This is a genomic window from Boseongicola sp. (assembly GCA_014075275.1).
GTDB lineage: Bacteria > Pseudomonadota > Alphaproteobacteria > Rhodobacterales > Rhodobacteraceae.
Genome location: CP046179.1, coordinates 934,033 through 991,325, shown reverse-complemented (window position 1 = coordinate 991,325; position 57,293 = coordinate 934,033). Strand labels below are relative to the sequence as shown.

General features: G+C 52.7%; 58 protein-coding genes and 1 tRNA gene (2 of these 59 only partly in view). 21 read left to right on the top strand and 38 right to left on the bottom strand.

Annotation, left to right across the window (positions count from 1 at the left end; translation table 11 throughout):
* From aroQ to GKR98_04965, 8 genes are all read right to left on the bottom strand, one after another.
* Positions 1-91, bottom strand: the 5' portion of a protein-coding gene (gene aroQ / locus GKR98_05000) for a type II 3-dehydroquinate dehydratase (GenBank protein ID QMU57615.1). The gene continues 353 nt to the left of window position 1, outside the view; only the first 91 of its 444 coding nucleotides appear in the window; its start codon is at positions 89-91; the stop codon falls past the left edge of the window.
* Positions 92-372: 281 nt separating this feature from the next.
* Positions 373-1,062, bottom strand: coding sequence for a phosphate regulon transcriptional regulatory protein PhoB (gene phoB / locus GKR98_04995; GenBank protein ID QMU57614.1), 690 nt, complete (start codon positions 1,060-1,062; stop codon positions 373-375).
* 4 nt (positions 1,063-1,066) lie between these two features.
* Positions 1,067-1,777, bottom strand: coding sequence for a phosphate signaling complex protein PhoU (gene phoU, locus GKR98_04990; GenBank protein QMU57613.1), 711 nt, complete (start codon positions 1,775-1,777; stop codon positions 1,067-1,069).
* Between the two features lie 12 nt (positions 1,778-1,789).
* Positions 1,790-2,587 (bottom strand): phosphate ABC transporter ATP-binding protein, encoded by a 798-nt coding sequence (locus GKR98_04985; protein QMU57612.1) that lies wholly within the window; start codon positions 2,585-2,587, stop codon positions 1,790-1,792.
* Positions 2,588-2,599: 12 nt separating this feature from the next.
* Positions 2,600-3,946, bottom strand: coding sequence for a phosphate ABC transporter permease PstA (pstA, locus tag GKR98_04980; protein ID QMU57611.1), 1,347 nt, complete (start codon positions 3,944-3,946; stop codon positions 2,600-2,602).
* The gene (gene pstC / locus GKR98_04975) at positions 3,943-5,403 is read right to left on the bottom strand and encodes a phosphate ABC transporter permease subunit PstC (protein QMU57610.1); all 1,461 of its coding nucleotides are present in this window, start codon (positions 5,401-5,403) and stop codon (positions 3,943-3,945) included. The genes pstA and pstC overlap by 4 nt, the downstream gene beginning before the upstream one ends.
* 66 nt (positions 5,404-5,469) lie before the next feature.
* Positions 5,470-6,510, bottom strand: coding sequence for a phosphonate ABC transporter substrate-binding protein (locus GKR98_04970; GenBank protein ID QMU57609.1), 1,041 nt, complete (start codon positions 6,508-6,510; stop codon positions 5,470-5,472).
* A gap of 163 nt (positions 6,511-6,673) precedes the next feature.
* The gene (locus GKR98_04965) at positions 6,674-7,705 is read right to left on the bottom strand and encodes a two-component sensor histidine kinase (protein QMU57608.1); all 1,032 of its coding nucleotides are present in this window, start codon (positions 7,703-7,705) and stop codon (positions 6,674-6,676) included.
* 215 nt (positions 7,706-7,920) lie between these two features.
* On the opposite strand from GKR98_04965, the gene GKR98_04960 reads away from it, so the two are divergent.
* Positions 7,921-8,304, top strand: coding sequence for a hypothetical protein (locus tag GKR98_04960; protein QMU57607.1), 384 nt, complete (start codon positions 7,921-7,923; stop codon positions 8,302-8,304).
* A 9-nt stretch (positions 8,305-8,313) separates the two neighbouring features.
* On the opposite strand, the gene GKR98_04955 is transcribed toward GKR98_04960, so the two are convergent.
* The 4 genes from GKR98_04955 to GKR98_04940 are packed head-to-tail and all read right to left on the bottom strand — an operon-like array spanning position 8,314 to position 11,574.
* Positions 8,314-9,495 carry an aminotransferase class I/II-fold pyridoxal phosphate-dependent enzyme gene (locus GKR98_04955; protein QMU57606.1) on the bottom strand — a complete coding sequence of 394 codons (1,182 nt, stop codon included), beginning with the start codon at positions 9,493-9,495 and terminating at the stop codon, positions 8,314-8,316.
* Positions 9,492-10,028, bottom strand: a complete 537-nt coding sequence (locus GKR98_04950) for a gamma carbonic anhydrase family protein (protein QMU57605.1) — start codon at positions 10,026-10,028, stop codon at positions 9,492-9,494. The genes GKR98_04955 and GKR98_04950 overlap by 4 nt, the downstream gene beginning before the upstream one ends.
* Positions 10,025-10,663, bottom strand: coding sequence for a guanylate kinase (locus GKR98_04945; GenBank protein ID QMU59971.1), 639 nt, complete (start codon positions 10,661-10,663; stop codon positions 10,025-10,027). The genes GKR98_04950 and GKR98_04945 overlap by 4 nt, the downstream gene beginning before the upstream one ends.
* Positions 10,664-10,677: 14 nt before the next feature.
* Entirely contained in the window at positions 10,678-11,574 is an 897-nt protein-coding gene (locus tag GKR98_04940; protein QMU57604.1) for a YicC family protein, read from the bottom strand.
* Here GKR98_04940 and GKR98_04935 point away from each other — a divergent pair.
* Positions 11,474-12,457: a PAS domain-containing protein gene (locus tag GKR98_04935; GenBank protein ID QMU57603.1), complete on the top strand. Its 984-nt coding sequence runs from the start codon at positions 11,474-11,476 to the stop codon at positions 12,455-12,457. The two genes, GKR98_04940 and GKR98_04935, sit on opposite strands and share 101 nt — an antisense overlap.
* A 65-nt stretch (positions 12,458-12,522) precedes the next feature.
* Here the strand turns inward: GKR98_04935 and GKR98_04930 are convergent, their stop codons facing one another.
* Positions 12,523-13,893 carry a 3-deoxy-7-phosphoheptulonate synthase class II gene (locus GKR98_04930; GenBank protein QMU57602.1) on the bottom strand — a complete coding sequence of 457 codons (1,371 nt, stop codon included), beginning with the start codon at positions 13,891-13,893 and terminating at the stop codon, positions 12,523-12,525.
* Entirely contained in the window at positions 13,838-14,065 is a 228-nt protein-coding gene (locus GKR98_04925; GenBank protein ID QMU57601.1) for a hypothetical protein, read from the bottom strand. Before GKR98_04925 ends, GKR98_04930 begins: the two co-directional genes overlap by 56 nt.
* A gap of 21 nt (positions 14,066-14,086) precedes the next feature.
* On the opposite strand from GKR98_04925, the gene GKR98_04920 reads away from it, so the two are divergent.
* A complete protein-coding gene (locus GKR98_04920) occupies positions 14,087-15,094 on the top strand; it encodes a helix-turn-helix domain-containing protein (protein QMU57600.1) in 1,008 nt (335 codons plus the stop codon).
* Positions 15,095-15,100: 6 nt separating this feature from the next.
* Here GKR98_04920 and GKR98_04915 read toward each other — a convergent pair whose 3' ends face one another.
* Positions 15,101-16,192: a PQQ-dependent sugar dehydrogenase gene (locus tag GKR98_04915; GenBank protein ID QMU59970.1), complete on the bottom strand. Its 1,092-nt coding sequence runs from the start codon at positions 16,190-16,192 to the stop codon at positions 15,101-15,103.
* A gap of 168 nt (positions 16,193-16,360) precedes the next feature.
* Here GKR98_04915 and GKR98_04910 point away from each other — a divergent pair, with 168 nt between their 5' ends.
* The 6 genes from GKR98_04910 (at position 16,361) to GKR98_04885 (ending at position 21,885) form a co-directional block, all read left to right on the top strand.
* Positions 16,361-17,557, top strand: a complete 1,197-nt coding sequence (locus GKR98_04910; GenBank protein ID QMU57599.1) for an ABC transporter substrate-binding protein — start codon at positions 16,361-16,363, stop codon at positions 17,555-17,557.
* A 78-nt stretch (positions 17,558-17,635) separates the two neighbouring features.
* On the top strand, positions 17,636-18,424 hold the full coding sequence (locus tag GKR98_04905) for an ATP-binding cassette domain-containing protein (protein ID QMU57598.1): 789 nt from the start codon (positions 17,636-17,638) through the stop codon (positions 18,422-18,424).
* Entirely contained in the window at positions 18,421-19,194 is a 774-nt protein-coding gene (locus GKR98_04900; protein ID QMU57597.1) for an ATP-binding cassette domain-containing protein, read from the top strand. The genes GKR98_04905 and GKR98_04900 overlap by 4 nt, the downstream gene beginning before the upstream one ends.
* Before the next feature lie 2 nt (positions 19,195-19,196).
* Positions 19,197-19,574: a hypothetical protein gene (locus tag GKR98_04895; GenBank protein QMU57596.1), complete on the top strand. Its 378-nt coding sequence runs from the start codon at positions 19,197-19,199 to the stop codon at positions 19,572-19,574.
* Positions 19,574-20,584 carry a branched-chain amino acid ABC transporter permease gene (locus tag GKR98_04890; protein ID QMU59969.1) on the top strand — a complete coding sequence of 337 codons (1,011 nt, stop codon included), beginning with the start codon at positions 19,574-19,576 and terminating at the stop codon, positions 20,582-20,584. Before GKR98_04895 ends, GKR98_04890 begins: the two co-directional genes overlap by 1 nt.
* Positions 20,581-21,885 carry a branched-chain amino acid ABC transporter permease gene (locus GKR98_04885; protein ID QMU57595.1) on the top strand — a complete coding sequence of 435 codons (1,305 nt, stop codon included), beginning with the start codon at positions 20,581-20,583 and terminating at the stop codon, positions 21,883-21,885. Before GKR98_04890 ends, GKR98_04885 begins: the two co-directional genes overlap by 4 nt.
* Positions 21,886-22,543: 658 nt before the next feature.
* Here the strand turns inward: GKR98_04885 and GKR98_04880 are convergent.
* The 5 genes from GKR98_04880 to GKR98_04860 all read right to left on the bottom strand — a co-directional run bounded on the left by GKR98_04880 (position 22,544) and on the right by GKR98_04860 (position 26,035).
* The gene (locus tag GKR98_04880; GenBank protein QMU57594.1) at positions 22,544-23,605 is read right to left on the bottom strand and encodes an ATP-binding cassette domain-containing protein; all 1,062 of its coding nucleotides are present in this window, start codon (positions 23,603-23,605) and stop codon (positions 22,544-22,546) included.
* Positions 23,562-24,233, bottom strand: coding sequence for a molybdate ABC transporter permease subunit (modB, locus tag GKR98_04875; GenBank protein ID QMU57593.1), 672 nt, complete (start codon positions 24,231-24,233; stop codon positions 23,562-23,564). The genes GKR98_04880 and modB overlap by 44 nt, the downstream gene beginning before the upstream one ends.
* Positions 24,230-24,952 (bottom strand): molybdate ABC transporter substrate-binding protein, encoded by a 723-nt coding sequence (gene modA, locus GKR98_04870; protein ID QMU57592.1) that lies wholly within the window; start codon positions 24,950-24,952, stop codon positions 24,230-24,232. The genes modB and modA overlap by 4 nt, the downstream gene beginning before the upstream one ends.
* 99 nt (positions 24,953-25,051) lie before the next feature.
* A tRNA-Leu gene (locus GKR98_04865) sits at positions 25,052-25,137 on the bottom strand.
* 43 nt (positions 25,138-25,180) lie between these two features.
* Complete coding sequence (locus GKR98_04860; GenBank protein ID QMU57591.1) at positions 25,181-26,035, bottom strand: hypothetical protein; 855 nt, start codon at positions 26,033-26,035, stop codon at positions 25,181-25,183.
* A gap of 110 nt (positions 26,036-26,145) precedes the next feature.
* On the opposite strand from GKR98_04860, the gene GKR98_04855 reads away from it, so the two are divergent.
* A complete protein-coding gene (locus GKR98_04855) occupies positions 26,146-26,724 on the top strand; it encodes a DedA family protein (GenBank protein QMU57590.1) in 579 nt (192 codons plus the stop codon).
* Positions 26,721-27,185: a disulfide bond formation protein B gene (locus tag GKR98_04850; GenBank protein ID QMU57589.1), complete on the top strand. Its 465-nt coding sequence runs from the start codon at positions 26,721-26,723 to the stop codon at positions 27,183-27,185. Before GKR98_04855 ends, GKR98_04850 begins: the two co-directional genes overlap by 4 nt.
* A 186-nt stretch (positions 27,186-27,371) precedes the next feature.
* Here GKR98_04850 and GKR98_04845 read toward each other — a convergent pair whose 3' ends face one another.
* A complete protein-coding gene (locus GKR98_04845; GenBank protein ID QMU57588.1) occupies positions 27,372-27,641 on the bottom strand; it encodes an aspartate-semialdehyde dehydrogenase in 270 nt (89 codons plus the stop codon).
* A gap of 191 nt (positions 27,642-27,832) precedes the next feature.
* On the opposite strand from GKR98_04845, the gene gyrA reads away from it, so the two are divergent.
* From gyrA to GKR98_04815, 6 genes are all read left to right on the top strand, one after another.
* The gene (gene gyrA / locus GKR98_04840) at positions 27,833-30,586 is read left to right on the top strand and encodes a DNA gyrase subunit A (GenBank protein ID QMU57587.1); all 2,754 of its coding nucleotides are present in this window, start codon (positions 27,833-27,835) and stop codon (positions 30,584-30,586) included.
* 172 nt (positions 30,587-30,758) lie between these two features.
* The gene (locus GKR98_04835) at positions 30,759-31,511 is read left to right on the top strand and encodes a hypothetical protein (protein ID QMU57586.1); all 753 of its coding nucleotides are present in this window, start codon (positions 30,759-30,761) and stop codon (positions 31,509-31,511) included.
* A 146-nt stretch (positions 31,512-31,657) separates the two neighbouring features.
* Positions 31,658-32,227 carry a hypothetical protein gene (locus GKR98_04830; protein QMU57585.1) on the top strand — a complete coding sequence of 190 codons (570 nt, stop codon included), beginning with the start codon at positions 31,658-31,660 and terminating at the stop codon, positions 32,225-32,227.
* Positions 32,228-32,267: 40 nt separating this feature from the next.
* Complete coding sequence (locus GKR98_04825) at positions 32,268-33,632, top strand: methylenetetrahydrofolate--tRNA-(uracil(54)-C(5))-methyltransferase (FADH(2)-oxidizing) TrmFO (GenBank protein ID QMU57584.1); 1,365 nt, start codon at positions 32,268-32,270, stop codon at positions 33,630-33,632.
* 79 nt (positions 33,633-33,711) lie between these two features.
* Entirely contained in the window at positions 33,712-34,329 is a 618-nt protein-coding gene (locus GKR98_04820; protein ID QMU57583.1) for a methyltransferase domain-containing protein, read from the top strand.
* Entirely contained in the window at positions 34,326-35,189 is an 864-nt protein-coding gene (locus GKR98_04815) for a tRNA glutamyl-Q(34) synthetase GluQRS (GenBank protein QMU57582.1), read from the top strand. Before GKR98_04820 ends, GKR98_04815 begins: the two co-directional genes overlap by 4 nt.
* A 28-nt stretch (positions 35,190-35,217) precedes the next feature.
* Here the strand turns inward: GKR98_04815 and hisI are convergent, their stop codons facing one another.
* Entirely contained in the window at positions 35,218-35,598 is a 381-nt protein-coding gene (gene hisI, locus GKR98_04810) for a phosphoribosyl-AMP cyclohydrolase (protein QMU59968.1), read from the bottom strand.
* Positions 35,599-35,642: 44 nt separating this feature from the next.
* On the opposite strand from hisI, the gene GKR98_04805 reads away from it, so the two are divergent.
* Positions 35,643-36,098, top strand: coding sequence for an iron-sulfur cluster assembly scaffold protein (locus GKR98_04805; protein ID QMU57581.1), 456 nt, complete (start codon positions 35,643-35,645; stop codon positions 36,096-36,098).
* A gap of 439 nt (positions 36,099-36,537) precedes the next feature.
* Here the strand turns inward: GKR98_04805 and recG are convergent, their stop codons facing one another.
* The 4 genes from recG to GKR98_04785 all read right to left on the bottom strand — a co-directional run bounded on the left by recG (position 36,538) and on the right by GKR98_04785 (position 41,909).
* Positions 36,538-38,628 (bottom strand): ATP-dependent DNA helicase RecG, encoded by a 2,091-nt coding sequence (gene recG, locus GKR98_04800; GenBank protein QMU57580.1) that lies wholly within the window; start codon positions 38,626-38,628, stop codon positions 36,538-36,540.
* Complete coding sequence (gene ligA, locus GKR98_04795; GenBank protein QMU57579.1) at positions 38,625-40,745, bottom strand: NAD-dependent DNA ligase LigA; 2,121 nt, start codon at positions 40,743-40,745, stop codon at positions 38,625-38,627. The genes recG and ligA overlap by 4 nt, the downstream gene beginning before the upstream one ends.
* 77 nt (positions 40,746-40,822) lie before the next feature.
* Positions 40,823-41,539, bottom strand: a complete 717-nt coding sequence (locus tag GKR98_04790; protein QMU57578.1) for a response regulator — start codon at positions 41,537-41,539, stop codon at positions 40,823-40,825.
* Positions 41,540-41,630: 91 nt separating this feature from the next.
* Entirely contained in the window at positions 41,631-41,909 is a 279-nt protein-coding gene (locus GKR98_04785) for a DUF1153 domain-containing protein (GenBank protein ID QMU57577.1), read from the bottom strand.
* 138 nt (positions 41,910-42,047) lie between these two features.
* Between GKR98_04785 and mnmA the strand changes: the two genes are divergently transcribed.
* Complete coding sequence (gene mnmA / locus GKR98_04780) at positions 42,048-43,193, top strand: tRNA 2-thiouridine(34) synthase MnmA (GenBank protein ID QMU57576.1); 1,146 nt, start codon at positions 42,048-42,050, stop codon at positions 43,191-43,193.
* A gap of 35 nt (positions 43,194-43,228) precedes the next feature.
* Here the strand turns inward: mnmA and lpxB are convergent, their stop codons facing one another.
* The 12 genes from lpxB to GKR98_04720 all read right to left on the bottom strand — a co-directional run bounded on the left by lpxB (position 43,229) and on the right by GKR98_04720 (position 55,269).
* Positions 43,229-44,419 (bottom strand): lipid-A-disaccharide synthase, encoded by a 1,191-nt coding sequence (gene lpxB, locus GKR98_04775; protein ID QMU57575.1) that lies wholly within the window; start codon positions 44,417-44,419, stop codon positions 43,229-43,231.
* Positions 44,420-44,476: 57 nt separating this feature from the next.
* Positions 44,477-45,265 (bottom strand): DUF1009 domain-containing protein, encoded by a 789-nt coding sequence (locus tag GKR98_04770; protein QMU57574.1) that lies wholly within the window; start codon positions 45,263-45,265, stop codon positions 44,477-44,479.
* 1 nt (position 45,266) lies between these two features.
* On the bottom strand, positions 45,267-46,100 hold the full coding sequence (lpxA, locus tag GKR98_04765; GenBank protein ID QMU57573.1) for an acyl-ACP--UDP-N-acetylglucosamine O-acyltransferase: 834 nt from the start codon (positions 46,098-46,100) through the stop codon (positions 45,267-45,269).
* Positions 46,064-46,519, bottom strand: a complete 456-nt coding sequence (fabZ, locus tag GKR98_04760) for a 3-hydroxyacyl-ACP dehydratase FabZ (GenBank protein ID QMU57572.1) — start codon at positions 46,517-46,519, stop codon at positions 46,064-46,066. Before fabZ ends, lpxA begins: the two co-directional genes overlap by 37 nt.
* A 65-nt stretch (positions 46,520-46,584) precedes the next feature.
* Complete coding sequence (locus tag GKR98_04755; protein ID QMU57571.1) at positions 46,585-47,133, bottom strand: OmpH family outer membrane protein; 549 nt, start codon at positions 47,131-47,133, stop codon at positions 46,585-46,587.
* Position 47,134: 1 nt separating this feature from the next.
* Positions 47,135-49,435 carry an outer membrane protein assembly factor BamA gene (gene bamA, locus GKR98_04750; GenBank protein ID QMU57570.1) on the bottom strand — a complete coding sequence of 767 codons (2,301 nt, stop codon included), beginning with the start codon at positions 49,433-49,435 and terminating at the stop codon, positions 47,135-47,137.
* Positions 49,436-49,776: 341 nt separating this feature from the next.
* Complete coding sequence (gene rseP / locus GKR98_04745; protein ID QMU57569.1) at positions 49,777-51,114, bottom strand: RIP metalloprotease RseP; 1,338 nt, start codon at positions 51,112-51,114, stop codon at positions 49,777-49,779.
* A 7-nt stretch (positions 51,115-51,121) separates the two neighbouring features.
* Positions 51,122-52,291 (bottom strand): 1-deoxy-D-xylulose-5-phosphate reductoisomerase, encoded by a 1,170-nt coding sequence (locus GKR98_04740; protein QMU57568.1) that lies wholly within the window; start codon positions 52,289-52,291, stop codon positions 51,122-51,124.
* Positions 52,291-53,088: a phosphatidate cytidylyltransferase gene (locus tag GKR98_04735; protein ID QMU57567.1), complete on the bottom strand. Its 798-nt coding sequence runs from the start codon at positions 53,086-53,088 to the stop codon at positions 52,291-52,293. Before GKR98_04735 ends, GKR98_04740 begins: the two co-directional genes overlap by 1 nt.
* Positions 53,085-53,759: a di-trans,poly-cis-decaprenylcistransferase gene (uppS, locus tag GKR98_04730; GenBank protein ID QMU57566.1), complete on the bottom strand. Its 675-nt coding sequence runs from the start codon at positions 53,757-53,759 to the stop codon at positions 53,085-53,087. The genes GKR98_04735 and uppS overlap by 4 nt, the downstream gene beginning before the upstream one ends.
* Positions 53,760-53,844: 85 nt before the next feature.
* Positions 53,845-54,408: a ribosome recycling factor gene (locus GKR98_04725; protein QMU57565.1), complete on the bottom strand. Its 564-nt coding sequence runs from the start codon at positions 54,406-54,408 to the stop codon at positions 53,845-53,847.
* A 123-nt stretch (positions 54,409-54,531) separates the two neighbouring features.
* Positions 54,532-55,269 carry a UMP kinase gene (locus GKR98_04720; protein ID QMU57564.1) on the bottom strand — a complete coding sequence of 246 codons (738 nt, stop codon included), beginning with the start codon at positions 55,267-55,269 and terminating at the stop codon, positions 54,532-54,534.
* A 101-nt stretch (positions 55,270-55,370) separates the two neighbouring features.
* Between GKR98_04720 and miaA the strand changes: the two genes are divergently transcribed.
* Both miaA and gap read left to right on the top strand, forming a co-directional pair.
* A complete protein-coding gene (miaA, locus tag GKR98_04715; protein ID QMU59967.1) occupies positions 55,371-56,261 on the top strand; it encodes a tRNA (adenosine(37)-N6)-dimethylallyltransferase MiaA in 891 nt (296 codons plus the stop codon).
* Between the two features lie 257 nt (positions 56,262-56,518).
* Positions 56,519-57,293, top strand: the 5' portion of a protein-coding gene (gene gap, locus GKR98_04710) for a type I glyceraldehyde-3-phosphate dehydrogenase (protein QMU57563.1). It continues 227 nt past the right edge of the window; only the first 775 of its 1,002 coding nucleotides appear in the window; the start codon lies at positions 56,519-56,521; its stop codon lies beyond the right edge, outside the window.

Below are 57,293 nucleotides of genomic sequence, written 5' to 3'. Positions count from 1 at the left end.
CATTCTTCAATGTCTCGCTGCCATAAATCTCTGGCTGCCGAGTGCCCAGCAAATTCAGATTTGGACCGTTTAAGACTAACAGCGCCGACATGTGCAGTTCCTCAAGACTTCGCGAACGTTTCCCGTGCTCATTCATTTTCCTTAACAGGCAACAGGTTACAGGTGCAATCATATCCTAGATCGCATATGTCCGGGATCGATGACATGGTTGCGGAAATGCCCATTGTTTATGGGAGTGGGATGTATGTTTGATTGTACCAGTATGTTTTAACTGAGTTTTCTTGATATCTACACGATACCAATATTTAACATAATACTGATTATGCGATGACGCTTGTGGTAACTGTAAGCTACTCAGAACGCTGCAAATGCCTACCCCAGCGCATATCCAGCGCCCCTGACCGTCCTCAGCAAGTCATCTCCACCATACTGGCCCAGGGCTTTGCGCAATCTGCCGATATGAACGTCGACAGTTCGAGTATCCACGTAAATGTCGCGGCCCCAGACACGATCCAACAATTGTTCGCGCGTCCACACACGTCCGGGCTTTTCCATAAATGTGCTCAACAGTCGAAATTCCGTTGGCCCAAGGTTGATTTCATCACCAGCCCGCATAACGCGATACGTTTCAGAATTCAGCTCTATGTCGTCAAACGTCAGCACCTCACCTACCGAGGCCGGTCTTGTCCGCCGAAGTTGCGTGCGCACACGCGCCATCAGTTCAACCACAGAATACGGCTTGATCATGTAATCATCTGCGCCGGTTTCCAGCCCACGAACCTTGTCCGCTTCTTCGCTGCGCGCACTTAACATAATAATCGGAACTTTCCGCGTGGCCGCATTGGCCTTCAATCGGCGACAGATCTCGATCCCGGAAACACCGGGTAACATCCAATCCAGAAGTATGATGTCTGGTTCAACCTCATCCACCATCAAAATGGCTTCATCACCTGTCTCGGCTTTGGCTACCCGAAAGCCCTCGGCTTCAAGGTTGTAGGTCAGCACTTCAAGTTGCGCGGACTCGTCCTCAACCACCAGAACGCTTGGCGATTTCACACTCATGATTCTAGCTCTCTTCAGTCATAAACGACGTTTTGTCATGCTTCGTGCGGGTCTCGTCCGGCATGGTACCTGTCACCAGGTAGACAACCTGTTCAGCAATAGATGTGACGTGATCGCCCATGCGTTCAATGTTCTTTGCAATAAAATGTAAGTGCATGCAGGGCGTTATGTTGCGTGGATCTTCCATCATGTGGGTCAGCAGTTCACGGAACATCGTGTTGTAAAGCTGGTCGACATCTTCATCGCGTTGGATGACTTGTTCTGCCAATTCAGCATCACGCTGAATATAGGCATCCAGGGCATCTTTAAGCATCCCCTGCACTTCTTTGGCCATCCGCCGGATTGAGGCATTGGCACCGTCGACCTGATGGATCTCGGCCAGAACCGAGGTTCGCTTGCCCAGGTTCTTGGCATAGTCGCCGCACCGCTCAAGGTTTCCGCTAATTTTGAGCACAGTCAAAACGGTTCGCAGATCGCTGGCTGTTGGAGCACGCAATGCAATCACGCGGGCGCATTCTTCGTTAATCTGCTCTTCCAAAACATCGATAGCTTTGTCATTTTTGCGCACTTGCTCAGCCAGTTCGATATCGCGCTGTTCCAGCGACTTGGCGCTGTCCAGTATGGCAGTTTCAACAAGGCCGCCCATCTTCATCAAGATTGTCTGGATGGTCTCTAAATCCCGGTCAAAAGCCGAGGCGATGTGTAATTCATTCATAGTCTCGTGCTCCTACCCGATCCGACCTGTGATGTAGCTTTCGGTGCGGGAATCTTCGGGGTTAGTGAATATCATTCCGGTGTCGCCGTATTCCACAAGGTCGCCCAGGTGGAAGAATGCGGTTTTCTGGCTAACACGCGCGGCCTGTTGCATTGAATGAGTGACAATCACGACCGAATAGTTGCGTTTCAATTCGTCGATCAGTTCTTCAACCTGTGCCGTTGCAATGGGATCCAGCGCCGAACAAGGCTCGTCCATCAGCAGGACTTCGGGTTCGGTTGCCACAGCGCGCGCAATACAAAGGCGCTGCTGTTGCCCACCAGATAGCCCCGTGCCTGGTTCGTCCAGACGGTCTTTGACTTCGTTCCAGATCGCTCCACGTCGCAAGGATTTTTCGACGATGTCGTCCAGCTCGGCCTTGTTGTTCGCCAACCCATGAATGCGAGGACCATAGGCGACGTTGTCATAGATCGATTTTGGAAATGGATTTGGTTTTTGAAACACCATTCCCACCTTGGCACGCAGCTGAACCGGGTCGACCTTCGGATCATAAATGTTCTCGCCGTCCAATAGGATATCCCCTTTGACGCGCGCCACATCGATCGTGTCATTCATTCGATTTAGGCACCGCAAGAAAGTCGATTTCCCGCAACCCGATGGTCCGATGAACGCCGTCACGGTGTTCTCCAGAATTTCGACGTTTACGTCTTTGATGGCATGCGTTTCGCCATAGTGGACGTTCACGTTCTTTGCCGAAATTTTGGTTTTTGTCATTTCTGCTGCTCGTTGCGCAATGTTCATGTCGTTCATTGTATCCACTCCCTACCAGCGCCGCTCAAAGCGTCGGCGAAGGAAAATGGCCACTGCATTCATAACCAGAAGGAAGAGCAATAGCACGATGATTGCGCCCGATGCGCGTTCTACAAAGGCCGGATCGGCGCGTTGGGTCCAATTGAAAACCTGAACTGGCAACGCTGACGCGGGATCGAAAAAGCCTTCAGGTGGACCTGCCGGATACTCCCGCACAAACGCGACCATTCCAATCAGCAGCAGTGGTGCAGTTTCACCCAATGCCTGAGCAAGGCCGATAATCGTTCCGGTCAGAATGCCGGGCGCGGCCAGGGGCAAAACATGGTGAAACACCGTCTGCATTTTCGAGGCCCCTACCCCCAATGCTGCTTCGCGTATCGATGGCGGAACAGCCTTCAACGAAGCTCGCGTAGCAATGATGATCGTTGGCAATGTCATCAAAGTAAGAACCAACCCGCCGACAATCGGAGCCGACTGTGGCAATCCCGCGAAGTTGATGAAAATCGCAAGACCCAGGATGCCGAACACAATCGATGGCACTGCCGCCAGGTTCGAGATGTTCACCTCAATAATGTCTGTCCAGCGGTTCTTTGGCGCGAATTCTTCCAGATAGATCGATGCCGCAACACCAATGGGCAGTGCCAGAACTAGGACCACCATCATCATGTAGAACGACCCAAGAATGGCCACCCCCAGCCCGGAAGCCTCCGGGCGGTTTTCCGAGGCATCAGGCCAGATCAGGAACCCGAAGTTGAATCGCGTATCCAGAAGACCGGCATCTTTCAAAGCATCCGCAAGCATAAGCTGTTGGGGTGATACGTTGGAATCTCGTTCCGCTGTCTCCATCGTCACACGACCTTTGAAATACCCGTCGATACGGCCAGCCGCCAAAAACTCGAATGTTCTGGTCTGACCAACGGTCTCGCGGTTCGCCAGAACGAAATTCCTTAGCGTCGCCGCCCCTTCTTTCGAGATCATGTCGCTTAGTTTTCCAAGCCCATCTATCTCTATCCCGTTGTCTTCAATAGCCGTTTCCATAGCAGCATTGATCAGCGGTGTGTAACCAACGGTCGACACTTTCGCCATCTCATCCCGGTTGCGGTTGCCCTTTTTGTCCAGCTTGGCTTCCAACAACTCGACTTCAAGAGTTATGAATGTCTGCCTGAAAGACGAAGCCCCATTGCCGACGATGGATACCACGAGAAAGACCAGTGCAACGACAGCGACAATAACCGCAGCCAATCCATAGTTTCTAAACCGCTTTTCTGCTGCATTCCGGCGACGTGTGCGCTCGTCAGCTTGCAGAAGCGATGTTCGCGGCTTGCCAGCCGGTGCCGGGGTTTGGGAAATATCGGTCATTCATACTGCTCCCGGTAGCGGCGCACGATCCAAAGGGCCAACACATTCAATCCCAGCGTCACAACAAACAGCGATAGGCCAAGTGCAAACGCTACAAGTGTTTCTGGCGATGCTAATTCTGTGTCGCCCGTCAATTGGCTGACAATTTTAACGGTGATGGTTGTCATGGCCTCAAAGGGGTTCAGACTTAGCTTGGCTGCCGCCCCTGCCCCCATGACCACGATCATAGTCTCGCCTATTGCGCGACTGGCAGCCAACAAAATGGCGCCGACAATTCCGGGCAATGCGGCTGGAATGATCACCTGCCGAACGGTTTCCGACTTTGTCGCGCCCATTCCATAGCTTCCGTCGCGCATGGACTGGGGAACGGCGTTGATGATGTCATCTGACAACGAGGAAACAAACGGCACCAGCATGATGCCCATCACCAATCCAGCCGTCATGACCGACGATGAGCTTTCGCCCAATCCCAAGGGCGACGCAAAATAGTCACGCAACAAAGGACCAACCGTGATCAATGCAAATAGGCCGTAAACGATCGTCGGAATACCGGCCAGGATTTCGATCATTGGCTTTGCAACCGAGCGAACTCTCTTCGAGGCATACTCCGCCATATAAATCGCGGCCAACAACCCGATGGGGACCGCGACAAGAAGCGCCACAAAGGACACGTAAAGCGTGCCCCACAACAATGGTAGAATGCCCAGATCAGAACCACCCCGGAACTGCGGGTTCCAGGTAAAACTGAACAGAAAATCCTGCCAGTTATAAAGTTTGAAGAAGTTCGCTGTTTCGAACAGCAATGAAAATACAATGCCCGCCGTCGCGAAAATCGCGACACTCGACGCCAGAATAAGCAAGGCCAGGATTGCCGTTTCGGATACGTTGCGTGCCCGGTATTCTCTGGTGATCTTGGAATACGCCAGAACCGCGCCAGCCATGCTTACCGTAAAGACCACAATCGCCATGACTACAGACAACAAGCCACTCTGACTGCGGTACTCCTTGGCGGCAGCAAAAACATCCTGCCGAACGTCTGATCCAACCGCGACGCCAACCTCACGCAGCAAGGCCCGCACGTCGGTCACATCTGCGCGCATTTCTTCAAGCGCATCTTCGCCCAGCTCATCCAGCTCGATTACCCGATCCAGACCACGGGCAATCCGACGAACATCAGCCATGGCAAGTTTCAGCGCGGCCTCGTCCTCAAGCTCGGTCTGGTCGATCATCTGTTCGACAGCATTTTCAATGTAGACGGGCTGAAACAGCACCCAGAAAATCATCAATAGAAATGCCGGAACCACAGCAAAAATCAGAACTGCCTGACCATAATAGTTGGGAAGTGAGTGAAGTGTCCTGATATTTCCTCCGGCAACGGACATGGCACGGCCACGCCCCAGGAAGAACCCAACTGCGCCAATAATCACAATGATCAAGGAAAGTATGCCGACGCCCATTTGACAGCCCGTTTCAGGAGAAAGCCGACGGCACTAGATTGGTGCCGCCGGCAAATAAGTGGTTTGTTAGTTTAGAGGAGCCATGGCTGCACCGTCGCTCACCATGTCCTGCGTGGCAGCAAGTTCCGGATCGGAAACCAGACCATATTCAGCAAGTGGTCCGTCAGGCCCTGCAATTTCGTCGGATACGAAGAAATCGATGTATTCCTGAAGGCCAGGAATGACGCCCAGGTGCGCTTTCTTCACATAGAAAAACAGCGGACGCGATACTGGGTATTCGCCGGTAGCAATGCTTTCCGTCGAAGGAACCACGTCGCCCATCGTGGCTACGCGCAGCTTGTCGGTGTTGTTTTCATAAAACGACAATCCAAAAACACCTACAGACTGAGGGTTTGCATCTAGACGGGCCAGCGTTTCGGTATAGTCGCCATCGATGTCGATTGAACGACCATCTGTGCGCAGACCTATGCAGGCTTTCTCGGCGGCTTTTTTGTCGCCACCAGCTGCCTCGAGATGCAGTTCGAATGCTCCAGTTTCTTCGCAACCGGCTTCAAGAACCTTAACGTCGAAAACTTCACGGGTGCCGTGCTTCGTGCCTGGAATAAATGCCAGAATGTCTTGTGCAGGAAGCTTTGCATCGACGTCAGCCCATGAAATGTTCGGGTTATCCACCAACTTTCCGTCGACCATCACTTTGGAAGCCAGCGCGTTGTACCAATCGGCCGGTGTGAACGCGAAACCAGGACCGTCGATGTCCGAAGCGAATACGATACCATCGTAGCCAATACGAACTTCCATGATCTCGCTAACGCCGTTCGAACCACACAGGTCAACGTCCGACTGCTTGATGCGGCTGGAAGAGTTCGCGATGTCGATTGTGTTTTCGCCAACGCCTTCGCACATTTTCTTGCGGCCAGCGCCAGAACCCCCACCTTCAACAACAGGTGTCGGGAAATCAAAGTTTTCGCCAAAAGCTTCTGCTACGATTGTTGCGTATGGCAGCACTGTCGACGATCCGGCAATCTGGACGTTGTCGCGCGCAAAAGCATGAGTGGCGGATACAGCAACGATCGCCAGAACCGAGGCGGTCATTTTCGTATACAGCATTAGATATCTCCTGAGTTTTTCAGGCCGCTTCACGCGACCGATGGCTGGCATCTAAAGGCCCGTCTTTTCGGTTTTGCGACAGTTGTGTAACAGTATGATGACACCACCATTCGGCGACTGTTTTGTCCGGACGATGGTTTAAATGTCTGGAATGATTCAGGCGTTATTTATCTGAGTATTTGGGCAAAATAGCCGAAAATTCGGATCCGGAACCCGGAGTGCTCTCAATCCGCAAACGTCCGCGATGTCGGCTCACAATATGCTTCACAATGGCCAATCCCAGGCCAGTTCCGCCCAATTGGCGCGAGCGATGACTGTCGATTCGGTAGAATCGTTCGGTGAGTCGCGGAATATTCAGTGGATCAATCCCGTCACCTGTGTCCTGAACACGCACCACAACTGCTGGCCCACGCAACATGCGGTTCTCTTCTTGGGTTTCTATTGCAACTGTCGCCGTTCGCCCGCGCCCAGAGTATTTGATCCCATTCTCAAGCAGATTGGTCAGAACCTGCGCCAATTGGTCTTGATCGCCGCGCACAAATGCAGAGTCCTCAAGATTGTTTTGCAGGACATCCACTTCGCATTCATCGGCAACAGGCGATAACGCGTTTATCACCGATCTGGAAACAGCAGCCAAATCCACCTTGTCGCTTGGACGAAGCCGCTCGACCGATTCAACACGGTTCAATGAAAGCAGATCACGAACCAGCCGGTTCATCCGGGACGCCTCGTTCTCCATGATACTGAGAAACCGCTCTTGCGCAGCCGGATCGTTCTTCGCCGCCCCTCGCAGGGTTTCAATAAATCCCAGCAATGCCGTCAGCGGAGTGCGAAGTTCATGACTTACGTTGGCAACAAAATCGCGTCGCATCTGCCCGGCTTCTGCCATATGGGTCTGATCTTCCAAAGTGACCAGAATTGATCCGCTTCCACCGATCTTGTCCACATGAGCCTGCCATGTAATCTCGCGCCCGGCTTCAGAGCTAAGATAGCGCGCATTGCCCACAACGTTCTGCGCATGAGTTTTTTCAATGGCGTCCAGCAAGGCCGGTTGGCGGATGATCGCGATATAGTGCCGTCCAACAATCCCTTCGCCCACCAACGCCCTCATACCAGAATTGGCTGCGGAAATGCGTTCATCGTCGCCGATAATAAGCGCGGGCAGCGGAATAGCATCCAATATTTCCTGCGACATTCTTGGCCTCTTTTGCGTGAGCGCGAACCTCGAATTATAAGTAAGATTTGTAAAGGGAAAGCCTCGGGAACATTTTAAGAGCGAGTGTCTAACATTAATTTCGCGTTAAAAGGGTTTCCAAGAGGCGGTCAATTACTCTAGGATGTGCTATTATAGGGCGAGCGCGCGAGCAAATTTCAACTTCGTGAATTGATTTAGAAAAGGTAACGACTGGAATGAGCCGGGAAGAAACACAGTTCTTGATAGGCGCTGCAATTCCAAGCGCAAACTCCGACGGACAGGGGATTACGATCCTTGCCGTTGGGAACTCGGATGAATGGACCAAACTAGGTCACAAGTTGCCGTCTGATGACTCAATTCATTTCGCCTCGATCGAACAGATTGATATGGATTTTTTGAAGCAGTACGAGCCAAGTGTCGTTGTCTCGCCGGCCCTGGCACTGGGTTTTGATTGCATTGATCTTGCACTGGCTTTGCACAAAGCGAAATATAAAGGTCAGTATCGCGCAGTGTCGCGAGACCTTCCAAACCCGAAGATGGTCGAAGCCGAGATTTCACACCTTTGTCCGGGCCTGGATTTTACCATATTATCAATGTAATAGAAAGAATTATGCGCCTACTGCGCTCTTTACCGCTCTTTCAAATGCAGAGGTCAGAATTTCCGGCGCCTCACAACCCACCGAGACTCGAAAAAATCCCTCAGTAATGCCAACGGCCTTTCGGTCTGCATCCGAAATTGACCGGTGCGAAGACGTGACAGGATGGCTGATGGTCGTAGCAATGTCGCCCAATGTCGGAGCAAAATTCAGACCCTCTGCCGCACTTATGAACGCATTTGCTGCCGCCCGTCCTCCGGCAATTTCAAAGCTCACCATATGGCCACCTTCGCCGCCCAAAAGTGACCCGGCAAGGTTGTGGTCGGGGTGGTCGGCGCGCGTCGGATAATAGACCCGTTGAACTCCTGGCAACTCAGCCAAAACGTCGGCCAAAACGGCTGCATTCGCAGTCGCCCGGTCATAGCGCAAATCGAATGAATACAACCCGCGTTCGGCCAGCCAACAATCAAAGGGCGATGCCGTAACGCCCAGCGTTGCGGCCAAAACGCTCATGCGTTCGGCTACAGCCTCGTCCTGAGCAGCAACATAACCCAATGTTGCATCCGAATGCCCGGCCAGCAATTTGGTCACAGAATGTATGACAATATCCGCGCCCAAACCCAAGGGCTGCAGCCCGCGTGGTGTCGCAAACGTATTGTCAACTGCAACCAGAATACCATGTGTCTTGGCAAGGCCGATAATACCCTCGATATCGGCAACGCGCAGCGTAGGATTTGAAACAGTTTCAACCAGGATCAATCGGGTTTCTGGCCGGATCGCCTTTTCCACAGACGCCAGATCCGAAGGATCTACCAAAGACGTCGACATTCCAAGGCGCGGTAATTCTTCCGACATCATGCGCAGCGAACGGCCGTAAAGTTGATCCGCGCCGATAACATGATCACCGGTCTTAAGAACCGCCAACAATGCAACTGTAATCGCCGCCATGCCAGACCCAGTGACGACGCCACTTTCGGCCCCTTCCATGACATCAATCATCTGACCCAGAACTTGCGCATTCGGATGACCTTCTCGCGCATAGGTAAATCCGATTTCCTCACCATCATATTGACGGTCCAATTCGTCAGGATCGGCCGAAGCATAGACGACTGAAGGTTGAAGCGGATTGACGACGGGGCGGCTAATGCTTGTGGGCCAGCCTGCGCGAAACGAGGCACCTGAACGTTTTGTCATGGTTGTTCTCGCGCGACCAAACCCGATTTAAATTGCCGCATCCGTTTTCTGTAGTGCGCGGCGGATGCCAGATTTGCGGCAAAGGCATCCTCGTCAAGGGTGCGGACAACTTTTCCGGGCATGCCCATGACCAGACTTCCATCTGGGATGACTTTACCTTCTGTCACCAATGCTCCCGCACCAATCAGGCAGCCCTTGCCGATGACGGCTCCATTCAAAATCGTTGCCCCCATGCCAATCAGCGTTCCATCGCCAATCTGACAGCCATGGATCATGGCCTTATGCCCAATGGTGCAATCAGCTCCTATCACCACCGGAAAGCCCGGATCCGCATGAATGACGGTATTTTCCTGAATGTTAGAACCTTCGCCAATGGTTAGCCGCTCGGTATCGCCACGTAATGTCGATCCAAACCAGATCGACACACCGGTTTCCAGCACGACATCACCAACAACGTTTGCATCCGGCGCAATCCAGAAATCGTCGCCTTCAGGAAACGTTGGCATTACCCCATCCAGTGCATAAACGGTCATGAGCCATCCTCGAACTGTTCTTGCAATTCGCGGACGTGTGGCAGCAGTCCCGGCTGCTGCGTGCGACGCAGTCGCTCAGCAGTGACAATCGTACGAAGCCGCGATTCAGTCACATCCAGATCGTCATTGACCAACACGTAATCGTAACTGTCCCAATGGCTGATCTCGTCCCAGCTTCGGGTCATACGCTTTGAAATGATCTCTGCGCTATCCTGCCCGCGAGACTCTAGCCGACGCCGCAGCTCGGTGATCGAAGGCGGCAAAAGAAAAATTGACAATACGTGTGGGGCAAGTGGTGAATTCGCGATTTGCTGGGCACCCTGCCAATCGATGTCAAACAACACATCAGCACCATTATTAACTGCTTCCTCGACTGGACCACGCGGCGAGCCATAAAAGTGACCGAAAACATGAGCATGCTCGAGCATACCATCTTCTTTCACCATGGACTTAAAGTCGGTTTCGCTGACGAAATGGTATTCCCGCCCGTCCTGCTCACCGGTTCGCGACGCACGGGTGGTGGCCGATACCGAAAAGCTAATATCAGGATCCCAGTCCCGTAACCGCCGGGCCAGAGTCGTCTTGCCTGCCCCTGATGGCGACGACAAAATTATAAGTAGCCCTCGTCGCTCCATGCCCCCTGCCCCCGTCATTCGATGTTTTGAACCTGTTCGCGCATCTGGTCGATAACCGCCTTCAGATCAAGTCCTATGGCGGTCAGGTCGTTTGATTGCGCCTTTGAGCACAGCGTGTTTGCCTCGCGATTGAACTCCTGCATCAGGAAATCCAGCTTGCGTCCGATTGCGCCTTTTTCGGCCAGCAATCCTCGCGCTGCCACTACATGAGCGTCCAGCCGATCCATCTCCTCGGTGACGTCCGTTTTGACTGCGATCAATGCCAATTCCTGTGTCAATCGGGCCTCATCTGGAACTTCCGTCGCCTCAAGAAGTCGCGCTAACCCTCGATCCAACGTGGCGCGCGCCGCCGCCGCACGCGATCCCACGGCCTTTTTTGCTGCGGCAATCAATGTTTCAATCTCGTCCAACTGGCCGCGAAACACGTCTGCCAATGCAGCACCCTCACGTGCGCGATCCGCATCAAATGCTTCGATCAATCCGGCAAAGTCATTTAAAATAGCTTTCCGCAGCCCGCTGGTATCATCCTGATCATCCGCGTCGCGTTGTTCGACAACACCCCGCATCTGCGCCACGTCCGTCGCCCGCGTTGGTGCCAATCCAACACCTCTCACCATGGCTGCTTCTTCTATGGCCGAAATCAGGGTCAGCGCCGCATCCAGCTGCGCTTCGTTCAAATGAACATCTGGTGCAGAATCATCCCGCGCCACCCGCATCGAAATCGTGACAGATCCGCGTGCCAGTCGCGCTTGCAATGCCTTGCGCAACCCTGGCTCTAAGCCCTCAATCCAATCAGGCACCCGCATCCGCATGTCCAGACCGCGCCCGTTTACGCTTCGGATGTCGCCTGAATACCGCCACGCCTCGAAACCCCCGCGAAAGCTGGCAAATCCCGTCATCGAGCGCGGCACATGGCTGCCTTCGTTAACCACTGAACCCTCGTCTGACGTCATCTGCGTTAACCCTCTGTTTCGAAAAGAGCAGAAAATTTTCTACGTTTCTGGCAGTATCTGGATGTGGGTAACAGAGAGGGTCGGGCACGACAACTGTCGGTCCGAGAGTGCGAGGAACATGGCGTATCAAGACGATGACGAGTTGAACGAACAGGTAATCCAACTGACCCGCTTTCGCGGCACCGGAGTTCGTCCGGTGATTTCCAAGATCGAGGCATATTGGGACAGCGTCCGGGGGCGGCGCTTGGTGCCCGCTAGGGCAGATGTGGATCCAAAGGGACTGCAGGGCAATCTGTCAAATGTCTTCATACTGGAACGCATTGCGTCGGGGCTGGCACGTTTCCGCATCTCTGGGTCGCATCTCACGGACCTTATGGGGCTCGAGGTTCGTGGGATGCCCCTTTCGGCAGTCTTCACACCGGATGCGCGTGAAAACCTGTCCCGCGCACTGGAAGCGGTCTTTGACGAACCTGCCGTCGTCCGCCTTGAATTGTCGTCACCTTCCGGTTTTGGACAGAAAGAAATGATTGGCGAAATGATTCTGTTGCCCTTGCGCAGTGATCTGGGCGAAGTCAGTCGTGTTCTTGGCGCAGTGTCCATGGCCGGTGACATTGGCCGCTCTCCAAGACGCTTGACCATTACCGATCAGTCTCATCGCAGTCTTACAGGATACGCTGGCGACGTCGGCGCGCCCCTGCGCGGGTTCAGCGAGCTGGACAATCGTCCGCCGTCCCAGCCTTCTAAATCGACAACCAACGTTCCGGCAAAACCTGCGGCTCTCACAAAAGACCTGCCGCCCTATCTAAAACTGGTCACCGACAATACACCCGAGCAGTTCTGATCGCTAAAACTCAATAAAAAAGCCCGCCAAAATCGGCGGGCTTTCTTTGTTTTCTATGAAGGCGTTCAGACGGCGGCTGCAGCCTGTTGCCCATTGCGACGTGCCGAAAGCTCTTCGGCAACCAGGAACGCCAGTTCTAACGATTGCGAGGCATTCAATCGCGGATCACAGGCTGTATGATAACGATCTGACAAATCCTCGTCCGTCACCGCGCGGACGCCACCGGTGCATTCTGTGACGTCCTGACCGGTCATCTCGAAATGCACACCGCCCGGAACCGTGCCCTCACCGGCATGGATCTGGAAGAACTCGCGCACTTCCCGCAGAACCGAGTCAAACGGACGCGTCTTATAACCAGTGGACGACTTGATCGTATTGCCATGCATAGGATCACAGGACCAAACCACGTTTGCGCCCTCTTCCTTCACTGCCTTGATAAGGCGTGGAAGATGATCGCCAACCGATCCAGCGCCAAAACGTGCGATCAGTGTCAAACGCCCGGCTTCATTTTCCGGGTTCAACTTGCTCATCAGAACTTTCAGATCTTCAGCCGTTGTAGACGGGCCGCATTTCAGACCTATTGGGTTCTGAACGCCGCTGGCAAATTCCACATGTGCACCGTCAGGCTGCCGTGTTCGGTCGCCGATCCAGATCATATGACCGGACCCTGCCAGCCATTTGCCCGTGGTCGTGTCAACGCGGGTCAATGCCTCTTCATACTCCAGCAACAAGGCTTCATGGCTGGTGTAGAAATCAACTGTGTTCAACTCGTGGTTCTGATCGCCGGACAAACCAGCGGCAGCCATAAAGTCCAACGTATCCTGAATACGGTTGGCCATATCGCGGTAGCGCTCGGCATCGTCACGATCCGTAAAGCCAAGCGTCCATGAATGCACCCGATGCACATCGGCAAAACCACCAGTCGAAAACGCGCGAAGCAAGTTCAGTGTTGCCGCTGCCTGTGTGTAGCCGCGCAGCATTTTCTCCGGGTTGGGAATGCGAGATCCTTCGGTGAAATCAAGCTCGTTGATGATATCGCCGCGGTAGGATGGCAATTCAACGCCATCAATCACCTCGGTTGGTGCCGAACGTGGCTTGGCAAATTGCCCTGCCATCCGGCCAACCTTAACCACTGGCACTTTCGCGCCATAGGTCAGCACCATCGCCATCTGCAACATCACCTTGAATGTGTCGCGGATGTTGTCTGCTGAAAATTCGCTGAAGCTCTCTGCGCAGTCTCCTCCCTGCAGCAAGAATGCTTCTCCACGGCTGGCTGCGCCAAGTGTAGCCTTCAGGCGCCTCGCTTCACCTGCAAATACCAACGGTGGATAGGTGGCAAGACGGGCCTCGACCGCGTTCAATGCTTCTGCATCGACGTAGTCAGGCATCTGCACCCTGGGTTTGGATCTCCACCCGGTTTTCTGCCAATCGCTCATCTTTGGTCTCCAACGTCATCAAAAGTTGCAAGGCGCGGTTATATGGCAGAGCTTTGACCTTGAAAACAGCTATTTGCGTCAATCCGACCAGAAGATTTGCGATAATTTCTGGCGCAATTGTAGATCGGATGACTTGCCCCGCCTTCGGAAATGGTGTTTCGGTATTGCTCAACGCGCGCTCGGGAAAGGGCCGATGACAGACAACTTCGTGCAGACAGTTCAAGTCGCTAACGCAGGCAGAAAGCCGCGGAAGTTCGTTTTCGTATTACTCGATCAGTTTACACTCCTGTGCTACTCCTGCGCGGTCGAAAGCCTGCGCATCACAAACAGAATGGCGGGTCAGCCACTCTATGAGTGGCGCGTGATCGGCGAAGGCGGCGACTCCATGACTTGTTCCGCCGGTACTGTCTTTAATCTCGACGGCGACCTGGGCGAGATTCATCGTGACGAAACAATCGTCGTCTGCGGCGGCATAGATGTTGCGTCGGCGACTACAAAAAAGCTGCTAAACTGGATACGGCGAGAGGCCCGTCGGGGTGTCTCAATTGGCGGTCTTTGCACCGCGGGGTATGCCTTGGCCAAAGCTGGTTTGCTTGATGGCAAGCGCGCGACAATCCACTGGGAAAACCAAGACAGTTTTATCGAAGAATTTCAGGACGTAACTCTTACCAAATCAGTATTTGTGATCGACGGTAAAAATTTTACGACGGCAGGTGGAACGGCGTCGATAGATCTGATGCTTAAATTTATCGCCGATGATTACGGCGAAGTTCTTGCCAGCGCTGTTGCGGACCAGTTGATTTACACAACAATCCGCACTGATCAGGACACACAACGGCTTTCGGTGCCAACCCGAATTGGGGTGCGCCATCCGAAACTGTCCGCCGTCATACGAATGATGGAAGCCAACATTGAAGAACCGATAAGCCCATCCGGACTTGCCAAAGATGTGGGTATGTCGACCCGACAGTTAGAACGTTTGTTTCGGCGCTATCTCGATAGGTCGCCCAAGCGCTATTACATGGAATTGCGACTACAAAAAGCGCGCAATCTTTTGATGCAAACCGATATGAGCGTTATCAACGTGGCTTTGGCCTGCGGTTTTGCCTCACCGTCGCATTTCTCGAAATGTTACCGGGCTCAATACAATACAACGCCCTACCGTGAACGTGGTGCGCAGGCTTCTCGGCTTTCGATCTGATATCACTCAAGTTTTGGGGGCGATCCGATAAAGCGCTCCGTTGTTCACGCTTAAGAACCAAATGCTGCCGTCTGGTGCCTCGCGTATGTCGCGAACACGGTTGGTTTCTTTGCTTTCTAACCGCTCAACTTCCCTCAGCGGCGATCCCTCTAGCCGCGAAATATAGTCGAATTTCAAAGAGCCAACGAAAATGTCGCCCCGCCACTTTGGCCAAAGTCTGCCGGAATAGACCATCAATCCCGATGGCGCGATAGAAGGATCCCAGTAAAAGTCGGGTTGCTCCATACCATCTTTGGCGATGCCCTCGCCAATCTTCGCGCCCGAGTAATGCCGACCATATGCGATCACGGGCCAGCCGTAATTTGCGCCGCGCCGAATACGATTGATCTCGTCACCACCACGCGCGCCGTGTTCCACCACGATCAGATTGCCGTCCAAATCCAAAGCAGCCCCCTGTGGGTTGCGATGGCCATAACTCCAAATTCCGGCCCGCGCGCCCGGTGTTGCGACAAATGGGTTGTCCTGCGGAATGCTCCCATCCCGGTTCACCCGCACGACCGAACCATTCTCGCGGCTCAAATCCTGCGCCGAGGGCTGATCACCCCTTTCTCCAACCGTCAAAAACAGCGCGCCGCTTGGTGCCTCAACGATGCGGGACCCGAAATGAAGGCCGCCACTGGATCCTGCTGCCATCTCAAAGATGGTTTCAGCATCAGCCACATTGCGATAATCCGAGCTCAGGCGAATGCGCATCAACGCTGTCCCTGCCTCGCGGCCCTGTTTCTTTGCGAAACTCAGGAAAACTTCGCGGGTGTCAGCAAAATCGCGCTGCACCAGCACATCCAACAATCCACCCTGACCGTCGGACTCAACGGGCGGGACACCGTTAATGACGTGCAACTCGCCATTTTCCAGCAACAACAAGCGCCCCGAGATTTCTGTGATCAACACGCGATCGCCCGGTAAAAACCCGATTGCCCATGGGTTATCCAAGCCAGAGGCAACTCTTTGAACCTCGACCGGCCCCGCCGAGGCATCCAGCGCTACTGTTTCAGTCGCCCAAAGCAACGCCAACGCACTCGCCAGATATCGCAACATCATTCGCTCTCCACATCCCTATTGAGGTCATCTAAGCCGCAAACCGCATGCTCCCCAACGATTTCTCCAAAATGTGACCCTGCGTCAGGCTAAACTGAACCCTTTTCTTTCTGAAACACCCGATTTAGGTTCCAAACCGGACCAAAAAATCCACTCAGGGAGAAAAAAATGAAAAAACTACTTATGGCGACGGCAGCATTGGCACTGACTTCCGGGTCTGCCTTCGCTGGCAGTCACGCCTCAGAAATTAAAATTGGCGTCATGCTGGGCTTTACAGGACCAGCTGAATCGTTGGCACCTGACATGGCTGCCGGTGCCGAAGCCGCCATCGCCGAAGTCAGCGAAAGCGGCGGATTGCTGGACGGTCTTAAAGTATCCTCGGTTCGCGGCGATTCAACGTGTATCGACGCTGCGGCCTCAGCGGCTGTCGCTGAACGGATGATCACTGGCGACAAAGTCAGCGGCATCGTCGGTGCCCTTTGTTCTGGCGCGACAGGTGCTGCATTCACCAATGTCGCGTTGCCAAATGGCATGGTCATGATTTCACCGTCGGCAACTTCGCCGTCGCTGTCGACCATCGAAGACAACGACCTGTTCTTTAGAACTGCACCATCCGATGCCCGTCAGGGTGTCGTTATGACCGAGATCCTGATGGAACTTGGCATCGATGAAGTTGCCGTCACATACACAAACAACGACTATGGCAAAGGCCTGGCAGATAGCTTCCAATCCGCGTTCGAAGCTGCCGGTGGTTCAGTAACCATCAATGCAGCCCACGAAGACGGCAAAGCTGACTACACGGCTGAAGTTGGTGCACTCTCCGCAGCTGGTGGCGAGCGTCTTGTTGTTGCTGGATACCTCGACCAAGGTGGTCCGGGCATCATCCGCGCTGCTCTGGACACTGGTGCATTTGACACCTTCCACCTGCCAGACGGCATGATTGGTGACTCTATCGTCGAACGCTTCGGCGACGAGATTGACGGCTCAACCGGCCAGGTTCCTGGCACCGACAGCCCTGGCGCTGCAGCTATGGGCACCATCGGCGAAGCTCGTGGTTACCAGGGCACTGCGCCATTTTCACCCGAAAGCTACGATGCGGCGGCTTTGATCCTTCTGGCCATGCAAGCCGCTGGGTCGACCGATCCGGGCGAATACAAATCGCACGTCATGAATGTTGCCAACGCTCCAGGTGAACAGATTTTCCCAGGAGAATTGGCAAAAGGTCTTCAGATCCTGGCTGATGGCGGCGAGATTGACTACGTCGGCGGCACAGCTGTTAAACTGATCGGACCCGGTGAAAGTGCCGGTAACTACCGTCAGATCGAAATTGACGGCGGCGAAATCAAAACCGTCCAATTCCGCTAAGATCACATAGCTAACCTAAGACGGCCCGGAAAGATTCCGGGCCGTTTCTTAACGTGGATAGGTGATGGGCGGGTATCCATGATTGTCGTAAAAGATCTGCACAAGCATTTCGGTGGGTTTCATGCCATCGATGGCTCGACTCTTGAAATCAAGACCGGTTCGATAACCGGACTGATAGGGCCAAACGGCGCTGGCAAAACAACGCTATTCAATGTCATTGCGGAACGATTGCCGCCGACCAGCGGTCAGGTCTTCATGAACGGCGAAGATATAACCGGTCTGCCGCCGCATGCCTTGTTCCAAAAGGGCTTGTTGCGAACGTTCCAGATCGCTCACGAATTTTCGTCAATGACCGTGCGCGAAAACCTGATGATGGTTCCTTCCGGTCAATCCGGTGAAACCATCTGGAATGCCTGGATCGGTCGCAGCAAGATTGCTCTGGAAGAAAGCGACTTGTTGAAGAAAGCCGATGAAGTCCTTGAATTTCTTACAATAGATCATTTGAGGGATGAAAAGGCGGGCAACTTGTCCGGCGGCCAAAAGAAGTTGCTGGAACTTGGGCACACCATGATGGTCGACGCCAAGATCGTCTTTCTGGACGAGGTCGGCGCAGGCGTGAACCGCACTCTTTTGAACACCATTGGCGATGCCATCGTGCGATTGAACAAAGAACGCGGCTATACGTTCTGCGTCATCGAACACGACATGGATTTTATCGGCCGGTTGTGTGACCCCGTTATCTGCATGGCCGAAGGCAAGGTCCTGGCCGAAGGGTCCATCAAAGAAATCAAATCGAACGAACAGGTGATCGAAGCCTATCTGGGCACCGGCCTGAAGAATAAAGTTGTTGAGGGAGCTGGTTCATGAGCACCGAAACAACCGATACCCCACGCCCGGCGCACGCCGGAGCCATGAATGCCGCTTCGGAAAATCCGTTTCTGGTCGGCGATGCCATGACCGGCGGATACGGCACCGGTGCCGATATCCTTCACAGTTGCACCATCGCCGTGGATGAAGGCGAGATTGCCGTTATCGTCGGCCCAAACGGCGCCGGCAAATCCACCGCCATGAAGGCTGTTTTCGGTATGCTGAACCTGCGCGAAGGTGGTGTTCGCCTTGACGGTGAAGACATTACCAACCTGACACCGCAAGCGCGGGTGGCCAAGGGCATGGCTTTTGTGCCGCAAACGTCAAACATCTTCACGTCGATGAGCGTCGAAGAAAACTTGGAAATGGGCGCATTTCTTCGTCAGGACGATATCTCCGAGACGATGGAACAGGTTTACACGCTGTTTCCAATCCTCCGTGATAAACGAAATCAGGCTGCAGGTGAACTTTCTGGCGGTCAGCGCCAACAAGTGGCTGTCGGTCGCGCGCTGATGACCCAACCCAAAGTCCTGATGCTGGACGAACCCACCGCAGGCGTTAGCCCCATCGTGATGGACGAGCTTTTTGATCGTATTATCGAAGTTGCCCGCACCGGTATCTCGATTCTGATGGTCGAACAAAATGCGCGCCAAGCGCTTGATATCGCGGATAAAGGATTTGTTTTGGTGCAAGGAAGAAATGCCTACACCGATACCGGCAAGGCCCTTCTGGATGATCCAGAAGTCCGCAGATCGTTCCTTGGGGGATGAAGATGCGCGGCGCTCTCTCTCTATTGGTCGTCCTGGTGCCCATGCCTGCCTTGGCAGAAGGCGATGTGCGACCATTCGATTGCACCGTGACACGAACTTGCACCGATGCGGGCAACTGTATCGTTGACGGATCCGCTCTAGAATTTGCACTTGCACCGGTCAGCATTGGTCCCGATGGCACTGGCTTATTCGAACTTCAAACCAGTATCGCCACTTACTCAGCCGATTTGAGCGCAGACCGTCGTCTTTCCTGGGCGTCCGCCGACTGGACCCAAAACGACATGATCTTTACCGGCCCCGAAACCATCGTCTGGATAAAACGAAATTTCGAACCGCCGCAAAGCGAACTCCACTTTTTGACCTGCAAGGAAGCCGCATGATCGACTTTCTGAATGCCCTCACCGCCCTGTCCAATTTTGTGCTCTTGCCGGGCGTCGTCTACGGCAGCCAACTGGCACTTGGCGCGCTGGGTGTTACGCTGATCTACGGCATCCTGAGGTTTTCGAACTTCGCCCACGGCGACACCATGGCGTTTGGCGCAATGGTCGCCGTTCTAGTGACGTTCTGGCTGCAAGGCATGGGCGTCTCACTAGGCCCCTTACCAACCGCCCTCCTCTCCCTGCCCGTCGCAATTGGTGTCACCGCCGGTCTCCTGCTCATCACCGACCGCTTCGTCTACCGTTTTTACCGCCAACAAAAAGCCGCACCTGTCATTCTGGTCATCGTCTCAATGGGTGTGATGTTCATCATGAACGGCCTCGTGCGCTTTATCATCGGCCCCAACGATCAACGCTTCGCCGACGGAGAACGTTTCATCATTTCCGCAAGGGATTTCAAAACGCTAACCGGCCTTAGCGAGGGCCTGGCAATCAAATCCACTGCCGTTCTGACGGTCGTCGTGGCCATCATCGCCGTCGCACTGCTGTTCTGGTTCCTGAATAAAACTCGCACCGGTAAATCCATGCGCGCGTTTTCAGATAACGAAGACCTGGCCCTGCTCTCTGGCATCAATCCCGAACGCGTCGTCATCATCACCTGGATCATTGTTGCCGCATTGGCAACGACCGCAGGCGTCCTCTACGGCCTCGACAAATCCTTCAAGCCTTTCACCTATTTCCAACTGCTCCTGCCGATCTTCGCCGCCGCCATCGTCGGTGGCCTTGGCAACCCGGTGGGCGCAATTGCAGGCGGCTTCGTCATCGCCTTCTCCGAAGTCACGGTGACCTACGCCTTTAAAAAGGTCGCTGGCTACCTCTTGCCGGAATCTCTAGAGCCAAGCAGCCTCGTCCAACTCATATCGACCGACTACAAATTCGCCGTTAGCTTCGCCATTCTGGTGATTGTCCTTCTGTTCCGACCGACCGGCCTGTTCGCGGGGAAATCGCTATGAATATTCCTGTTCGCAATATCACCATGTTCGCCATCGTCCTTGGCCTGATCGGACTAACGGGCATGCTGCAAAGCTGGAACATCGCCCTTGGCATCCTAAACATGGGTCTGATCTCGGCGATCATGGCGCTTGGGGTGAATATGCAATGGGGCTACGCCGGCCTCTTCAACATCGGCATCATGGGTTTTGTGGCCCTTGGCGGTCTTGGTGCCGTCATCGTATCCATGCCCCCCGTAGGCGAGGCTTGGGCCGCCGGTGGCCTGCGCGTCATCATCGCCATCCTTGTTGGCGTCGCGACAATCGTCGGCGCAATCAAACTCTGGCAACACATGGCGTCCGGGCGCAATCGGGCTCTGGCGCTTCTCGCCCTCCTCGTTATCGGCTTTTTCGTTTACCGCGCCATTCTGGATCCGGCCACCGCAGCCATCGAAAAGGTTAATCCGGCAAGCACGGGCTATCTGGGCGGCTTTGGCCTGCCTGTGATCCTGTCGTGGCCTGTGGGCGGCCTTCTGGCGGCTGGCGTGGCCTGGATCATCGGCAAAACGGCCCTTGGCCTCAGATCCGACTATCTGGCCATTGCCACGCTTGGCATCGCCGAGATCGTGATCGCCATGATCAAAAACGAAGATTGGCTTAGTCGCGGCGTGAAAAACGTCATCGGTATTCCCCGCCCGGTTCCATACGAGATTGATCTGCAGCAGTCCGAAGCCTTTGTGACGCGCATGAACAGCTGGGGCTTCGATCCCGTGACCGCGTCGTCAATCACTGTAAAACTGGCCTACTCTGGTCTCTTTCTGACGGTTCTTCTTCTGCTTTTGTGGCTTGCGCAGTCGGCGCTGAATTCTCCGTGGGGCCGCATGATGCGCGCAATCCGCGACAACGAAATTGCAGCCGAGGCCATGGGCAAAGACGTCACCGCACGCCACCTGCAGGTATTCATTCTTGGGTCGGCAATATGCGGGCTTGCAGGTGCCATGATGACCACGCTCGACGGACAACTGGTCACAACCAGCTATCAACCGCTGCGTTTCACATTCCTGGTCTGGGTGATGGTGATCGTTGGCGGGTCCGGCAACAACTTCGGTTCGGTTCTTGGTGGGTTTCTGATCTGGTTCCTTTGGATCCAGGTCGAACCCCTGGGACAGCTATTCATCGAAACCGTGACAATGGGTCTGGCTGACGGCAATGCGCTGAAAGAGCACTTGCTGGACGGCGTCGCCTACATGCGCTTGTTGACTATGGGTGTCATCCTGTTGTTGGTCCTACGCTTCAGCCCGCGCGGCCTCATTCCTGAGCGCTGATCTTTCTGGCCACCCACCACTTCAAGAGTGGAAATGATGGAAATGCGCGTGCCTTGCGGCATTCGCTTTGTTGATTGATTTGATCGAAAGAACCCCGGTTGGGGGTTTGTGGGACTTAGTATGTGCGGGGATCAATGCGGCGTCCGTGAAGCCCTCCACCAGGGCTGAAATCACACGGGGCGCATCGATCCCCGCCGCCAATACGTGGCAGCACTCGATACCCACCCTTGCAGAAACAGTTCTGCAAAGCGTGTGCGGCACCCCCATGGCCGCATCACTACCCCCCAGCGAGGTAAAATGAGGTTAACGTTCGGCGGGTTTCCGCCAAAGGAAAAAAGGCAGAAGGAAGGCGACATTCCAGCAGAATTAGGAATGATCCCGGAAATTAACATAGCTAATACCGCATATAAAAATGCTTATTGAATACAAATCGAAAACAATCGCAAAATATCGAACAGACCTCTTTTCAATCACTTGACCTACAAAGCCAAACGCACCTTGCTAAAAAACGGGTCCTGATTGTTTAGTAATTGGAATTAATGCGAAATTTTAACTAACTTTCATCTTAGATAAAGTTTGCGCTCACAATTTGCTCGGCAGCGTTTTCTAATCCGATCCAATACTCGAATTTCTCAAGGATTGATGAGCGGATTTTCGCTTACACGACCGAATCGTTCGGCTCTGGACGCGGTAAAACCCGCAGTATCGACAGCCAAAGTTCCTTGGAATCCGGCACTCGCAAGCGCGCAGGAAGGGTCATTCGTTGCCCCACCACTTCTAAAACAGCACGTCCGCCAGCGCCTTCACCGGGAAAATGTACCGCCGGAAGAACCGTAAGCGCTGATCCTTCCCCGGGGTGGTTGGAGCTCAGGTGGATACTTTCCGGTGCTAAGCCCAGTCCAACAAGCTCATCTGGCATCGCGCGCATCGGCAATACAAACCGCCCGTCCAGTTCTGCGTCTTCTGCACCCAAAAGCCGAACCTCGACGCCATTGGCCATCTCAGTCGTGACCCGCGCCAACAGGCGCATTGGCGGCGTGCGCCACCCTGTCAGATGCCCAGCCGTTATCTCTAGAACACGATCCGCCAGTGCTACAATTTCGTCGCCAGCGTGGCTGACATAAAGGGCTGGCACCCGTGCCTGTGAAACTGCGCGCGCAACATAAGGTAAAAACTCAGCTTTTCGTGCCGCGTCCAACCCGGCCATCGGCTCATCCAGAAACAGGATGGCAGGATTAGACGCCAGGGCACGCCCCAAAGCCACACGCCGGGCCTCGCCTCCCGATAATCCGTTTATGTCTCGGTCCAGAAAACCGCCTAAGTCAAGGGCCTCAACTATTGCGTCGAACGAACCAACCTTCCGCCGTTTTGCCCCATAGTTCAGATTGTTTTCGACATTTAGATGCGGAAACAGCCGAGGTTCCTGAAAGACAAATCCAACCAGACGGTCTTCTGGCGGAACGCAAACACCTGGCGCGTCCCAGTCACGACCAGCGAAGGATACGCGCCTCTCACCGCCACCTTGCAAATCCAATCCCGCCAGTGCCCGCAACAGCGTTGTCTTACCGCTACCTGACGGACCAACCAGAGCCGTAACCCCGCTCAATGGAACCGATTCCTCGGCATCCAAATGAAAGGATTGCCCCCGACGCAGCCGGATGCGGAAATCCAGTTGGCTAACCAACCCGAACCCCTCCCCGGCGATTGAACAGATAGACAAAAGTCAAAACGCCAAACGAGAACACCATCAGCCCCAGCGACAACAGATGCGCCGTCGCATAATCCAGCGTCTCAACAGCCGTGAATATCTCAATCGAGATCACCCGCGTTTCGCCGGGAATATTCCCCCCGACCATCAGAACCACGCCAAACTCGCCCACAGTATGGGCAAAGGTCAGTACCGAAGCTGTCAGAAACCCCGACCGCGCCAAAGGCAAAGCCACCGAAAAGAACGCATCCCGCGACGTCGCGCCCAATGTCCGGGCTGCATCCAGCGTTGCGATTGGAACGCTTGAAAATGCCGTCTGCATGGGCTGTACCGCAAATGGCAGCGAATAAACCAGCGACGCAATCACTAGACCCGTAAAGGAAAACGTCAACGTCTCCCCGGTCATCCGCACCCACAGCCCGCCCAAAACCGAATTCGGGCTCAGAAAGATCAACAGATAAAATCCCAAAACTGTCGGCGGCAAAACCAGTGGCAACGTTGTTGCCGCCTCGACCAATGGCCGCAACCGGTTCTGCGTCGTCGCCAACCACCACCCCAGCGGCAGCGCAATGATCATCAGGATCACCGTGGTCAACGCCGCCAGTTGGAACGTCAGCGATATGGCCGGCCAAATCGTCATTCCGGCAAGCTATATCCATTTGCAGTAATGATCGCTCGTGCTCTGTCTTGAAAAAGATACGCCCAGAATGCCTCGGCGGCTTCGTTCCCGTCTGCGCGTGCCATCAATACCGCATCCTGTCGGATCGGGGGATGCCGCCCCTCCATAGATGTTACAAATGGCGCATCAATCAATGGCAACAGCGACTGGGCCACAAAGGCCAGATCCGCATTGCCTGTCACAAACAACGTCGCCACTTGTCCGACGTTCGATACCAGCAGCGGTTGAAAGTCCGCCGTGTTCAGATCCAAACTTTCCATCGAAGATGTCGCCGCCAACCCATATGGCGCGACCATAGGGTCCGCCAATGCCACCCGCTCCCCAGCAAAAGCCTCGGCTGCCAAATCCACATCGATACGATCTCGCGACACCAAAACCAACTCGCCAATGGCATAGGTCCGGCGCGCCGAGGCAATCCCTTGCAGCCGCAACTCACGGGGCCGTTTCTGATCGGCCGCAAGAAATACATCGAACGGCGCACCCGATACTACCTGCGCAAATATCTGACCGGTCGATCCATGGGTCAGGGTCACCTGATGGCCGCTTTCTTCCTCGAAGGCCTCAACAACCGCCTCGGCCGCCGTCAGAAAGTTCGAGGCCACTGCAACCGTTACGTCCCCGGCCCAAGCCAGACGTACAGGTAAAAGCGCCAGCAAAGTTATCAAGATCAGTCGCATCATTGCCCTTTCAGGCCACGAAGCTTGTCGCTTTGCAAGGGGAACAGGCCGCAACCCTCACATCCCCAAGGCAGCATACAAGCCAATTCGAACATTTGCGGATGGTGCCCGAGGCGAGACTCGAACTCGCACGCCCGTGAAGGCGGGGGATTTTGAATCCCCTGCGTCTACCATTCCGCCACTCGGGCACTAAGCGCTCTCTTAGCGTCCTTCTGCGGCAACGAAAAGCCCCTAAAGTCGATCCGTGCCAAAGGTGTCGCAGTCTCTCAAATCACCGCTTTCAAACCCGGTGGTAAACCACCGCTGACGCTGCTCTGATGTGCCATGGGTAAAGGTATGCGGCTGCGGCACCCGCCCTGCATTCTTTTGCAAGGTATCATCTCCTATCTGGCGGGCTGCATTCATGGCTTCGGCAACATCCCCACGCTCCAAAGAACCAAATTTGGCCTGTGCCTCGCGCGCCCAGATGCCGGAAAAGCAATCTGCCTGAAGCTCAATACGAACCGAAATCTCGTTGGATTCTGCCTGACTGACTTGCGCGCGAACCTTGTTGGCCTGACTCAATACACCCAACTCATTTTGAACATGATGAGCAATTTCATGGGCAACCACATAGGCTGCCGCGAAATCACCACCCGCTCCCAGCCGTTGCTCAAGCGTGGTGAAAAAAGAGGTGTCCAGATACGCCTTCTTGTCCGCCGGGCAGTAAAACGGCCCTGTCGCCCCCGGGGCACCACCGCAGGGGCTTTGCGTCACGCCTTTGAACAGCACCAGTGTCGCCGGCCGATATGTTTCACCCACTTGTGCACGAAATATATCTGCCCAAACCTCTTCCGTGTCCGCCAATGTCACAGACACGAATTGCCCGGCACGTTCGTCTGCTGGTGTTAACTCAACTGATTGCACCGAGCCACTCGCGCCTTGACCAGTGCCTTGCAACAAAGGTGTCACATCGACGCCAAAGAAATATCCGATGCCCAGAATGACCAGAACCCCCACCAGCCCGATCTGGCCGCCCGCGCCTGCGCGACCGCGTCGGCGTCTGTCTTCAATGTTTCGGCTGCCCCGCCGTCCGCGCCATTTCATGTCACCCGTGCTCCTTACCTCGTCACAATATTCACGATAATTGCACGCCCTCGCCCTTGACGACAACGCCTCCCCTATGGCCTAGCTCGACAAAAATAACGAGCATATCGATGATCAAGCGCCTATACGACTGGACACTATCGCTGGCAGGGCATCCGCGCGCGCTTTGGGCGCTGGCTCTGGTTGCATTTGTGGAAAGCTCGTTCTTTCCAATTCCGCCGGATGTTCTGCTCATTCCGATGATCATTGCCGCCCCGTCACGGGCTTGGCTCATCGCGCTTGTGGCAACCATTGCTTCGGTGCTTGGCGGTCTGTTCGGCTATTTTATCGGTGCCGCCCTCTTTGATACCATCGGTCAGGCGATCTTCGATTTCTATGGCAAGGCTGAAGCCGTCGAAGGTTTCAATCAACGCTTCAATGACTACGGAGCCTGGGCGGTTCTGATCGCCGGGGTGACGCCTTTTCCCTATAAAGTCATCACGATCATGTCAGGCTGGACGTCTCTCAGCTTGCCAGTCTTCATAATCTCCTCAATCGTGGCCCGGGGCTTGCGCTTCTTTCTAGTGGCATGGCTCCTGTGGAAGTTCGGCGCCCCAATCCGGGATTTCATCGAGAAGTTTCTGGGGCTCCTGTTTACCCTGTTCGTCGTTCTCTTAGTCGGCGGATTTTATATGCTGAGGTATCTATGACCCGACGCAATCTCATGCTCCTGGCTGCTGGCGGTTCGCTGGCGCTTCTCACTGGTGCCTATATCTTCCAGTCCCTTGGATATGCTCCGTGCAAACTATGCCTCTATCAACGTTGGCCCCATGCAACGGCTGTCGTCATAGGCGGGTTGGTTCTGGCGACGGGCCCGTTTCTGGTCTGGGGCGTCTTGGGGCTGCTGTCAGCTTTGGCAACCGCAGGTCTGGGTGTTTATCACAGCGGCGTCGAGTTTGGCTGGTGGGAAGGCCCCTCCACCTGCACTGGCGGTGGCACCTCGCTGGATGCGCTCAGTGGCGACCAACTTCTGTCTATCGACGTTCCGGTCGATATCGTGATGTGCGACGAAGTCGCCTGGGCGTTGGCGGGCATCTCCATGGCGGGCTGGAACGCTATATTCTCGCTCCTCCTTGCCGCTCTCTGGTTCAAAGCTCTGAAATCCATCTGACCAGCATCGCATTTTGCGATCATTATTGGCCCCAAAATATCCTCGCCGAAGGCAGCGGGCGATAGCCCGCCCCCGGATTTCGTGTGGAAATCCGGTTACCCAGGCCTTAACGAAACCCTACACAGGCGTTCGGGTCCACCGACGTAATACCGACGCGATACAGACAGGTCGAAATTCGCACCGAAATCAGTTCAAATCGAACTCTCCGGTCACGTTTCGCCATTCCCCCGGCGCGATCATTTTACGGTGCACAAAGCGCACCGAATGTAGCGGACCATCCAGTTTTTCCTGCCAGAACTCTATGAATTTGAACAGCTTAGGATGATCCGGTGCCAGGTCGTACTCCTGCCAGACGAATGTATTCAGCACCGATTGAAAGTCCGGCATTCGATAGAAAAACTCTGCCGTCGTCAGCCCGTAGCCTTTCAACATCATTTCGATCTCAGAATGGCTCATTTTAACCTGCCTTTCTTGCCCCAATAAAATTGAGCCACAAAAAGGATTACTTTTCAATGAAAACAATGTGTTATCAAGGTGGCAAACTGGCTGCTAAAAAGGTGCTTCAAGCCCCATTGCACCTAGGTCTAGCGGTCTGATAGAAGGTTACTAACCAAATCTAGACGGTCTCAACTATAAGCGAGCAAATCGTGACCGATACGCCAGAACCACCTGAAATTACTGACGAAAACACACCCGAAGGCCCCCGCCATGACGGCCCGACAATCTCCATTGCAGACGAGATGCGCTCCAGCTATCTCGACTACGCCATGTCCGTCATCGTCTCCCGCGCCATCCCCGATCTGCGCGACGGCCTGAAGCCTGTTCATCGCCGAATTCTTTATTCGATGTATGAAACCAGCAACACTGCCGACAAGTCCTATCGCAAGTCCGCCCGCCCCGTGGGTGACACCATGGGGAAATACCACCCCCACGGTGATGGCGCGATCTACGACGCCCTTGTGCGTATGGCCCAACCGTTCTCGATGTCCTTGCCCTTGCTCGACGGGCAAGGAAATTTCGGTTCAATGGACGGCGATAACCCGGCCGCCATGCGTTACACCGAGGTTCGGATGCAGAAAGTCGCTGACTTTGTGCTGGCCGACATCGACAAGGATACCGTTGATTTTCAAGACAATTACGACGGCAAAGACCAGGAACCCATTGTCCTGCCGTCGCGGTTTCCGAACATGCTGGTCAATGGTGCTGGCGGCATCGCCGTCGGCATGGCCACCAATATTCCACCGCATAATCTCGGCGAAGTCATCGACGGCACGCTGGCCTTAATCGATAACCCGGATCTGTCGTCCGAAAACCTAATGGAATACATCCCGGCCCCGGATTTCCCCACGGGCGGTATCATTCTGGGTCGTTCCGGTGCCCGCAAAGCCTATCTCGAAGGCCGTGGCAGCGTCATCATGCGCGCCAAAACCCGGATCGAAGAGATCCGCAAAGACCGCTATGCCATTGTTCTGGATGAAATTCCCTATCAGGTGAACAAGTCTTCGATGATCGAAAAGATCGCCGAACTGGTTCGTGATAAACGACTTGAAGGCATCAGCGGTATTCAGGACGAAAGCGACCGTGTCGGCGTGCGTGTTGTGATCGAACTGAAACGCGATGCGACACCCGACGTCGTGCTGAACCAGCTATTCCGCTTTTCGGCCATGCAAACCTCGTTTGGTTGCAACATGCTTGCACTGAATGGTGGACGCCCGGAAACGCTGACTCTTCGCGATTTCTTGACCAATTTCATCACCTTCCGCGAAGAAGTTGTTGCGCGGCGTACAGCCTATGAGCTGCGAAAAGCCCGCGAACGCAGCCATATCCTCTGTGGTCTGGCAGTTGCGGTGTCTAACGTTGACGAGGTGGTCGCCACTATCCGGTCATCCGCCGACGCCCCCGAAGCTCGTAAACGCTTGATGGAGCGCCGCTGGCCCGCCTCAGACATTGCAGCCTATATCCGCCTGATCGACGACCCGTCCCATACGATGAACGATGACGGCACCTATTTCCTCAGCGAAACCCAGGCCCGTGCCATTTTGGAACTCCGCTTGCAACGCCTGACACAAATCGGCGTCAAGGAAGTTACGGACGAGCTGGAAGAGCTGGCTGCCAAGATCAAGGATTACCTTGATATATTGGGCTCTCGCGAACGGATCATGTCGATTATTTCGACTGAGCTGCAAGACGTGAAAGATCAGTTTGCTGTCCCTCGTCGCACAGAAATCGTCGATTGGTCTGGCGACATGGACGACGAGGACCTGATCGAACGTGAAGACATGGTCGTAACGGTGACTCAGTCGGGTTACATCAAACGAACCCCGCTGGCCGACTTCCGCGCCCAAAAGCGCGGCGGCAAGGGTCTTTCCGGTGGCACGATGAAGGACGACGATGTCGTCACCAATCTTTTTGTCGCCAACACCCACACGCAGCTGCTGTTCTTTACGACCGACGGCATGGCCTACAAGCTGAAGACTTGGCGCCTGCCCCTTGGTGGACGAACGTCCAAAGGCAAGGCTATCGTCAAAACTCTGCCAATCCCTACAGGGGTTTCCATCGCGGCCATGATGCCGGTGGACCGGGATGAAGATGAATGGGACGAACTACAGATCGTCTTTGCAACCGCGACAGGCGACGTGCGGTGCAACGCGCTCAGCGATTTCACCAACGTGAAATCCAACGGCAAAATTGCTATGAAGCTGCCCGAGGGCGTGACATTGGTGAATGCCCGTATCGCATCGGAAGAAGACGACGTGATGTTGATCACGTCTTCGGGCCGTGCCATCCGCTTCTCAACCACTGCTGTACGCGTCTTCAAAGGCCGCGATTCAACCGGCGTTCGGGGTATTAAACTTTCTGAAGGGGACACGGTCGTATCCATGTCCGTCATCCGGCATTTCGAGGCGACGCCAGAAGAACGCGCCGGATACCTGAAAATGCGCCGTGCCGCCGAAGGGGTTGCGGACGATGGCGAAGGTGGTGACGAGGAAGAAGAAATTGCGGGTGCCATCAGCCCCGAGCGATTTGAAGAGATGCGTGCAGCCGAGGATCTGATCCTGACGATTTCAGCCAAAGGCTCGGGCAAACTGTCATCCAGCCATGACTACCCCGTTCGCGGGCGCGGCGGCCAGGGTGTTCGGGCCATGGATGCGGCAATGCGCGGCGGTGGCCTGGTTGCAAGTTTCCCGGTCGAAACCAGTGATCAGATTATGTTGGCCACAACGACAGGCCAGTCAATCCGGGTGCCGGTACAAGGGATTTCGTTCCGGTCGCGAGGCGCTGGTGGGGTAAAGGTTTTCAATACCTCCGAAGGTGAAGAAGTGGTTTCCGTGGCTTGGATCGCCGAGCAAGAAGAGGATGAAGTGAACTCTGACACTCCGGAACAGCCAGAATCCGAGTAAATGCAAAAAATTGGGCGGTTGTGGCCGGAATCTTAACCGGAACCGCCCAAATCTTAACGAAGGTTAACGTATTTACCAGTTAACCATTTATTAAGATTGAACTTTTCTTTAAATTGTATCTTTGTCATAAAACTCATGGGCGGCGGCAGTTGCGCTTGGTCGGAGTGAGTTCATGTTTAAGAGTGTAGTGTTAACCTTGGCCCTTTTTGCGGCTTCCCCGGTGTTGGCTCAATCAAGTCTCGGCATACAGGGGGCAGAGCTTCGCTTCGGAGCACTACAGGACGAAGATGGGAACGCTCAATCCGACTTCCGCCTTGGATTGGATGTGGCAATCACCTCAGCACACGGTTTCCAAGGAGACGTAATCCTTTCGGACACAGATTATGGCCTCATTGGTCAGCTGGGCGCACATTTATACATGGACCCGGTTGCCAACCAGAAATACGGAGTTTTCGCGACCTTGGCTGACGTTGATGGCCGCACGATGTCTTGGGCGGCTCTAGGTGTCGAAGGAATGCTGGCACTGAATTCGTCAACCACAATCCAGATACAGACCGGCATGGGGATAAGTGATGTAAACGGGTTGGACTTTATTTTTGCAGGGATTTCAAGTGTGCACGCGATATCGTCCACAGCCGAGATCGAAGGGTCTCTTGATCTGGTTGAGTTTGACGAGGCCGGATTCCAAGCCATCGCTTACGATATCGGATTGTCTGCACGCTATAGTCCTTCAGGGGCTCCCTGGGGCATTTATGGAAACCTGACGCAAAGTGGGCTGACCGGCGCAAGTGGAGCGCCCGGAGAAACGCGTCTTGGACTCGGCATAAGCTGGTCTCTTGGTGCATCCGGCGGAGTCAGCCCAACCACACGACAGTTTCGCTCGACCGACCCTGTTGCTTCGTTGGTCCGGCGCGATCTGTGGTAGCAGCCTTAGTCCGGCCCAAGTTCCGCCTCATAACTGCCTGAATTGTAAAGCAGACCGGTTCGGGTCGCCTATCTGCTAGGCGATTTGGTAATCTGGGTGTCGAGTATTACGGGTATAGTGCGCCCGAAAAATAGGGGACATTCATCATGCGGACGGCTGCCGCGAAGATCTTTCATCAATCCATTTCCGGACATTCACTTGTACGCCTACTGATCGTCTCATACTTTATGGCGCTATCAGTTGGCTTTATTGCTGGCACCGATGTAAGCGTGCTGGCCGCTCCGATTTTTCCAGCGCCCTTTGATCACATTCTGACCAGCGCAATTGTATTTTCTTTGGCTCTAATGATCCTGATCGGTCGGCAGCGTCGACTGGCGGCGCTGGTTCTTGCAGTGATGCTTTTTTGGGCCAGCTACGTAATAATGCTCTCAAATTCTTTGGCACATGATCTTGACGCGTTCTGGCGGGACCTGGCCCTTATTGGTGCTCTCATTCTGACCTATTCAGGCAACGAAACTATTAATGAGACAAGCTCCGAAACTGATGACGCCGCTATGTTTCAACATCTAGCCAGTGCGAGCGAAACAACTGACCTTGATGGACTACAATCCAGTCACAACGAAGGGTTTGAACCGGTTGCAAATCAAACGACGGCCAGACGTAAATCAATAAAAAACCAGTTTCGCGAAGATTTCGATATGGTTCGCATCTCTTAGTCTCTTTTAAACACATCGGTTTGGGGCTACATCGCCCCACATGAGCGAAAAGAAACTTCACATCATTGGTGGCGGGTTGGCTGGCAGCGAAGCTGCCTGGCAGGCGGCCAATCGCGGCGTTTCCGTAGTATTGCACGAGATGCGCCCCAGCGTCGAAACCTTCGCTCACAAAACCGGCGATCTTGCTGAAATGGTTTGCTCAAATTCATTTCGCTCTGATGACTCCGAACAGAATGCGGTTGGTCTCTTACATTGGGAAATGCGTGCGGCTGGTGGGTTGATCATGGAGATGGGCGACCGTCATAAACTTCCCGCAGGCGGAGCGTTGGCGGTTGACCGTGAAGCTTTTGCAAAATCCGTAACCGAAAGACTTCAGGCGCATCCGAATGTCGCGATTGAGCTTGGGGAGATCAGCGAGCTTCCTAACGAGGGGCAATGGATAATTGCGACTGGACCACTGACAAGCGGATCTCTTGCTGCGTCTATTCAGAACGAAACCGGTCAGGATGCCTTGGCATTCTTCGATGCAATCGCACCTATTGTTTACGCCGACAGTATCGACATGAATCTTGCCTGGCGGCAGTCCCGCTATGACAAGGGCGACACCGAGGAAGAACGGACAGCCTACATCAATTGCCCCATGGACAAGGACCAATACGAGGCATTCATTGACGCGTTGATTGCTTCGGACAAAACTGAATTCAAAGCTGGCGAAACCGCGGGGTATTTCGACGGATGCCTTCCAATCGAGGTCATGGCTGATCGCGGCCGCGAAACTCTTAGGTTTGGACCGATGAAGCCGGTTGGGTTGACCAATCCACACGACCCCGACAACAAATCCTATGCTGTGGTTCAGCTCAGACGCGATAACGCCCTTGGTACCCTTTACAATATCGTCGGATTTCAGACGAAAATGAAATACCAAGCGCAAACCGACGTTTTCAAAATGATCCCAGGCCTTCAGGACGCTTCATTTGCCAGACTTGGCGGCATTCACCGGAATACATTCTTGAACAGTCCCAGGCTGCTTGATGCAGAAATGCGACTTAAGACCAAACCGAACATTCGGTTTGCCGGTCAGATTACAGGAGTCGAGGGCTATGTTGAAAGTGCAGCAATGGGTTTGCTGGCAGGTCAGCTTGCCGCAGCGGAATTGAGCGGAACATCGCTTCCACCCGTGCCAAACGTCACTGCAATTGGTGCTTTGATCCATCATATCACCGGTGGAGCCGACGCGAAAACATTTCAACCAATGAACGTCAACTTTGGTCTCTTCCCGGCCATCGATGCAAAAGGCGGCCGGCGTGGGCGACGCGAACGCTACAAAGCCTATACAGATCGCGCCAAGGCCGATTGGCTGGACTGGATAAAAGCATGTGGCGGCACGCCCATTGCCGCAGAGTAAAACGAAGCGCCTGTATCAATCACATAGTTCCAATCTCTTTTTTGTCGCGTCGCGAATTTCCATGACGTAACATCGAGGGATGTCAGGCAAATCACCAAGCGCCGATCTTTGGACTTCCCACTCGACTGAAGAAATCCAAGAGATCTATTCGAACTGGGCCAGCGAATACGATTCCGACGTTGCGGAATGGGGGTATGCGACCCCTGCCCGTATTGCTCTCGCTCTTCGTCAATCTGGTGCAAACGTCGAAAAGCCCGTGCTGGATTTCGGATGTGGAACCGGCCTTTCCGGTATCGCTCTGAAATCAGTTGGGTTTGATGTTATCGATGGAACCGACATTTCGGATGAAATGCTCGCTCTCGCAGAACAGAAAGGTGTTTATCGCCAAGTTTGGGTGTCTGAACCGGGTACACTCGGTCACATCAAGCGTGGTGATTATCCCATCATCACCGCGACCGGGGTCATTAGTTTAGGTGCCGCACCGCCAGAAACCCTAGACTTGCTATTAGATGTACTCGCACCAGGGGGCTTGCTTGCCTTCAGTTTTAACGACGCCACGCTGGCTGACCGTAGTTACACTGACCGATTGGATATTGCCTTGCTGGCGCCTGACACTGAACTTGTGTTTGAAGAACTAGGTCCGCATTTACCCGCCAAGAACATGCAATCCGCGGTGTATGTATTACACAAAGCGTGAGAACGCGCTTCGCCCCTTCGCCGACCGGCCCACTACACATTGGCCACGCGTTTTCGGCCCTCCTCAATTTTCAAGCCGTCCAGAATGGCTCGGGAGAATTCCTTCTACGGATAGAAGACATTGATCAGACGCGTTCACGGAAAAGCTGGGAATCGCAGATTTTCCGTGATTTGGAATGGCTCGGATTGTCTTGGACAAAACCAGTGATGCGGCAATCGGAGCGGATAGAGTGTTATCAAAACGCCTTGCAGTCGCTTTGGGCACGGGGCCTTCTTTATCCCTGCTCCTGCAAACGAAAAGACATCCTTTCGGCTGCAAGTGCCGCAAACGAAGGCACTCCGTTATCTGGACCAGACGGAACGGTTTATCCCGGCACTTGTCGATCTAAGGATCCTCATTCAACGGCCTTGCCTCAAGGCGCAGCATTGCGGTTGAATATCGAAGCGGCCTTTGAAGCAATTGCCGATCCAGCGACTTTGGCTTTCCAAGAAGAAGGAGCTGGACCCAACCAAGAGACTGGTGCTGTATCAATGGATAAAGATCAGGCCGTTACCGAAATTGGCGACATTGTCCTTGCCCGTCGAGACTTTGGAACGTCCTATCATCTCTCAGTTGTTGTGGACGATGCGGCACAAGAAATTACGAACATCATTCGCGGTCAGGACCTTTTCCAGGCGACCCATATTCACGTATTGCTACAGCGTCTCTTGTCATTGCCGACACCGATTTATCGGCACCACAGGCTGATCAGGGATGAAAACGGAAAACGCCTGGCCAAAAGAGATGATGCACGGTCCATTGATAGCTATCGTCAGAGCGGAGCATCAGCTGCCCACATCCGCGAACTGATTGGATTGTGATCGATCCTTTTAATGATTTGCGCGCTGCCTAAATGGATTGCGGTGATTGCAACTCAACTTCGTTTCCTGTCTCAACGCCGGTGTAAAAACACGAAACTCGGTTCGTGTGGCAAGCCGGGCCAACTTGGCGCACAATTGCCAATAGGCAATCCCGATCACAATCAACACGAAGCGCTTCCAGTGCCTGTGTATGACCCGACGTCTCGCCCTTGACCCAATATTGCTGTCGAGATCTTGACCAATAGGTCATCTTTCCGGTCTCCAATGTGCGTGCGACGGCGTCGGAATTCATCCATGCCATCATCAGGACCTCATTGGTCTTGGAATCCTGTGCAATAACAGGAATTAACCCGTCTGAATTATAGTCCAGAGTTCCCGGATCAAATGACATGGCCCTGTCCTTTTCAATCGACATTGAAGCCTCTATTTAAGTGCGAAGAACGTCGAAGGAAAGTGATGCCAGATACTGATCTCATAAAGCTCTATTCTGGGCGTATCCTTGAATTGGCATCGGATATTCCTTTGAGTGAACCACTTGCATCACCAATGGCAACCGTAAAACGGCGTTCACCGCTCTGCGGCTCAACTGTGACTGTCGATGTCGTGGTTACAGAAGGCAAAATCACTGAGTATGGTCAGGATGTTAAAGCGTGCGCACTGGGACAGGCTTCTGCATCCATCTTCGCGCGCCATGTCATCGGACGCACACAATCCGAAATTGTCACGGCAAGGGATCAACTCAAAGCTATGCTGGTCAATGACGGACCTGTTCCTGATCTGCCATTCAATGACTTTGAAACGCTTCTTCCAGCACGCGACTTCAAAAACCGACATGCTTCCATATTGCTGGCCCTCGAAGCAACCGTGGATGCTTTTGGCGAAATTGAATCCCGAACTTCTTACGGTTAGAACATTTCCGGTTATCTATTGATGCTCAAAAAAAAACGCCGCACATCATTTTCGATGGCGGCGTTAGTGGCGTATCTGGTGGGGAAACCGACCAACCCCCGGACAAGGGGTTTATCGACGGGACAATGTCTACGCATCAAAGTTGGGGACAGAATGCGTGGTCGGAAATCCAGATCGCAGGCAGAATGAATTCTTAACTAAATCCGGGCAAAGTCAGAACGACAACAAAGATCGAAACAAGCGCAACTGCACCAGCAAAATCCAGAACGAGAGTCCCGGAATTACGCAAAATAGTTTCTTTCAATTCGGTCATTGAAGTGTTCCTTCATTTGGGATCAGGCAGCGGGCGGGCTGCGTTGTTGCCTATTTGTTCTCAAATTCCCCACGAGATGTAAAGAACTTTTTGAGAACATATGTGAACAAAATGATCACACTCCGTCTAACCAATTGAAATCATTCGAATAGCGCGATCTTGCTCCAACAGCCAAAGAAGAACCCGGGCGGCTTTCCCGCGTTTGGATGTAAGTTCAGGGTCGCGTGATATTAGTAGTCGTGCATCTTTGTGTGCCTTTGCCATAAGCGAAGTCTGCGATTTCAAATCCCCAATCCGAAATTCCGGCAGTCCTGACTGAACAGTTCCCAGTACGTCACCAGCTCCTCTCATTGCCAAGTCTTCTTCTGCAATTCGAAATCCGTCTTCTGTTTCCCTCAACACTTCCAATCGTCGTCGCGCGGTTTCCGAAAGCGGAGACTTATACATAAGCAAGCATGTCGATTGATCTTTTCCGCGCCCGACCCTTCCACGAAGTTGATGGATCTGGGCAAGCCCAAAACTTTCTGCGTGCTCAATAACCATGATTGATGCATTCGGGACGTCGACGCCGACTTCAATGACAGTCGTCGCCACAAGAATTTTGCAATCGCCCGCTATAAACCTGTTCATCGCAAGGTCTTTTTCACCAGATGGCAATTGGCCGTGAACCAACCCAACCGTTTCTTCGCCAAAACGCGCCCGAAGCGCTGCAAACCGCTTTTCTGCAGCCGCTAAGTCAGAAACTTCACTTTCATCAACTAACGGGCAGACCCAGTAGATTTGACGTTGGTCTGCAAGCGCATGCGCCAAGTGGTCCACCACCTCGTCTATGCGTTCGGCAGAAATCAATGCGGTTTTCACGGGTGAACGACCCGGAGGCTTTTCATCCAATACCGAAACATCCAGATCGCCATATTGTGCCAGGTTTAGTGACCGCGGAATGGGAGTTGCCGTCATCACTAGGATATCAGTATGCGCACCCTTTTCACCCAACATCTTTCTCTGCGCGACACCAAAGCGATGCTGTTCGTCGATTATTGCCAACCTAAGATCCTGAAACTCAACATCTTTTTGAAATAGCGCGTGTGTGCCAAGCAGAATGTTTATTTGTCCGTTTGCAAGCGCTTTCAGCTTGGAAACACGCTCAGCGCCCTTATCCCGTCCCGTCAGAATGTCGACGCGCAATTCCGTAGAGCGGGTTAATTCACGGACGGTCGCAAGGTGTTGTCGGGCAAGTATTTCGGTTGGGGCCATCATTATCGCCTGACCGCCTGCCTCGGCTGCCGTTACAAGACTGATCGCCGCAACCAATGTCTTGCCTGAACCAACATCGCCCTGCAGCAGCCTGTTCATCCTATGCCGATCAGCCATGTCGGACTGGATTTCCGAAATCGCTCTGGATTGAGCTGCCGTGGGATCGTAGGGGATATTGGAATAGACGATGCTTTGGAGTTTCCCCGATCCAGTTGTACTGCGGCCTTCTCTGACCCGTCTGTTGCTCCGAGCCAATGCCAGCGTAAGCTGATGCGCAAAGAATTCGTCGTAAGCCAGCCGGCTGCGTGACGGTGAAGTGGGCAATAGGTCTGCCGTTTCTTCGGGCGCGTGGACTTTGGTTATGGCTTGCGACCAAGTTGGCCAGCTCTCGGCTGCCAGGACTGACGGTTCGATCCACTCACCCAAGTCTGCAATTAACTCGACCGATCCACGCACCGCCTTTGTCATGACCTTTTGTGAAATACCTTGAGTCAGTGGATACACAGGTTCAAACAGCGGAAGTTCGCTTTCCTCGCCGAGACGAATAATGTGATCCGGGTGGACCATTTGTAGAATATTATCAAAGGCTTCCAGTCTTCCCGATACAACACGATCTTCGCTTATTGGAAGCTGCCGTTGCAGCCAATCTTCACGGGCGTGAAAAAAGACCAACTGAAATGACGTTTCCGTATCTGAAACATCTACGCGATAGGGTCTGCCTTTTTGCCGCGCGGGAATATGCCGTTCGACCTTTACCGAAACAGTAACAGTTTCAGGCAGCACCGCATCAGCAACGGTTCTGCGGCGTCGGCGATCAATTCCCGATACGGGCAACGTCAGCAACAAATCTTTTGGGGTTCTGACCCTAAGATTATCAAGCAATTTCGCTGTTTTTGGCCCAACGCCGGGCAATTTCTCCAACGTTGAAAACAAGCGGAATAATATCTCCGGACGTCCTGTCATAACCCTTCAATCAATCTGAGCCATCCTTCTTCATCGATAGTCTCAATGCCCAGTTCGACGGCCTTTTTCGCCTTCGATCCGGCGCCGGGGCCGGCGACCACAAGGTCAGTGCGAGATGACACAGAGCTTGAAACTTTTGCCCCCAAAACTTCGGCACGAGATTTTGCTTCAGCCCGAGACATTTTTTCCAAAGTGCCCGTGAAAACAATTACTTTTCCCGAAACCGGGCTATCAGAGCCGATGGTTTGTTCGGCGTCTTGAACATCCAGATGTTCCAAAAGGCGATCGATAAAAGCACGTTCGGATGGTTGCTGCAACGCCGTGACAAATGACGCCGCCATAATTTGCCCAACGCCATCGACCGACAACAGCGCTTCCCAGTCTTCGCCTTCACCAATTTCTGTTTTGTCGACTGAAGATATCAAGTTTGACCAAGACCCGAAATGATTGGCCAGAAGTGCACCCGCGCTTTCCCCGACATGTCGAATTCCAAGCGCAAAGATCAGCTTTTTCAGCGGGACATTTGATTTTTCACGGATAGCAGCAAAAAGCTTGTTGGCTGACTTTTCGCCCCATCCTTCTTTGTTGCTAAGTCTATTTTCACCTGTTCCGAACTTTGCTTCCAATTGAAAAATGTCAGCCGGCTCTTTAATCCAACCATCGCCATAAAACTGCTCGACCTGTTTGGCACCAAGCCCATCAATGTCAAAGGCTGAGCGTGAAACAAAATGCCGTAGTTTCTCAACGGCTTGTGCCGGGCATATCAATCCACCCGAGCAACGCCTGACTGCGTCACCGGGCTCGCGAAATGCTTCGGATTGGCATTCCGGGCAGATGCGTGGAAACTCATACTTCTGCGAGTCGGCTGGCCGTTTCGAGAGGTCGATATCCTTCACCTTGGGAATGACATCGCCAGCACGATAGACCTGAACCCAATCGCCAATTCTAATATCGTTGCCACCTCTAATTGGCTCGCCTTTTGAGTTTTTTCCTTCGATATAGTCTTCGTTGTGTAGCGTTGCATTCGAGACCACAACGCCACCAACTGTTACTGGTTGCAGCCGAGCGACAGGACTTAGGGCGCCTGTGCGCCCAACCTGAATGTCGATTTCCAACAGTCGTGTCCAAGCCAATTCCGCCGGAAACTTATGCGCCGTTGCCCATCTTGGCGTCGTCGATCGGAACCCCAGTCTCGACTGCAATTCAAGATCATTGACCTTGTACACTACGCCATCAATGTCATAATTCAGCGATGCTCGTTGCTCTTCAATTAGAGAATAGTGTTGAATGAGGTCATCAGTGGATTGACAAATTTTTGTGAGCGGGTTGGTAGAAAACCCCAACTGGCTCAAAAAATCGAGTGCTTCTTTCTGGGTCTTGCCGAGTGGTGCACTTATACTGCCCCAAGCATAGGCAAAGAACTTCAATGGCCGCGATGCTGTGACGCTCGGATCCAGTTGTCGCAAAGAACCGGCCGCGGCATTTCGCGGATTTGCGAAAACCTTCTCATGCAGTTCCTTTTGCCGCTGATTGAGTCTGCCGAAGTCATCGTGACTCATGTAAACTTCGCCTCGAACTTCAAGTAAGTCGGGGGCGCCGCTAATGGATTTGGGAACGTCTTCGATTGATCGGGCATTGGCAGTGACATTCTCGCCGATCGATCCAACGCCGCGCGTGGCCGCGTGCTGAAGTTTGCCGCTCTCGTATCGAAGGGAAAGCGACAAACCATCGATCTTCGGTTCGGCAGTAAATGTCAGCGTGTCTACGCCACTCAGGCCCAGGAATTTCCGAATTGATACGTTAAAATCTTCTACATCTTCTTTTGAAAACGCGTTGCTTAGCGATAGCATTGGGACAGAATGGGCGATTTTCTGAAATCCCGAAGTAGGTGCAGAGCCAACAACATCGCTTGGAGAGTTTTTGGATTTCAGATCAGGAAACCGAAGTTCAATCTCGGAATTCCGCTTTTTTAGCCTGTCAAATTCGGCATCTGTAATTTCGGGATCGTCGTCTTGAAAATATTTGGCGTTGGCGTTCTCAATTTTCTTCGACAAGCGGGCCAGTTCAGAAACCGCCTGATCAACCGAAAGTTCACCGACTGGGATATCATCTGGCATTCGTAGCCTCCCCGAATTCACCTTCCATGGATAAATTCGGGGCGACCTAAGGTCCAGTGGTTCTAATGAATTCTACTTTACGCTGTAACCGCCAAAGGTTCGCGATCGGCGCTAAGCGGTTGAGGGTCGCGTAAAACATATCCCCTACCCCACACTGTCTCGATATAATTATCGCCGTCCGTTGCTTCGCTTAGTTTCTTTCGAAGTTTACAGATAAACACGTCGATGATCTTCAATTCAGGTTCGTCCATTCCACCATACAAGTGATTTAGGAACATTTCTTTAGTCAAAGTTGTTCCTTTACGCAGCGAAAGCAATTCCAACATTTGGTATTCTTTGCCCGTCAGGTGCACGGCCCTGTCCTCTGCTTCGACGGTCTTGGCGTCAAGATTGACAGAAACTTTTCCTGTTTTGATTATTGATTGGGCATGGCCCTTAGATCTTCGAATAATTGCATGAATTCGCGCAACAAGTTCCTCGCGATGAAATGGCTGGGTTAGATAGTCGTCGGCCCCGAATCCAAATCCCTTGATTTTATCTTCAGTTTCGTCCGATCCTGTAAGAATTAGAATTGGGGTCTCGACCCGAGACAATCTAAGTTTACGCAACACCTCGTGACCGTCCATATCCGGCAAATTAAGGTCCAGTAGAATCAGGTCGTAGTCATACAGCTTTGCAAGATCGACACCCTCCTCACCAAGATCGGTAGCATAAACATTTAGGTTCGCGTGGGTCAGCATCATTTCAATGCTACGCGACGTCGTCGGATCGTCTTCAACCAGTAGAATGCGCATTTAGCATCTCCGCAGTCACCCCTTCACGATTCTTAATGTGGCGTTCATTGGTTAATTGCCAGTTACCAAATCCACCAATTATCAAAACAACCTACGGTTGTCTATAGCGCTGTAAAGATGTTGCTTTTAGTGCAGCATCTCCATGCCGCTCAACCAAATATTGCCATTCGCAAAATTCATCATCCGAAATTCTATACATTTTCAGGGCGTCTTCACGTGAAATTAGGCCACCTAGAACAGCCTTAACAACCGCGGCCTTGCGACTGGCAACCCACCGTCTGGTATGCTGATCTGGCAAGTCGGCGCGTGTCATCACCGTTCCATCGGGCAAAGTAACCGCACGTGGACCATCCACCTTTTTCAGATACATGTGCTGCCCTTCCTCACTGCGCTCTTCTGGTCAATCTGAACCACCAGCCTTAATCACTTGTGAAAGTGGCTCTTGTTACTGGTTTGAATTTTCTTATATTCCGTCAGATCTTCTTAATGTTTCTTCGGACGTTCAATCATGGCGCTTGATAACGGTTCATTGCTGAACTCACTCGGCTTCCCAAAGCCCCCTGCGGAAACACGCGTTGTTGTCGCCATGTCTGGTGGTGTCGACAGTTCAGTGGTCGCTGCGATGCTGGCGTCCGAGGGATATGATGTAGTCGGTGTAACGCTTCAATTGTACGATCACGGTGCGGCACTTGCCAAAAAAGGCGCGTGCTGCGCAGGGATAGACATTCACGACGCGCGACGAGTTGCGGAAGACATGGGGTTTCCTCATTACGTGCTTGATTACGAGAATATATTTCGGGATGCAGTCATTGACGAGTTCGCTGACAGTTATCTGGCGGGCGCTACGCCGGTGCCCTGCATCCGATGTAATGAACGCGTGAAATTCAAGGATCTATTGGAAACTGCCAAAGACCTTGAAGCAGATTGCATGGCTACTGGTCACTACATTCAAAGAAAAATTGGAAGCAACGGCGCAGAGCTGCATATGGCTGCGGACTCTAAGCGCGATCAAAGCTATTTTCTTTTCTCTACGACCAATGAGCAATTAGATTTTTTGCGTTTCCCACTCGGGCATCTGGTTTCCAAAGCTGAAACGCGCGAGCTTGCAGCGCACTATGGATTGGTTGTGGCAGACAAACCTGATAGTCAGGACATCTGCTTTGTACCTGATGGCAATTATGCTGGTGTTATTGAGAAACTCCGGCCCGGTGCCGCCGAACCCGGCGACATCGTCGATGTCGAGGGCAGCGTTTTGGGCACTCACAGCGGCGTTATTCACTACACCATCGGACAACGACGTGGCCTTGGGATTGGTGGACTGGAAAACCCGCTTTATGTGGTCCGCCTGGATGTCGAGAACCATCGTGTCGTAGTTGGTCCAAAAGATTTGCTTTCGACGCGAATTGTACCAGTTCGCGAGATCAACTGGCTTGGCAATACCCCTATGAAATCTCAAGAGACGTGGTTCATTTCGGTGAAGGTCCGTTCAACCCGTCCTCCGCTGGACGCAATACTGCGGCCCATCTCAGAGACCGAAGCCGAAATTGAACTGCTTACTCCGGAAGAAGGTGTTTCGCCGGGTCAGGCCTGTGTGTTCTATGAAACCGAAGGATCACGGGTACTAGGCGGTGGTTGGATTTGGCGCGGAAGCTAGGCAAATCAGTCTAACTGTTTGAAATGTCAGCTTTGTTAGGTCCCAGTTTTCGATCCTTGTGACTGATGACGTTCCAAAAATTCCAGGACAGAACGGGCCGCGCGAACCCCCGGCGCATCGCCGTTTAGACCAATGCGAGACATGGTCGTTTCCATCGCGGAATTCTGAGCTGAACGTTTTTTTGGATCGCTCAACAGCGAAAACATCGCTTCTGAAATTGCCCGAGGATCACAGTTCGGACCGAGGAACTCCGGCACTTCGCGGGTGTCACTTACCAGATTTACCAAAGTAACCGTGTCAATTAACGCCAGCCGCGACATAACCTGCCAAGTCAGCCAACTCATGTCATAGGCGATCACCATCGGTGTTTTGCTCGCTGCAAGCTCTAACGAAACTGTTCCCGACGCAGCAAGTGCGACGTTGGCAGCTCCAAAGGCTCCCTTTTTGCGCGACATTGCATCGGGATCATTTGCCATATCGATGATAACCGGCTTTATGGCCCAGGAATTAACGGAATCACCGATTGTTGTGGCGACATGACCAACAGCAGGTATGACGACCTGAAGGCCCGGAACTGACTTACTCAAAAACTCAATAGCGGCACCAAACTTCGGCATCAGCCGTGTCACTTCGCTGGACCGTGATCCCGGCAGGACCAATGCAATAGGTGCACTTCCTAACCCTTCCCTTGACCTAAACCCATCTATTTCTTCTTCGGTCGCAATCGGCTCGGTAACAACCGGATGACCAACAAAGTCGCTAGTCATACCTGCAGCCTCCATATAAGGCGGCTCAAATGGCAAAAGACTGAGAACATGGTCGATGTGCGCGGCCATCTTTTTGGCGCGACCGGGGCGCCAGGCCCAAACCGAAGGCGCTACATAGTGAACGCAAGGAATTCTGGTTCGATTCTTTACGATCTTAGCAAGGCGAAGGGAAAAGTCCGGGCTGTCGATTGTAATCAACACGTCCGGCTGCCATGCGATGACGTCGTCAGCAGTTTGTGCCAACCGCCGTCGTAACTGTGGGTATTTTGGAAGCACTTCGGCAATACCCATGACACTCAATTCCTGCATCGGGAATAAACTGTCGACTCCGGCGTTCTGCATTAGCGGACCCGCAACGCCGCGAAATTCAATTCCCTTCGCCAGAGAATTCATGCCGTCAATTAAAGCCGCACCTAGTTTGTCACCTGATGCCTCGCCTGCAAGTAAGTAGGCCTTCATTTACTCACGCCTTTGAGAAACATCCGGTTTTCTAGATCTGTAGCAAAACCCATGTTTTTAAGATCGTTTAACCCAAAGAAAGATGTTTCGTTTGTCAGCTTCTTTGATGGCATTTGACATGTCCAGAACCATGACTCCACCTTCTTCAATCACAATACCATCCAGACCTGCATCTGCGGCCTTTGCGACAGTCTGCGAACTGATGACCGGTAGATCGCCGCGGCGATCCTGTCCGGGCTTTGGGGCTTTGAAAAATATTCCGCCGCCTGAATCGGGTCTGACTTTAAGGCTTTCCAGCATCCAATCGGTGCCAAATACCCCTTCTATCGCCAGCATCTGACCCCGATGGACCGCGCAGGATTGACCAATGTCCGCATGTCCAACCATATTGAGAACTTCCGACGCGCGACGAACCTCGTCATCAATATCTTGATCAGGCTTTCTTTTTGTCTGACATCCAACTGGGGGAAGCAAGTCAGGGATCAATTCATGGGCTGCAGTCACGTTGAAACCCGCATCTTCAAAAATCGCAAAGATTGCCCGAAGGGCGCCATCGTCGCCACCCAATAGCGCCTCGGTAAGCTTAGGTATCAGTGGTTTCGTAAGGTCGTCGATCTGCGCAGGATCAATTACGGTACGGCGAACGGCGCCCGCAAAACACACATCCCTAACGCCTGCACGGCTTAATTCGATAAGAAGGGCACCTAAATTCTCCAAACGAAAATTCAGATCGACGTCGATGTCATTGGGGGCGAACCCCTGCAAGGCTACCACCAGAGAGGGACCTTTGGTGCGGTCTTTGATGAGCTTTGGCAAATCGCCTTGGCCTGCAATTATGGCCAGCACCTCAACGCTCCGGCGTCAGAAATGAGCGATCGGACGCCGCAAGGACAAACTCGACTATTTCGCGCACATAAGCGCTGTCGGTTTCGTCACCCAATCTTCGCGTGCGATCCTGAAAAGCACCGTCACCCTGAGCCAGCATCTGAAATGCAGCCCTAAGTGCGGTTATGTCTGTTCGAGAAACACCGCGACGTTTTAATCCGACTAAATTCAGCCCATCGAGGGTACCGCGCGGACCCTGAACAAGACCAAATGGGATCACATCGTTGGTCACCATTGTGACGGCACCAATGATCGCGCCCCTTCCGATCCGCACCCATTGATGAATTCCCGAAAGCCCGCCGATTATGACGTCATCATCAATAATACAGTGACCCGCGATGGCTCCCTGGTTTGCAACAATTACCCGATTTCCGATGCGAGCATCGTGCGCCACATGCGCGCCAGTCATAAACAAACAATCATCGCCAACAACAGTTTCGCCACCGCCACCTTCTGTGCCGGTATTCATCGTAACGCCCTCACGAATTCGATTTCTGGCACCAATAGTCAACCTAGTCACCTCGCCCTTGAACTTCAGGTCTTGAGGTATCTCTCCGATTACTGCCCCTGGAAATATGACGGTTTCGTCCCCAACTGAGGTGTTCCCGGTGATCACTACGTGCGGCTTGATGTGAACGCATTTACCGAGTGTCACGTCTGAGCCAACAATAGAAAACGCATCAACTTGTGTTCCTGGCCCAATTACAGCGCCCTCTTCTACGACCGCCGATGGATGAACAATAGCACCAGGATCAATGCTCACTTGGGAACGTCCATCATTGCGGTAAAGGCACATTCGCACGCAAGCTCGCCATCAACACTTGCCAGCCCTTTAAACTTCCAGACTTTTCCACCGCCTCGCACAGTCTCGACGGCCATTCTCAAAGTATCTCCAGGCCCAACTTTCCGTCGGAATTTTACATTGTCGATGGCCATGAAATAGACACCAAAATCCTTGTCAGCCAGATTTAAGCCTACTCCAGCGATAACTGCTGCTGTTTGCGCCATAGCTTCAACCATCAATACTCCCGGAAATACGGGCATGTCCGGAAAGTGGCCCTGAAACTGAGGTTCGTTCATCGTGACGTTCTTTATTCCAACGCCAGATTTGGTTCCGTCGATATCGATTACTTTATCTACAAGCAGAAACGGATAACGATGAGGGATAATCCGCTGAATGAGATCAATATCAGCGCTTTCGAGCGGTTCAGTCATTTAATCGGTCCCGTGCTCGTTGTTTCATCTATGGCTATCAAGAGCCTGCCCAACGGGCAAGCTCATCAATTGTCGGTTTCTGCGTCAAAGGCAGAATTAATCCGATCAATTGCAAGGTCTGTGATATCGATCCTATCCGCTGACAGAAATACGTCCCGGCGATCCAACACGATAAGGGCGCCTCGTTCTCGCACTATATCCGATATTATGCCCGCAACTTGTTCAATAAAGCTATTTCGCGCGTTCTCCCGCGCCAGTGATATTGCGCGTGCTTTTTCGTCTTGTTCTGTGCGAATACGCTGAACTTCGGCGTCAAATTCGTCCGCGGCTTTCCTGAAGACCTCTGGCGTCATCGTCGGCCGTTCTTCGGTCAGGGCGCTTTCACGAGCAATAAGATCGTCTTCTATGCGTTTGTTCTCTTGCGCCAAAAAAGCCGTGCGGTCTTCAATTTCTTCGATCACGCGATCGCCAAGTCGAGTTCCGGCAAATAAACGATCCTGATCGATAGTGAGGATTGGCGATGGTATGTTTATTGCGGAGTCCTGAGCTAAACTAGCCGTCGAGAAAATAGAAAATCCGACAAGAACAATGAGAAATCGCAGACTTTGCGGCATATCAAAACTGCGTTGCAATTGTGAAATCGAAGGACCGTTGATCGTCCAGAGCGTTATATTTGATCGGGTTCGAGAAATTCATGCGAAGTGGTCCGATTGGCGTATCCCACAGTAGGCTGAAGCCGATGGATGATCTGAGTTCAGCACCGTCGTCAACAGGGTCTTGGACACCCGACGTGTTATCAAGGCCCCACAGCGTGCCGACATCGAAAAATACCCCACCTGTAATTCCATATTCTTCGGGTAATCCCAGGGGAAAATCCGCCTCAAATCGAGCGACGGCATAGTTATTGCCGCCCAAAACATCAGATCTGGTCGCATCTACATCTCGCGGACCGACCCCGCGACTTGAAAAACCACGTAGTTGCCGAGACGAGAGAAAGAACCGATCCGTAACTCGAGTAGAACCGCCACCGGTAGCTTGTATATTTCCGCCTTCAAAAATCGCGCGAACTGTAACTTCTTCATTCAAGACATCTCGTTGCGCTACTACTGACGCGGTCGATCGCAAATACTTGGTATCACCACCCACACCCGCATATTCTTGACCAAATCTAAGCCGGACCCCCCGGTTTTCGTTCAAGCCGCCATTTAATAAGTCCAAAGTATATTGATAACCGATTGAGCTTTTGGACTGTGATCCGCTTTCCAGGGCCAATATTGGCGAAGCGTCTGCTGAAATATCAGAAATTCCCTCACTGCCAATCTCATAGAAAAGCGAAAGACTTCCGTTTTCACTTACTGGAAATCCCAGTGAGGGTCTCAGTGTAGTTGACTGAGTTTGATAGGTCGCATTGCTGAAGTCCGTAGTGAAGTCACGTAGTCGAACGCCGAACGAAAGGTCCCGTCCTAAGAATGCGGGTTCGGTGAAAGATAGTGTGGTGTCACGATCCTCTGATCCAGATTGCAGGTTAACCGCAACGGACTGGCCACGTCCTAAAAAGTTCCGTTCAGTGAAGCCAACGACAAGGGCAAATCCGCTATCAGGAGAATACGTTCCACCAAACGTTAGTGTGCCAGTTGGCTGTTCTTCAACATCAACATCCACGACGACCTGATCCTGAGCGGATCCTTGTCGGGATTGCACATCAACATTAGCAAAAAAACCAAGCGCCCGAATGCGCTCAGCAGCGTTTCGAATTGCCCGAGGGTTGAAAGGATCACCTTCGACTGTATCAAACTGTCTTCGAACGACGCGATCCAACGTCGTTGTATTTCCTTCAATGTCTATGCGCTCAACGAACACGCGCGGACCGCGAACAAGAGCAAACTCGACATCCAATGTTAGGTCGCGAGCATTGCGCGTGATCTGTGGATCGACTCGAAGAAAATCCAACCCTTGCCTTAGCGCTATCCTTTCAAGTCTATCAATTTGTTCCTCGACCCTTGAGGGATTCCAAGTTTCCCCAGATTTCAAGTTCACTTCATCAAAATAAGAGTCGGAGTCCACATTGCTGAACTCAGAGGATAAAGAAACTTTCCCGACTGAATACTGCTGCCCTTCTCGAACATTGAATGTTATGAAACTTGCATCGCGTTCGCGCGAAAATTCTGACGAAACGTCCAAGACGCTAAAATCTACATATCCTCGTGAATTGTAGAAGTCTGTCAGCGCCTGTCGGTCAAAAGCAATCCTCTCAGCAAGAAACGAGTCACGTCGGATAATAGCCCGTAGAAAGCCGGCTTGCTTTGTTTCAATGGCGCGGCGGAGGCGACGATCTGTAAATGCTCTGTTTCCGACAAAACTAATACGCTCGTTTTCAACAACCCGGCCTTCGGAAACTTCGAAAACAAGATCCACCCTGTTGTCCGATCGGCGAATGATCTTTGGCGTAACATTCGCAGATAGGCGGGCACTGGCAGCATAGGCGTCGGCAATGATAGCTGCGTCTGCTTCAGCAATATCCGGCGTAAAAACACGCCGCGATTGCGACTGTAGCAATGGAAGCAAAATTTCATCGGAAAGACGGTCATTCCCCTCAATGGCAATTAAATTGACTGTGGGCCGCTCTACGACAACTACGCGCAGTCCATTCCCGCTTGGTATGATCTCTACAGACTCAAACAGACCAGACGCAACGATACGTTGCAGCGCGTTGTTAATCTGGTCGTCACTTGCAATTTGCCCTTGGTCGATTTCAGTGAGCGAAATGATTGTCGAAGCAGGAACACGCTGATTTCCGATTACCGATAAGGAATTAACCCGTGTTTGGGCCTCAGATACAGATACTGCAGCCCACGTAGCCAGAAAGGCGCACAGCACAAGCCGAGAAACAGTTCCAGCGACACTATTATTAGCCATGTTCCCTCGCCCGACTAAACAGTCTTAATGGGCTTGTGAGTAAAGGGATTCTAGGGGGGTGTCAAAAGCACGAAGCCGCCCTAAAAAGGACGGCCCGTGTGTGCGTGTAAGGAGTGAGTGTCGCCTATTGCGGCGTGCCTAAATACGCAGCCAGAAACAATGCCCCGCCAAGAGCAAGCAGTGAAATCATGCGGTCGAGGTTGAGCTCAACCAACAGTTCCAAGCCTTTGTATCCCCGTTCTAGCACTTGCATTTATGCACCTTAATCTCTGCGACATATTCTGACTATTTGAGCAATATGTCTGAATTTGGGCAGCTAAGGGGCCGGAAAGAGGCTCTTATCAGGGGCAGAAAAGATCGTTGGTTACAGCAAACACCATCAATGCAAGCATAACTGTAAGCCCGCCAGCCATCAGATACTTCAATGCTTGATCGCTCGGTGGGCGCCCTGTCACAGCTTCCCACGCATAGAAAACCAAATGGCCCCCGTCCAATACCGGAATGGGAAACAAATTCAGCATGCCGACCGCAGTCGAAAGAACTGCCATGAACCAAATGAAGGATATCCACCCCTGTGCCGCCGCCTGACCGGACGTCTCAGCAATCCCAATTGGGCCAGAGATATTGCAGGTCGATATCTTACCGGCGATCATATGATAGAGGCCCGAAATACTAGAACGCGTAATGAAGACGATTTGCTCAGCGCCATAATTGATGGCTTCAATCAGGCTTGGGTTTTCGGTTGCGGGATCAAAGAGCATGCCGCCGCCCATTCCGATAATGAAATGCGTTTCAAAACCACCGTCTTGTAGTGGCAGATCCATGCGCCGAGGTGTCATCGTAAATTTCAGAACTTCACCACCTCTCCAAACGTCCAGTTTTAGAGAATTACCGTTCGATGCGCGCACGATTTCGCGCAACTGGTCGAATTGGAAAATGGCAACATCATCGACGGCCACCACTACGTCATCTACTTGTAGCCCAGCCCCTTCAGCGGCCGAGCCAGGAGAAACCGATATGGCCACTGGCGGAAACAGCCATGGACCTAAGACAACGCGCTCGGTACCATCTCGACGAACAGTATATTCTATGACTTCCTGTGCTACCAAATTTTCGGTGAACTCAGAAAAATCCTCCAAGCTGGGCAAGTCTTTTCCATCTATAGCCAACAGAACGTCGCCAGGCTCCAACTCTTGAGTCTCAACAGGAAGCGACCGAAGCGTTTCAATTGTGATAGGGTCACTTGCTACGCCACGTGCGAATAGCAGTAATGCAAACACTATGAACGACAAGATAAAGTTGAACACAGGACCTGCCAAAACGGTCAATGTGCGCGCCCATAATGGTGCTCCATGCATCGTCGCACGCAGCTCATCTTCACTTAGACCGGACATTGCTTCAACATCTTTGGCGGACGCCGCATTTTCGTCACCGCGAAATTTTACAAATCCGCCAAAGGGTAATGCTGCAATTTGCCACCGCGTTCCGTGACGGTCTATTTTGCTATATATAACAGGGCCAAACCCAACCGAAAAAATGTCAGCCTTAATGCCAGTCCAGCGCCCAACAATATAATGGCCGTATTCATGCACAGCGACAATAATTGAAAGCGCAACCACAAAGGCGGCGATTGTCCAAGTCAGCGTTCCAAAAGAGGGGAGAAGCCCTGCCAGATCCATGAAATTCCTAACCTTGCCTTCTTGCCATGGACTCCAGAGCCCTTATGCGTGCCATTTGGTCCGTATCTTGAACTGTATCAAGTGTAATCGGGGCTAAACCGAGACATTCACCTGACATAATTTCGATAACATCTTCGACGACCGAAGCCATATCAGTGAACCGAATTTTGCCATCAATGAAACCGTCGAGCGCGGTTTCTTTTGCCGCGTTGAATGCTGCGCCAGCCAAACCACCTTCATCCATGACCCATCGCGCCAATCGAAGCGCAGGATATCTTTCCATGTCGGGGGCTTTGAAAGTCAACTGACCTATTTGTGAAAGATCAAGTCTTTCAACGGGCAATGTCTCGCGCGCGGGCCAGTTCAGAGCATAGCCAATTGCATGCCTCATGTCCGGAGTTCCCAAATGCGCCATCAGTGCCCCATCCCTATATCCAACCAACGCGTGAACCAGACTTTCGGGATGAACAAGTGTTTCGATTTTCTCGGGCGAAAATCCAAAAAACTCCTTGGCTTCAATCAGTTCTAATGCCTTGTTGAACATACTTGCGCTATCAATGGTGATGCGACGCCCCATTGACCAGTTGGGGTGAGATGATGCCTGCTCAACAGTTGCATTCGCTAGATCGGACAGAGGCCAGTCTCGAAATGCACCACCGGAAGCTGTTAAGATCACGCGCTCTACCGCTTCCAATTCTTCACCTTGAAGTGCCTGAAAAACGGCGGAATGCTCGCTGTCTACTGGTAAAATTGTTGCGCCATGCTTTCTAGCAGTGGACATCATCAAAGTCCCGGCGGTCACTAGGCTTTCCTTGTTGGCCAGGGCCAATGTAGTTCCCTGCTCCAGTGCTTTAAGACCAGGAATCAAACCTGCAGCGCCAACGATGGAAGACATAGTCCAATGAACTGACCGTTCAGCCAGCTCTGCAAGACCACTCGCTCCTGCAGCCACTTCGATTCCCGTGCCAGCCAGTGCGTGATGCAAATCTCGGTAGAGCTCCTCGTGCGCCGTGACCGCAATACCTGCTCTGGTTGAGGTCGCCTGTTTGGCAAGCAACTGAATGTTGGTGCCGCCAGACAAACCAACGACCTCATAAGCGTCGGGATCGCTCTCAATCAGGTCAATTGTGTTGCTTCCAACCGATCCAGTTGAGCCGAATATCGTGACTTTGCGCATTACACTGCCGGTGGCACAGGGGGGAAATCGATGATTTGTTCGATCAACAAAAGAAAAATAGCCGCTCCGAGCATAGCGTCGAACCTATCGAACATGCCGCCATGACCCGGCAAAATGGACGAGCTGTCTTTAACTCCCATGCGGCGCTTCAAGGCACTTTCAGCGACATCGCCAAGTTGCCCAGCGATTGCAACGGTGATTGATATGCCGACCAAGGACCAAGTCGCCTGCCCCAAGATTATATAGATTACCGCGACGAACGCCGCGCCAACCCAACCTGCAATCGTGCCTGACCAAGTTTTCTTTGGGCTAACTTTTGGCCAAAATTTTGGTCCGCCAATGAACCGACCCGCAAAGTATCCCAAAACATCGCTGACAATGACGACCAACGCCAACCAAGCAACCCATTCGAATCCGAAATCATCCCTAAGATGTACCAGCCCGAAACCGGCCACCAAAATAGCAGATGAGAAAAGAGCAAAAGTCGCGCGGTGTTTTTCAAGTTGGCTTACTCCAACCAATGCGGGCAAAAATACTAGTGGCAACAGATAGGCAGGCGGAAATGTCGTAAGTAATAACAATGATGCAGCGCTAAGCACGCCAAGTGGGACTGCAAATTTTTGGGCACCGATCATACGGCAGACTTCCCAAGTCATGATGCCGGAAATTATCGAAACTAGTATATGAAATACATGGCCACCCATCCACATTGCGGCCAATCCAACGCCAGCAGCAATGCCCCCCGAAATCAGTCGTTGGCTCAAATCATTCCACTGCCCACCCCCGGCATGGCTCATCCAGGCACAGCTCCATAACGTCTTTCGCGGCGACCATAACACGCCAAAACTTTGGAAAACTCCTGTCGCGTGAAATCAGGCCATAGTGTATCGACGAATTCATATTCCGAATACGCGGACTGCCAAAGAAGGAAATTCGAAATTCGTGCCTCACCACTGGTTCGAATCACCAAATCTGGATCGGGCAGAACGTATGTATCCAAACGTTTGGCCAAGGTTTCGGCGTCAACATCCTGAGGATCGAGTTTGCCAGCAGCGACTTCTGTGCACAGTCTCTTTGTTGCTCGTGCAACTTCATCGCGACCGCCATAATTCAGTGCGACCGTCAGATGAACAAGATCATTGTCGCAAGTGAGAAGTTCGAGTTCATCCATCAATGCAACAAGCGTTTCGTCCAAGCGAATGCGATCACCGATAAATCGAACTCGAACCCCAGATTCAACCAATTGCTTGGTTTCGCTCATCAAATATCGTTTAAAAAGTTTCATCAAACCCGAAACTTCGGATTGAGTGCGTTTCCAATTCTCGGTCGAAAACGCAAATATTGTCAGGTATTTGACACCAAGCTCAGGACAGGCTTCGACAATTTCGCGAACGCGTCTTGCTCCAGCATGGTGTCCAAATAGACGCGGCTTACCGCGAGCTTGCGCCCACCGACCGTTACCGTCCATGATTATCGCCACATGTTCAGGCGAGGGTTTTTCGTGTTTGACCAATATTAGGGTCTCCTCGATTCTTGCCTCACCCAGCGGTGTTTTACACCTGCATTATTTCTTCTTGCTTACTTTCCAGCGCGGAATCGATTTTTCCAATACCCTGATCGGTCAGTTCCTGCACTGAGCCTTCCCAGAATTTCTGGTCATCTTCCGACATGCCGTCTGATTTGGCCTTCTTGATCTGGTCCATGCCGTCACGACGAACGTTTCTGATAGCAACCCTGGCGTTCTCTGCATATTGACCGGCAACTTTGGTCAACTCTTTGCGGCGTTCTTCATTAAGTTCGGGAATCGGTAAGCGAATGATTGTTCCGTCAACAACCGGGTTGATTCCAAGCCCGCTTTCGCGAATGGCTTTCTCAACTTTACCCGTGAGCTGTTTATCCCAGACATTCACTGTAATCATACGCGGCTCGGGAACATTTACGGTACCAACCTGGTTGATTGGCGTAATTGCTCCGTAAGCGTCGACATTTATTGGCTCTAACATCGAAGCAAATGCACGCCCCGTGCGAAGTGACAAAAATTCCTGGCGCAAGGCCACCATGGCCCCGTCCATGCGCCGCTCTAGGTCATCTAGGTCAATTTCGATATCGTCCGACATGCTGATCCGTTCTGTCGCGGTGTATACAGTATCTCGGCCTCTATAACCGCCTTTTGCGTTGATTGTATAGCCCGACACAGGCCCAAGCTGGTGCAGTGGTCGTGCAGCAATGGCAGGAGCAATTTATCCTTCGTGAACTTCGGTGTAAGTCCCTTGTCCTGCCAATATCCCTTTGAAACCGCCCGGCTCATCAAGGGAAAAGACAATGATCGGCAACCTGTTGTCTCTGGCGAGCGCAATCGCCGAAGCATCCATGACACCCAAATGCTGGGCCAGCACCTCATCATAGGTGACATTTTCGTACCGTTTTGCGTCTTCGAATTTTGCCGGGTCTTTGTCGTATACCCCGTCAACCTTGGTGCCTTTGAAAATCGCCTGGCACGACATCTCAGATGCTCTCAGGGTTGCTGCAGTATCTGTGGTGAAATACGGATTGCCGGTTCCAGCAGCAAAGATGCAGACCCTTTTCTTCTCGAGATGCCTAACCGCACGACGTCGAATGTAGGGTTCTGCCACTTCGTCCATGCGGATGGCTGAAATAACACGAGTATGGATTCCGCGTTCTTCCAAAGCAGATTGCATGGCGAGTGCATTCATTACGGTCGCCAGCATCCCCATGTAATCGGCCGTTGTGCGCTCCATCCCCTGCGCGCTGCCCTGAAGGCCGCGGAAAATGTTGCCGCCGCCGATGACCATGCAAATCTCGACGCCCAGGTCATGCACCGACTGAACTTCGGCGGCGATTCGGGAAACTGTCGGTGGATGAAGACCATATCCTTGATCTCCCATCAGCGCTTCACCAGAAATCTTCAACAATACCCTGTCGTAAGCAGGTTGAGATTGGGACGTTTCGGCGGACATGCTTTCCCCTCGGATGTGTATTTTGTTGGTGGGGCTTTGCGCCCGGCGCGAAAATGTCCGAAAACAGCGGCAGTATCAACGCACAAGACCGGAAAACATGGATGCGATGGATCGAAAGTGCAGGTTCAACTCTTTCAGGCACACGTCCGATCCTGATTGCCGGACCTACGGCAAGCGGCAAATCAGCATTGGCCATGTATTTTGCCGATCGATTTGATGGTCAGATTATCAATGCCGATGCCATTCAAGTTTATTCTGATTGGAGAGTTTTGACTGCAAGGCCAAGTATTGCGGACGAGAAACAAGTTCAGCATCAGCTTTACGGGCATATTTTGGGAACCACGCCCTACTCCACCGGCCAATGGCTCCGGGAAGTCGCGCCACTGCTGACAAATAAGTTGCCAATCATTGTTGGCGGTACGGGGCTCAATTTTGCTGCTCTGACAGAGGGATTGGCAGATATTCCACCAACGCCGGAAGAAATAAGAAAAACTGCAAATGAACGGGTAAAGACCGAAGGATTTAGATCACTTCTTGCTGAACTCGATTCGCGCACTGCTCAGCAAATTGACCGAAATAATCCGATGCGCGTTCAACGAGCTTGGGAAGTTTTGGCTTTTACTGGCCGCAGCCTTTTTGAGTGGCAATCAGAAACGCCTGATCCAGTTCTAAGACCTGAAGACGCAGATAAGATTGTCGTTTGTGGATCGCGAGAGAACCTTTTGCACAGAATTGAAAGCCGATTTGACAAAATGCTCAGTATGGGTGTGCTTGAAGAAGCAAAAGCGAACGCTTCACAGTGGCAGCCAGATCAACCTTCGGCAAAAGCCATAGGGGCATCTGAACTGATCACTCACGTTAAAGGCAATCTTTCATTGGAACTGGCCAAAGAACGCATTGTGATTCAAACACGCCAATACGCAAAACGCCAAAGAAGCTGGTTTCGCGGCCGTATGGGCACGTGGACCTGGATCGACCCCGACAACCAGTAATGTTAGCGCTGTCATTTATTGACGCACACATACAAAACCAACGCTTTCCACTGGAACCTTTTGCTTGCCTTTGTCATAACGCCCGCGATGACAAACAGGATCGCACTTTTGATCGGTCTGTTCCTGCTCGCGGTGCTCGCGTTGAATTTTGCCCTTGGCCTTGAATGGCACATATTTCTTGGGCGGAAATTCCTGGACCTGATCCGTCTGATCGCCATCTGGCGATAGGTGCTCTACGCCATTTGAGGAGAAAACCTTTGGCAGTCAAAGTCGCAATTAATGGTTTCGGTCGCATCGGAAGAAATGTTCTTCGTGCCATAATAGAGTCCGGGCGCACCGATATTGAAGTCGTTGCAATCAATGATTTAGGACCGGTTGAAACGAATGCACATTTGCTGCGCTATGATTCAGTTCACGGTCGATTCCCGGCGACGGTCACAATGACCGAGGATACAATCGATGTGGGTCGGGGACCGATGGCCGTCACAGCCATTCGCAACCCGGCCGACTTGCCTTGGGCCGATGTCGACATCGTTCTGGAGTGCACAGGCATCTTCACTTCGAAGGAAAAATGCCAGGCCCATCTGGAAAACGGTTCAAGCCGGGTTCTGATTTCCGCTCCCGGTTCTGACGCCGACAAGACTATCGTGTTCGGCGTGAACGATGAGAATCTGACTGCTGACGATATTGTTGTGTCCAATGCGTCATGCACAACGAACTGTCTAAGTCCTGTCGCAAAAGTTTTGAACGATACCATTGGCATCACCAAAGGGTTCATGACCACGATCCACAGTTACACCGGTGATCAACCCACGCTCGATACAATGCACAAAGACCTTTATCGCGCACGAGCCGCCGCACTGTCGATGATCCCAACCTCCACCGGCGCCGCCAAAGCTGTCGGTCTGGTCTTGCCCGAACTAAACGGCAAGCTCGACGGCGTCGCTATTCGTGTGCCAACACCAAACGTATCGGTTGTTGACCTGACATTCGAAGCCAGCAAGCCAACAAGTGTTGAAGAGGTTAACAACG

What these genes read in the sequence shown, in the direction of transcription:
- GKR98_04855 (QMU57590.1), top strand. Translation starts at nt 26,146, where the DNA reads ATGATCAAGCGCCTATACGACTGGACACTATCGCTGGCAGGGCATCCG.
- GKR98_04885 (QMU57595.1), top strand. Translation starts at nt 20,581, where the DNA reads ATGAATATTCCTGTTCGCAATATCACCATGTTCGCCATCGTCCTTGGC.
- mnmA (QMU57576.1), top strand. Translation starts at nt 42,048, where the DNA reads ATGGCGCTTGATAACGGTTCATTGCTGAACTCACTCGGCTTCCCAAAG.
- GKR98_04790 (QMU57578.1), bottom strand. Translation starts at nt 41,539, where the DNA reads ATGCGCATTCTACTGGTTGAAGACGATCCGACGACGTCGCGTAGCATT.
- GKR98_04850 (QMU57589.1), top strand. Translation starts at nt 26,721, where the DNA reads ATGACCCGACGCAATCTCATGCTCCTGGCTGCTGGCGGTTCGCTGGCG.
- GKR98_04720 (QMU57564.1), bottom strand. Translation starts at nt 55,269, where the DNA reads ATGTCCGCCGAAACGTCCCAATCTCAACCTGCTTACGACAGGGTATTG.
- pstC (QMU57610.1), bottom strand. Translation starts at nt 5,403, where the DNA reads ATGGGCGTCGGCATACTTTCCTTGATCATTGTGATTATTGGCGCAGTT.
- GKR98_04960 (QMU57607.1), top strand. Translation starts at nt 7,921, where the DNA reads ATGAGCCGGGAAGAAACACAGTTCTTGATAGGCGCTGCAATTCCAAGC.
- GKR98_04910 (QMU57599.1), top strand. Translation starts at nt 16,361, where the DNA reads ATGAAAAAACTACTTATGGCGACGGCAGCATTGGCACTGACTTCCGGG.
- GKR98_04820 (QMU57583.1), top strand. Translation starts at nt 33,712, where the DNA reads ATGTCAGGCAAATCACCAAGCGCCGATCTTTGGACTTCCCACTCGACT.
- GKR98_04830 (QMU57585.1), top strand. Translation starts at nt 31,658, where the DNA reads ATGCGGACGGCTGCCGCGAAGATCTTTCATCAATCCATTTCCGGACAT.
- rseP (QMU57569.1), bottom strand. Translation starts at nt 51,114, where the DNA reads ATGGATCTGGCAGGGCTTCTCCCCTCTTTTGGAACGCTGACTTGGACA.
- GKR98_04970 (QMU57609.1), bottom strand. Translation starts at nt 6,510, where the DNA reads ATGCTGTATACGAAAATGACCGCCTCGGTTCTGGCGATCGTTGCTGTA.
- GKR98_04725 (QMU57565.1), bottom strand. Translation starts at nt 54,408, where the DNA reads ATGTCGGACGATATCGAAATTGACCTAGATGACCTAGAGCGGCGCATG.
- GKR98_04905 (QMU57598.1), top strand. Translation starts at nt 17,636, where the DNA reads ATGATTGTCGTAAAAGATCTGCACAAGCATTTCGGTGGGTTTCATGCC.
- lpxB (QMU57575.1), bottom strand. Translation starts at nt 44,419, where the DNA reads ATGAAGGCCTACTTACTTGCAGGCGAGGCATCAGGTGACAAACTAGGT.
- GKR98_04835 (QMU57586.1), top strand. Translation starts at nt 30,759, where the DNA reads ATGTTTAAGAGTGTAGTGTTAACCTTGGCCCTTTTTGCGGCTTCCCCG.
- GKR98_04900 (QMU57597.1), top strand. Translation starts at nt 18,421, where the DNA reads ATGAGCACCGAAACAACCGATACCCCACGCCCGGCGCACGCCGGAGCC.
- GKR98_04930 (QMU57602.1), bottom strand. Translation starts at nt 13,893, where the DNA reads ATGAGCGATTGGCAGAAAACCGGGTGGAGATCCAAACCCAGGGTGCAG.
- modA (QMU57592.1), bottom strand. Translation starts at nt 24,952, where the DNA reads ATGATGCGACTGATCTTGATAACTTTGCTGGCGCTTTTACCTGTACGT.
- GKR98_04965 (QMU57608.1), bottom strand. Translation starts at nt 7,705, where the DNA reads ATGTCGCAGGAAATATTGGATGCTATTCCGCTGCCCGCGCTTATTATC.
- ligA (QMU57579.1), bottom strand. Translation starts at nt 40,745, where the DNA reads ATGCCAGATGATATCCCAGTCGGTGAACTTTCGGTTGATCAGGCGGTT.
- GKR98_04920 (QMU57600.1), top strand. Translation starts at nt 14,087, where the DNA reads ATGACAGACAACTTCGTGCAGACAGTTCAAGTCGCTAACGCAGGCAGA.
- GKR98_04915 (QMU59970.1), bottom strand. Translation starts at nt 16,192, where the DNA reads ATGTTGCGATATCTGGCGAGTGCGTTGGCGTTGCTTTGGGCGACTGAA.
- phoU (QMU57613.1), bottom strand. Translation starts at nt 1,777, where the DNA reads ATGAATGAATTACACATCGCCTCGGCTTTTGACCGGGATTTAGAGACC.
- GKR98_04740 (QMU57568.1), bottom strand. Translation starts at nt 52,291, where the DNA reads ATGCGCAAAGTCACGATATTCGGCTCAACTGGATCGGTTGGAAGCAAC.
- GKR98_04845 (QMU57588.1), bottom strand. Translation starts at nt 27,641, where the DNA reads ATGAGCCATTCTGAGATCGAAATGATGTTGAAAGGCTACGGGCTGACG.
- GKR98_04825 (QMU57584.1), top strand. Translation starts at nt 32,268, where the DNA reads ATGAGCGAAAAGAAACTTCACATCATTGGTGGCGGGTTGGCTGGCAGC.
- GKR98_04950 (QMU57605.1), bottom strand. Translation starts at nt 10,028, where the DNA reads ATGACCGTTTATGCACTGGATGGGGTAATGCCAACGTTTCCTGAAGGC.
- miaA (QMU59967.1), top strand. Translation starts at nt 55,371, where the DNA reads ATGCGATGGATCGAAAGTGCAGGTTCAACTCTTTCAGGCACACGTCCG.
- GKR98_04735 (QMU57567.1), bottom strand. Translation starts at nt 53,088, where the DNA reads ATGAGCCATGCCGGGGGTGGGCAGTGGAATGATTTGAGCCAACGACTG.
- GKR98_04860 (QMU57591.1), bottom strand. Translation starts at nt 26,035, where the DNA reads ATGAAATGGCGCGGACGGCGGGGCAGCCGAAACATTGAAGACAGACGC.
- GKR98_04785 (QMU57577.1), bottom strand. Translation starts at nt 41,909, where the DNA reads ATGTATCTGAAAAAGGTGGATGGTCCACGTGCGGTTACTTTGCCCGAT.
- fabZ (QMU57572.1), bottom strand. Translation starts at nt 46,519, where the DNA reads ATGACTGAACCGCTCGAAAGCGCTGATATTGATCTCATTCAGCGGATT.
- modB (QMU57593.1), bottom strand. Translation starts at nt 24,233, where the DNA reads ATGACGATTTGGCCGGCCATATCGCTGACGTTCCAACTGGCGGCGTTG.
- GKR98_04755 (QMU57571.1), bottom strand. Translation starts at nt 47,133, where the DNA reads ATGCCGCAAAGTCTGCGATTTCTCATTGTTCTTGTCGGATTTTCTATT.
- lpxA (QMU57573.1), bottom strand. Translation starts at nt 46,100, where the DNA reads ATGTGCCTTTACCGCAATGATGGACGTTCCCAAGTGAGCATTGATCCT.
- GKR98_04935 (QMU57603.1), top strand. Translation starts at nt 11,474, where the DNA reads ATGTCCAGACCGCGCCCGTTTACGCTTCGGATGTCGCCTGAATACCGC.
- GKR98_04955 (QMU57606.1), bottom strand. Translation starts at nt 9,495, where the DNA reads ATGACAAAACGTTCAGGTGCCTCGTTTCGCGCAGGCTGGCCCACAAGC.
- uppS (QMU57566.1), bottom strand. Translation starts at nt 53,759, where the DNA reads ATGGACGGTAACGGTCGGTGGGCGCAAGCTCGCGGTAAGCCGCGTCTA.
- GKR98_04945 (QMU59971.1), bottom strand. Translation starts at nt 10,663, where the DNA reads ATGGAGCGACGAGGGCTACTTATAATTTTGTCGTCGCCATCAGGGGCA.
- pstA (QMU57611.1), bottom strand. Translation starts at nt 3,946, where the DNA reads ATGACCGATATTTCCCAAACCCCGGCACCGGCTGGCAAGCCGCGAACA.
- recG (QMU57580.1), bottom strand. Translation starts at nt 38,628, where the DNA reads ATGACAGGACGTCCGGAGATATTATTCCGCTTGTTTTCAACGTTGGAG.
- GKR98_04985 (QMU57612.1), bottom strand. Translation starts at nt 2,587, where the DNA reads ATGAACGACATGAACATTGCGCAACGAGCAGCAGAAATGACAAAAACC.
- phoB (QMU57614.1), bottom strand. Translation starts at nt 1,062, where the DNA reads ATGAGTGTGAAATCGCCAAGCGTTCTGGTGGTTGAGGACGAGTCCGCG.
- bamA (QMU57570.1), bottom strand. Translation starts at nt 49,435, where the DNA reads ATGGCTAATAATAGTGTCGCTGGAACTGTTTCTCGGCTTGTGCTGTGC.
- GKR98_04895 (QMU57596.1), top strand. Translation starts at nt 19,197, where the DNA reads ATGCGCGGCGCTCTCTCTCTATTGGTCGTCCTGGTGCCCATGCCTGCC.